The organism is Bradyrhizobium agreste (assembly GCF_016031625.1).
GTDB lineage: Bacteria > Pseudomonadota > Alphaproteobacteria > Rhizobiales > Xanthobacteraceae > Bradyrhizobium > Bradyrhizobium agreste.
The window spans coordinates 1-57,671 of sequence record NZ_JACCHP010000008.1 but is presented as its reverse complement, the minus strand read 5'-3'; the positions used below and the strand labels follow the sequence as shown (position 1 = coordinate 57,671).

Genomic DNA, 57,671 nt, shown 5'->3' with positions numbered 1-57,671 from the left:
AGCATTCGCTTGCAGAGCCATGTTGAGATTTGCGCCGCGCCAGGCCCTCTCGGTTTCTGCTCCTGCCAGTTGGTCGAAGCGCTATGAGCTTCATACAACATTACAATGCCGGCTGCTGGCCGGCACGAGCTTCTCAAAGAGACCACCGCTAGGCTTCGCTTCGCGAGCACCACCCCGCCGTTCTCCTGCATGCTTACAGCAATCACCGTGCCAACTCGTGCACTCACTCCACGGATTTTGATTACATTGACGAAAACGCTAGCGACCGATTTCTCATTGCAAGTGTATTGAACCTGACAGCGCTTGCACGGCCGTCAAACACCACACGGCGAAGCGCCACTCACAATGGTATAGGGCTGTTGAATCGCGAAAATTAGTCCAAAGGTGCCACATAGGTGGGCTTCGCGCCCTCGACATCGCTAACAGTGCTTTGGGCGTTCGGATGCTAGTATGGTGATCCCGGGCGCGGACGTAATCCGTCTTCGCTCGTGACAACTACGCGCGAAACACTCGCCTCAACGCCGTCGAACACGACGATGCAGTCGGATCTGGTCGCATGCGCAGGCCTTTGTCGATCTGCCTGACAATCGTGGCCAACTCCGGACATTGATCGAGGCCATAACGTGGTCTACGGAACATGCGGTCCCAGGTGATCGCAAGCAATCGAGAACGCCAGGAACCCGGACTGCGCTGGTTGCGGGCTGAGATGCTAGCTACATCTAGCGCGCTCACTTGACGCGGGTGCCTCTTGGCGTTGGTACATCCTTCGACCGTTTCGAACTGTCGTTGCCGGACTCTCCAGATCAAGCATCGCGGATGAGGGCTGCAAGATCAGCTTCGAGATTCGGTTGACGCTTGAAAATCGCATCTATCAGCGCTTGCGCCGGTTGTTCGGTGGCCTCAACCAGCGCCGCCTTCTCAGCCCGCGCAGAGGGAGCGAACACTCGCTTGACGACGGTCGGCGATCCCTTGAGACCGCATTTGGAGACGTCTTCGATACCGGCATCATGCGCACTCCACTTCACGATTTGGGCACGCGCGGCACGCAAGGCATCTACCATTGCGCCACGCCGAATCTGATTCGTCGCCTCCAGCATGGTGATGAGACAGGGCAGCCTCGTGTGCAGCACCTGGATACCACCTTCAGAGCGTCGTTCCACTTCAATCGTATGGTTGGCGAGATCTAAGGATCTGACCTTCGCAACGTAAGTCAGCTGCAGTACGCCCAGCCGCTTTGCGATGCCGGGCCCAACCTGCGCCGTATCACCGTCGATGGTCTGCTTTCCCGTGAAGATGAGGTTTGTCGGGCCATATTCCTTATCAATTTTTCGGATGGCTGTTGCAAGTGCATACGTTGTTGCCAGGGTGTCGGAGCCCGCAAAGCAGCGATCGGTGAGTAGGACGGCGCGATCGGCGCCATAAGTCAGCGCCTTTCGCAAAGAATCTTCCGCCGATGGCGGTCCCATTGTAAGCACGGTAATTTGGCCGCCGAACCGATCGCGCAGCTCCAGCGCGGCCTCGAGCGCGAAGAGGTCATATGGGTTGATGATGGTCGGCACCCCCTGACGCATGATTGTATTGGTCACGGGGTGCACGCGGATCTGCGCCGAGTCCGGAACCTGTTTGATGCAGACGACATTGTGCACGGTGTTGCTCCAACAGTTGCGACAGCTGCGAAGAGCAGAGCAAGTGTTGTACCATCACCCGTCCTTTTGGAGTCGGCTTGCCTTTACACAGGCTTAGACCGGGTGATCCGCCCCTCTAGCCCGCTCTTCCCGACAAACAATGCCAACATAAGTCAGGGTTGCGACAGCGCTGTTCCGCAGGGCGCGCCAGCTGAGTGAGGCCAGCTTGCGACAGATTAACCGCCGCTAATCACCAGCGGGCGGCGGACCGATTGACGTTCATTGGTCATTGCCGCTCACTAAAGCGCGATGAGATTAAGATGAATCGCCATCGCGCTTTAGATCCCTTGTTTGAGCATGATCTTTCGGAAATCGGCTTCACACTTTTGCGGATCATGCCCTAGTTGTGGAGCCTCAAGAGGTTGTTCCTGACCAGGCCGAGTCTGCTGATCGGTGGCTTTGAGCCGATACTGCCATGAGGACGATGCCAGTTGTAGCGGTGAAGCCATCTTGGCAGCTCGGCGGCGCGTTCTTTTGAGGTGTTGTAGGCCTGCGCATAGGCCCACTCGCGCAAGCTGGTCTGAATGAAGCGTTCGGCCTTGCCATTGGTCTTGGGCGTATAGGGCTTGGTGCGGATGTGCTTGAGGCCGAGGCGCTTGCACGCCCTTCGGAAGGCGAAGGATTTGTAGCACGAGCCGTTGTCAGTCATGACCCGCTCGACCGTCACGCCAAGGCTCGCATAGTAGGCGACGGCAGCCTTGAGGAAGGCGACAGCGCATCCCCTTTTCTCGTTCTTCATGACCTGGCTAAAGGCGATGCGGGAAGCATCGTCGATGCAGACATGCACGTATCCCCAGCCTGGCCCCTTGCCGCGTGAGCGCAGGTTGCTCTGGCCGGTTGGGTCGCCGGTGATGCGATGACCGATCCGATTGAACTTGCCGGGCTTTTTGATGTCGATGTGGATCAGCTCACCCGGGTTCTCGCGCTGATAGCGTCGGATCGGCTCGGCCGGCTCCAGCGCAGCGAGCCTGTTCAGTCCAAGCCGATATAGGATGCGGCTGACGGTGGCCGGCGAGATCCCGAGTTCGACCGCGATCTGCTTGCCCGTGTAGCGCTGTCGGCGTAACGCCTCGACGGTGGTACATGTGGCCGCCGGGGTTTGGCTTGGCAATGAATGAGGCCGTGAGGACCGATCTCGCAAGCCATCGACGCCTTCTGCGTGGAAACGCTTCACCCACTTGGCGACGGTCTTCGGCGTCGTGTTGAATTGGCGCGCGGCCGCAGCCTTGCTCAGCCCTCTCTCAACAACACTTCGCACCATAGCCTCTCGACCTTTGGGCGTCAGAGGCGCATTCTTGTGGATGTCCATTCGGTTCTCCGCGAATCGCTGGTGTTTGGCGACTTCAGAGTTCCCGGTCAGGGCCGAATGGACAACCTCCTGAAAGTTCACTCGGCGGATAGGCATATAGCTTGTTCAGGTGAGCAATCGACGGTTCGCGATTGCATGGCCCGCAGGTGACGCTCGGTATGTCATTGCGCGAGTCCACGTCTCACCGAACCAGGTAGCTCGCCTTTCGACAGCAGTTCCGCAAGTGGGCGGGGTGGTTTCGCTCGGGGCCAAGTTGCCGACGAGGGCGGACCATTCCCTTCGGATTGCGATGAGATTGCCTATCGAAGATCGTCCTCATATAGCTATTTGGCAGTAGCAGTTCCGGCCGATGTCGTCGTTCAGAACCGCTTTATCTCGATTCCATATTTCCTCAGCGCATAGCCGATCTGGCGCGGCGTTAGTCCGAGCAGGCGCGCTGCTTTTGCCTGCACCCAGCCAGATTTTTCCATGGCCGCAATGACCCGTTCGCGATCGGCCATCTTCGCGCCGCTAACGAGAACTGTGCCGGGAGGCCCCAGTGAGGCCAGTTCACCGCCGACAGACTGGACCGGCTGGGTCGCTTCAGCTAGCGGAATGATGGACTTTGCGGGCACTGGCGGCATGGGTGCGGGCTGCTCTTTCCTCTCCTCCGACGTGCTTTTCCACAGCATCGCGGAAAGGCACTGGCCGTGGTAGCATGCAAAGTCACTTCTCACGATCGATGATCCGGCGCACAGCGTCGCTGTCCGCTCGATGCAGTTTTCGAGTTCACGGACATTTCCCGGAAAGCCGCAGTTCATCAGTACATCGATCGCACTCGCCTCCAACGTCAGAGTACGGCCGTTCTCGTTATTGAAATTTCTGAGGAACTCCCTGGCAAGCTGAGGAATATCACTGCGTCTTTCGCGTAGCGGTGGCAAAAGTAGGGGAACTACGCTGATGCGATAGTAAAGGTCCGCCCGGAACTCGCTCCTTGCGACAGCCTCTTCAAGGTTCTTGTTGGTCGCAGCTATCACTCGAACATCGACCTTAATAGTCTGGTTGCTGCCGACGCGCTCGAACTCCTGCTCTTGCAAAACGCGCAGCAACTTCGCCTGGAACGGCGCTGAGATCTCGCCGATCTCGTCAAGAAAAAGCGTTCCCTTGTCAGCAAGTTCGAAGCGTCCCTTGCGCGAGCTGAACGCGCCGGTGAAGGCGCCTTTCTCATGACCAAATAATTCGGATTCCAAGACGGTTTCAGGAAGCGCCGCGCAATTCAGCTTAACGAACGGGCGCTTGGCGCGGGGCGATGATTCGTGAATGGCCTTGGCTACGAGTTCCTTTCCGGTGCCGGATTCGCCACGCAGCAGAACTGTGCTGTTCGATCTGGCTACAACCGCAATCTTCTCGAGCAGCCCTCGCACCGCCGGACTGTCGCCAATGATCCCATGGACGTGTCGGTTCTTGCGCTCCCGAGATGGTTGCCTGAGCTCTAGGACTTCCTTTTGTAGCCGGTCTTTCTCCGCCATCAGTCGTTCGCGATCGCAGGTGAACAAGCGGTGTAACTTCACCGTTTGTCCCACCAGGTTGGCGATCATGGCGAGCAGTCGCGCATCGTACTCAAGCCGGAGACTCGACCTATCGTCCCGGATGCGGTCGACCGTCAGCGTACCCACGACCTTCCGATCAATGCGAATGGGAACCCCGATGAACGACACTGGGATACTATCGGAGGCGCCGAGCACTTCCCGGTCGGCAGCGCTGAATACCGGCTCGGCGGCCACGTTCTCGGCGACAAGAGGCCTGTCCGTCGCGATGATCTGGTCAATTGCGTTCCGCGGCAGTCGCATCCGGTAGCTTTCGTCGCTGCCTTCGTTCCAGCCGGCGCCTACTGTGATATCCGGCATGCCGTCCTCGTCGAAGAGTGAGACGATGCCGTGTCGCATCTGCACAAACGATTGCAAAAGACCAACAACGTTGGCCAACGTGACTTCGAGCCGACAAGGAGCGGTAAGAATTTTCGATATTTCGAAGATGCCGGTGAGCGCGCTCTCACGCAGCTCTCCCGGGAGCTTACCCTCCGGCTCAGCTTGCGAGGTGGGTCTTTCGTGTGAGAAAGGGATATCCAGCATGAGGCGGCCTCCGTTGTCTTGATCGTCCTCCCTGGTACCTTGTCCTGGTTGGCGAGCTTCGTTTTGCATGTCACTCTCGATCTAACGCCAAGTGTTGACGAGATGACATAGAACCGTAAGACCTTTTCATGGCACGACGATAAACTTACAGTGTGCCTTCATTCATTTTTGCGGATTGCGTGCGCATCGTCAGCGGAGAACATACGTGCCGCTGCTGCCGCTCAAGTCAGCTGTGTCGCCAAGGCGGGCCGATTCACAGATGTTGCCCGCCATTGACCGGCACCTCGGCCCCCGTGACGTAGCTCGCCGCATCCGAGCACAGGAAGAAGATGACCTTGGCCACTTCATCCGGGGTTCCCACTCTGCGCAGTGGGATACTTGGCACGAGACGCGCTTCTGTGTCGGGCGATAGCATGTCCGTCCTGATTTCGCCGGGCGCGATCGCATTCACACGAATGCCATGCGGCGCATAATCGTGCGCCATTTCACGGGTGAGGCTCGCAAGCGCAGCTTTCGACGTCGCATAGGCACTGCCGGCAAACGGGTGCACCCGCGAGCCCGCGATCGAAGTCACGTTCACGATCGATCCTGACGCGGCTCTTAGCTCGTCAAACAACCCCTGCGCCAGCAGGATCGGTGCCACCAAATTAAGATGGAACACCCTCATCCAGGTCTCGGTTGACGTCGTCAACGATGTCATCCGATCGCCAGCGGGCGTTTTCGGCGAGACACCGGCATTATTCACTAGCGCGTGCAAAGGTGCACCGGCCAAGCGCTTCTTGACCTCAGTGATCGCGCGCGGCAGCATGCGATGATTGCTGAGGTCGATCTGGACATGATCCTCGTCCCCTGCGTGCCAGGGACATCGCTCGCCGTCGAACGGTTGACGCGCGCAAGAAATGATGCGCCAGCCCGCCTCCGAGAACAGCTTAGCAGTGGCATGACCAATTCCGCGCGATGCTCCGGTGAGCAACATCGCCTTCTGTTCTCCGCCATGGACGCGGGCTTTATCGGCGTGAAAGGGGCAACCCAAATGTGTTTCGGGCAGCGAGCCTGTGATCAGATCGTCTTTTGGCAGATCGAGACCCACGCCCGCCTCCTCTCCTGTTGCGCGCCGCACGCGTAGCAGGATTTGGGCCATCGCGATGCAGCTAAATCCGCCTCCGTTTTGCGTCCTAATGTCGCGAGCACGGAATGCTTGGCGGGTTCAAGACACGGTGCGTTTGCTTTGTGACAGTGATGGTGCATCAGCTACGTAATGTCACGAGCTCACGCGCCTGCGTCAAGACCAGGTTGCAAGCCGCACGTTATTTCCTGATTGCACGGGCGGAAGAGCCAGTGGAGGCCAGCGCCTCTCGTCCAAGCAACGATCGATCAGGATAGCGGCCACGGCCAGTAGCCGCGTCAACTCGAAAACTGACGTTACAAGCTTCTACGTTAGATTCGCTGGCAACTGATGCTGACTTCACGTCCAACACTGGCACATCGCCGGTCGGATTGATTCCGGACCTCGACCTGGCGTGCTGAACGTTTCCCCAAAATAGTGCATCTCGAGAGCGCCCGTCCGCACCTGCGAGCGCCCGACCGCCACGACGGAACGCACCGGCTGAACGGCGGACCTTTCGATATGTTCATCCGCGATCGACCACCGATTAGCTTCGACTTGCGGCTCCGCCCGAGGCGAAGATGAAGACGTGTTCCACTTGTTTAACGCGACTGCAGAACGTTGACGCCATTGTTGTCGACGTCGAGCTTCTGCGGAAGGCATTCGGCCGCCGCATCGTTCTGTTCTCCGCTGGAAGTTCGCGGCAGCGCATCCCTTTGGACAGACATTTGCCGCCCCGAAAAGAACTGCCAGTACTGCTGGATGCAAAGAGCGGCAATCAGATCGATCAATCGAGCTACGACTTTCATGAAGCTACAAGATCTTTCGATTTTTCTTCAATCAAGATCAATCGGCTCGGATCATTCAAATCGAATTCTATAACGCGTGGGGCAAAGAGACGCGCATAGCGCGTGAAGGCGCTCGTCGGGGGAAAACGGATCACAGTGTCGCAGCGCGCAAGGAGATACATTTCGATGAGGGCGGAAAAGCCGCCCTCGGCTCCGAGCGCCGCGTTGTGCAATGGGCCGGCCTGAGGCGCCTGGAATCGTTTTGGGATCGTGAAAACATCAGGGAATATAGTCGAAATCTTCTCAAGGACGAGCGCGCTGTCCGTGCACAGGAAAGCCCTCACGGGTTTTGCGTGGGGTAACCCCCTGGCCTTATCAATGGCATTACAGACCTGTCGCAAGGCGCGCTCCGGGTCAGCCCAGTAGGGAGCATGCCCCATGATATCCTCGCCATTGCCATGCCGGACATGGATGCCGATTACGCCGTACGATTCAAAGTGCTCGCGGTAGATAGCATCAATCCGAGCCTGAATTTCAGGTCGTGGCTTGATGCTCCGAAAGATTTCTCGTTCGGCTTCCTGATCGCAGCGCCACATCAGGCAGGCGTCACACACAACCGTGTTAGCGTCACTATCTTTCTGACTTTGGAACAATTGATCGAGTTCGTCGCGTTCCCGAAAAATCTGCTCGTCCGGGCGATAGACGCAATCGATGGATGGCTTGTTCCACCATGCCGGGAAGAATGGTCCCGGAAATGAACACTGGTTGATCTCGTCACCGCAAATCACCCGCACGCCAGCAATGTCTTGAACCGGTTCGAAGAAAACTGGAAAGGCATTGGTGAATGGCTCATCGAGGTAACAAGATCCCCGCCAATCAATGGCTAGCGTCCGCCCCGTCTGCTTTGCAAAACGCCAGGCTGCCGCCAGCGACCACAGGCAATCGCCCAACCCCGTACGTCGTCGGGACACAACGAACCGATCATTTTTCGAACCGCCGTGCATCTGCATGGCCCCCTTCCGTGCTCCTGGTTGAACGAAAGACGTCACGGGAGACACATCACATGTGCTCTTGACCGACGTTATAGTCGGCGCGTGTGCTGCTCGCGAGCTGCGTCGGTAGAACTTCATAGGAGTGCTATCCTCGTAGCGAGCTCTCTCAACACTTTGCCTTCTTTCTTCCATTCAGGGCTATTGCGCTGATATGCCCGAGTTCAGCCGGATGCCTATTGTGCCCTACTACATCTCAGCCTGACCTCCTGTACACGGAGGCATAGCCATGACCATACTCACGACCGCGGTTCTGCTTCGCCTTGCGCTTTAAGGCGGCCGCAAGCAGCGTGTGACGGATGCAGCCGAACGCGGCGCTGCTCCCACACGAACCGCAGTTCCTTCACGAGATCTTCGCGCTTGGCCTGGTCCAACGTGGTTGTGTCAAGAAGATCACCGAACGACGCCTCCCCCTCGATCCGCATCAGCAGCTCAAAAAGTTCATGTGATATGCGCACGCCGTCGCCGCCCGAATGTCCTGTGCGGATCTCGCAGACCGTTTCCTGACGATCTTCCGCCACGTGGGAGCGGACGCGATGAAGGGATGCATACGGCGGTAATGAAACGCTCAGTGTGCACCAATCCTGCAGCGTTGCCGCCCGCTTGCTGACGAGGAATGGTCCAACGACAAGTCCGTCCAGGTCAGTCGTCAAAAACGCTACGATGGCGTCTGCAACAGAATCTACGATCGGCTCGGCATTGTTGTTAAAGGACGTGTTTAGAAGAACCGGGATGCCGGTTCGCTTCTTGAATGCATTAATGAGATCCCAATAGGCAGGGTTTGAGTTGCGCGAGACCGTTTGCAGCCGCGCAGTACCATCAACGTGCGTGACCGCACCAAGCACGCTATGGTAGGCCTCACGCACACGAACCACGAAGTTCATGAAGGGAAACTCACGCTTGCCGCCTGGGAGCTCAAAGAACTCACTTGCATCCTCCTCCAGCACGGATGGGGCAAACGGACGATAGCCCTCACGCTTTTTGACCATCGCGTTGATCCGGTTCTTGTTTTCTGCCGGCCGGGGGTCGGCGAGAATGCTGCGATTGCCAAGCGCACGTGGTCCGAACTCAGAACGGCCCTGAACCCAACCGATCACAGCACCATTTGCCATCCAGTCAGCCGCACTAGCTGCGATGTCGTCACTGCGTCGAATATCGAGGTGGCCGGACCATGCATTGAGTTCGTGTTCCACCGCTTGCTCGGTTCCGAGACCGGGCCCCCAATAGACGTCCCGCAGTCGCTCGCGCGGCGCAGGCCGGCCCAGCTCGTTTGACATCATCAATGCAGCGCCGAGTGCGCAACCGGCGTCGTGTGCAGCGGGTTGGACGAAGATGTCCTCGAAAAGCCCCGAATAGAGTAGCTTACCGTTCACCGTACAGTTGTGGGCCACCCCTCCAGCCAGACACAAACGCGTCATACCCGTCGCTTCGCGATGGTGCCGCAGGATGTGAAAGATGATCCGCTCCAGCGCTTCCTGCAGCGTCGCGCTGACATCTCGATGCTGCTGCGTGAATGGCATGCCCTTTCGCCGGATCTCGATATTGCGGATCAAGGCCGGCCCTATGCGGTCCAGGTGGAGGCGATAGCCACCGTTGTCCAACAGTTCGTAGAACTGCGCGAAGAGCTCGCGATAGGGAGCGGGGTCACCATAGGGGGCGAGCCCCATGACTTTGTACTCATCGAATAGCCCATAGCCGAGATATCGGATCGTCTCGAGATAGAACAGCCCGAGAGAGTCGCTTTCTGGGAAGCTTGCGAGCTGCGTAATTTCGGTACCAGACCCCACCGCCAGTAGACCGGAACAAAAATCGCCTCCGCCGTCGATCGCAAAAATGAGGCTTTGCTCGAACCCGGACATCGCGAACGCACTCGCGGCATGGGCTTCATGGTGATTCACGAATGAAACCCGCGACGCATCGACATCGGTGCCGAACACCTGCGCCAGCAGATGCCGCGCCAACAGCTTGGCGTTCAACTCAACCGGCCGAGACACAAACTGTCGCTCGAGCATGGCGTTGCAGTAGGCTTCGGTCGCATAAAACGCGATCCGGTCGATCTCGCCAAGCTCAACGCCTGCACTAGAAAGGCAGTATCGGATCGCGTTGCTCGGGAACTTGTTGGAGTGCTTGACCCGATTGAGCCGCTCCTCTTCGACGGCAGCGATCACGCGACCATCCCGCACAAGGACGGCAGCGCCATCGTGCAGGAATGTATTCGGCAACTCAGGCGAACTTTCAAAGATTCTGTCTAGACCACCACTTATTCCCAGACACAACATCTCGCTCTCCATTTGATCATTAGGGAAAGGCTAGCTGCCATTCCCCATACGTTATCTGTACTGTCACGCTCCGGCGGCTGCGACGGACAGACAGCACGACCAAGCGTCCAAGTCCGTCTCATTGCTTAGCGCCTATCGAGGTAGTGGAGGCTCGGACCAACAGGCCCTACTCCCGGCTTGATCGCGTCCTTTAGCAATCAGCGCGGCCGCGACGGTTCGAATCGCCTCATGCCGTGGCAAACGGCATCGAGAGCCCGCATTCATCGAGTTTGGTTTGCTCTCCCGCCACTTCATGTCAACGGAGCAGGCGACGCCGAAGTAGTGCCGTCGACACGAAGAAGGGAAATACTGCGTACATGCACAGCGCGGCGACATGCAGAGCAGCGTCGCCGGCGCCGCGCTCAAGCATCACAGGTCGAATGAGGTCGACCGAATGTGCGAGGGGCAACAAGCCGGCGAAGTGCTGAAACGAGCTCGGCAATTGGTTCATCGGAAAGACCGCGCCACACAAAAACATCATGGGCGTTAGCACAAGCGTCTGGTAGAACACGAAGTACTCGTAGCTTGGTGCGAGAGATATGACGACCATCGCCAGGCTGGCGAAGACAAGGCCGGTAAGTGCGACAGCTGGCATCGCATAGAAGATGGACGGCCAGGAGGCATAACCAAGCGTGGCAGCGACAGTGCCGATTGCTGTTCCGGCGAGAACGGACTTGCTGGCCGCCCAGACCAGCTCACCTAACACGATATCGCCAAGCGTGAGCTGCGTGGACAGGATCGCCTCCCAGGTGCGGCTCATGTCCATGCGCGCAAAGGTCGCATAGAGTGTTTCGAAGGTCGCGGAAGTCATCGCGCTGGTCGCGACCACGCCAGCCGCCAGAAACGCGATGTACGAGGTACCCTCGACGCTTCCCACGATTACGCCAAGGCCAAGGCCCAGGCCAAATAGATTGGTTAGAGGATCTGCGAGGCTGCCGAGCACCGACGCAGGAGCGACTTTCCGCCACGCAAGACAATTTCGACGCCACACTGCGATCCAGTTGTACGCGTTAGCCGGCATCACCGCGGCATAGCTTTCACCCATCGATCATTTCTCCATCTCGCGCCCGGTCAGCTGCAAGAACACGTCTTCGAGATTCGGCGGGCGCTGCAGAATGCGAAGGCCCGCTCGCCCGCGCAGTTGCGCGCGTACCTGCTCCGGATGTGCCGCATAACAAAACAGCGTCTCTCCACTCACTTCGACGTTTCGCGCATGAGGCCTGATCAGCTCACTGAGCTCATGTGGATTACCACCATAGATCTCGATCACGTCGCAGCCGATATGCTCGTCAATCAAGGCGTCGGGCTTGCCTTCGGCGATCTTGCGCCCCCCCTCAAGCACACACAGCCGGTCGCATAGGCGCTCGGCCTCTTCCATGAAGTGCGTGGTCAAGAGAATCGTCTTGCCACGCGCAAGCAGAACTCGCAGGCGTTCCCAGATCAGGTGACGTGCATGTGGGTCGAGGCCGGTCGTCGGCTCGTCCATCACGAGCAGGTGTGGATCATTTATCAGGGCGCGCGCCAGCGTCAGCCGCCGTTTCATGCCGCCGGACAGCTCAGCGACACGCACATCCGCCTTGCTTTCGAGGCGCGCAAACTCGAGCAGCGAGGGAGCGACCGCCTCGATCTTGCGGGCGCTCATGCCGAAGTAACGGCCAAACACCAGCAGGTTCTCTTTTACGGTGAATCCTAGTTCGAGGTTGTCGAACTGCGGCACCACGCCGATGCGCACACGTGCTAGCCGAGCACGTGCAGGTACAGGCTCATTCAGGACCGTAATCTTGCCTGCGTCCGGCGAGATCATGCCGAGAAGCATACGTGCAGTCGTGCTCTTGCCAGCTCCATTCGGCCCGAGCAGGCCGAAGCATTCTCCGCGCGCAACCGACAACGACAGCTCATTGACGATGAGCTTGCCGCCAAATGACTTACTTACCCCGGCAAGGTCGATTGCTACGGTGGACATGTTCACCTTAGGCCGGCAAAAGTCGTTCAGCCGACGATGGCTTCCCTACGACCGTTTTGGTCCAGAGCAGGCCCTCGCACCACACATGTTCAACGCGTCCCCATTGGCATGCCGCGGCAGCATCCGGGAAGAAGCCACGTCCGTGGAGGTTGGCACTCGTATTACAGAGCAGCGGAATGCCGGTAAGTTTTTCAAATTCGACGAGAAGCTCGGCGATTTTGTGCGGAGAGTTGCGGGAGATTGTCTGCAGCCGCGCCGAACCGTCGAGATGGACGACAGCGGGGACCTTGTCGCGCCATTCCGCGCGGGTCTGGTGATCGAACAGCATGTAGGGATCTGGCGTACCAGGGCTGAAAATCTCCGGCGCTCGATCCTCCAGACAGATCGGCGCCACCGGTCGGAAGTGCTCGCGACGCTTTATGTCGTTGAGATGATCCTTCATTGCCGGGCAGGTCGGGGCTGCAACAATGCTTCTGCCGCCCAACGCCCGCGGCCCAAGTTCGGCGCGCCCGGAAAGGAAGATGACCGGCTTGTCGTCCGCGAGAATCGCCGCAAGTTCACGCAGACTGCACGGCGCCGCCTCCCAATCCGGCGGAAGCTCGCTGTCCTGCAGGGCCGGACCACTGTAGACTGACCATTCCAATGGCCCGAAGCCATTTTGCGCCGCCATCGCGCCGCAAGCAGCGCCGATTGCCGAGCCGCTGTCATTCGGAAACGGCGGCACCCAAACATCATCGAACAATCCAGTCGCACGAAGCGCGCTGTTCCACTTGATGTTGAGACCGCAGCCTCCGGCGATACATAGATTTCGCGCTCCCGGAAGCGACGAGTGTTGCAGCAGAACCACCGCCATTTCCTTGACAAGAAGACGTTCCACGAAGACATGAAACGACGCAAGGACGTCCTCCCCTCGCTTGTCCGTCAGGCGCAAAGCGCTTGCCTCGAAGAAGTCGTGCAGAGCTGCAAGAGACGCTTCCGCATTGTTGATCTCAGCGCGGTAGCGACGAGCCTGCTCCGTGTCAGCGGCGAAGCGCTTTTCATAGAGCTCCTGAAACACTGCGACGATGCTTTCGTCGACAGAGCCAAGCGCGATGTAAGCCATCAGCTTGCCGGCGATGCCCAAATCCCAACTGGAGCGGTTCGGCTGCCTGTATGGGCCGAAGTGAAGGCCCGCGGCAGCATAGGCATGTCCGATCATCGGAAACAGGGATGCAATGAGCCGTGCCCCCCGAGGTTCGACATAGTAAAGACGTGGAAAGATGCAGCCGTCCCATACCAGACAGAACGCGGGTTTTCCCGCGCTGGCAAACGGACTGGTGCTATATGCTGACGCGACGTGGCCTGTGACGTGCGGGTAGCTCTTGTATGGAAACACCTTGCCTCCGAGGATCAGGCCAAAGCCGTCGACGGAATCAAGAAGGCCCTCAGCATGGCGCTCGACATATGGCGCCCCCTTCAGCGCGATCGGCACAGCTCCACTTAGGACCTGGAACTGCGACTCAATCTCCCCATCCCAGCCGTCGATGACGAACTGATCGATGTCCCGCGGATCCAGGCCATGCTCCGCCAAGGCGAGCACGACTGCATCGAGATTCTCGACGGATTGGTAGCGTGGACCGTTGCCGAGCTTTTCTTGCTCGGTGCAAAAGACAAGCCGCCCGTCCTCGACGACAGCAATTGCCCCGTCATGTGTTAACTTGATGCCGCAGATGCGCATACGATCCCCTGGTCTAGTGGCCGACGTTTGATTGTTCTGACGAGTGACCCGGCTTCCGGAACCGGACGATCAAGCAGTCTTCGTTGACCGACTCGGTCTTGCAGTGCAGACGTTCGACCTCCGATAGGCTCTCGTTGAAGAGAGCGATCACCGTTTCGGCACCAGCAGCATGCCCCCATCGTTGACATGTGGCATCACGTGCGGACCCGAAAATCAGAGCTCCATTTGGCGCAAGCATACTCACCAGGTTGCGGATAGCCGCATCCATCTCGACAATGTCCTTGAGGTAGTAAAGAACCTCAGCCACGACGATCAAATCGAACTGTTCAGTGGTCGAGAACCGCTGAATGTCGCAGGTCACCCACGTGATATGTGACCACTTCCTGGTCCGTAGTCGCGCTCGCTCGATCGCCTGCGGCATGACATCGACAACGGTGAGCCGCTCGCATAGCGGAGCCAGCATGTCCGTGAATGCACCGGCTGCACATCCTACTTCGAGGGCACACGAAACATCTCCGTCGCAACGCGACATCCGGAGCATTTGCGCGTATCGCTCCTGCTCGAAGGAACTGCTGTCGAGCCGCCATGGATCGTCGGCAGCCAGCTCTCGCTCTAATAGCTGATGGTTTGCGTGCTGGATCATGAGCCAATACCTACTTGCAGGCAGTCGAACGATCGCTACCGCAAACACTCTCTGTTGCCGACAGACTCGAGGGACACTGGGAAACCCTTGCCTTACGACTCGTACTAGACCTTGCCAATTTACTTGCAGCACTTCGTCCAGCGTTCGGGTGCAGAATGACAGATTGCTGTTCCCCGTCGGCCGGCACGTTGGCGACCTTGCGCGATAGCCAATCGCTGTTGCTCAATGTACAAAGCGCATAGGCCTTCAAAGGAAGTAAGAGAAAGATATTGATCGGCGTGTGGAGCGAGAAGCCGAGAAAACGCAGTTCGCGAGCACGAATGGCTGCCACACTGCACCGGACCATTGTCATTGCTGCAATCGTCAATCCCGTCCACCAGGGTACAGAGCCTGCGATTAGGAGCTGCGCGAGCGCAGCCAGTGATGAAAGAGCGAGAAGCAACGGGCCGAGATTTTGCCCGATAACATCCAGCGTCAGATAACCATCGAGCTCTGGTAGCAGGCGCAATGCGAGGAACGTGTCCCGGAAGGTACTGCGGGCCCAGCGGAGTTGCTGACGTAGATATGGCCCAAGGCGGTCCGGGACGACTGTTGCTGCGATCGCGTCTGAGACGTATTCGGTTCGAAACCCCGCCTTGAGCATGAGGATCGTTAGATGGCGATCTTCGCCGAAATCGCTCGGCTTTCCACGAAAGAATTGCGCTTCGTATTGATCGAGAAGCAAGGCGAGCGCGGAGCGACGATACATGGCACATGGGCCGCAGCAGCACATAACGGCACCGAAACGCGCCTGCGCCGCGCGCTCTTCGTTGCACGCCAACCAGTATTCCATATCGATCAGCCTGGTCAGCCAGGTTTGGCTGCGATTGCTCGCTATCAACTGACCCATGGCCGCCCCGATTTGCGGGTCATGCATCTTCGATACCAGCTTCGTGACAACGTCAGCGGCAAGTATCGTATCCGAGTCGACGTTAAGGACCAGGTCACCGGATGAGCTGCGTATCGCAGCGATCTGCGCCTTGCGTTTTCCAACGTTCTTTGCCAGCAAGATGATGCTGAACCTCGGATCGTTCGCATAGATTTTGTGCACAGGCGCGACAAGATCGCGATTTGCAGATCCGTCGTCGACCACATAGACCCGTAGCTTTCCGGTGTAGTCTTGACTCGCAAGCGACTCCAGACATTCGGCGAGCGTGATTGGGTCCTCGTTGAAGCACGGCACGATGACGTCTACACTGGGAAGGACCATCTCCGATCGTCCCAGGTTATCCTGCAACGATGAGTTAATCGCCGGTTGCGCATAAAGCGCTTGCGCGCTCTTGTAGATCGTCGAGAGCAGCGCATAAGACGAAACAGCGACAGCACTGGTTGTAGCGAGCAGGTCCATAGGGTGTCAATTTTCGCTCAGTGAAGTTGAGGGAGTGGACGGATTACAAACCCGCGCAGTTGAAGTGCCGGGATCAGATGTAACAGTGCCATCGCGGTCTGATCGCGCAGCGTGGCATCAGTGCACGGTCGCTCCTCATCGGGAGGATATCCGTCGTGCAGGAGCACAATTGCACCCGGACGAACGCTCGCCAGTACTGAATTCACGATTCTATCGACCCCGGGGCGGGACCAATCTCTCGGATCGACCGACCAGTGCACAGCTGTGAGACCGGCGCTCGCTGAGACAGCGAGCACCTCTTGCGTCCACATACCGTAAGGTGCTCGCATGTGCCTGGGTGAGGCCTGCGGGCACGCCGAACGGATCGCCTCGCTCGCCGTCAGAAGTTCATCACGTACCTCCGCCGGTACGCATCTGGATAGATCCGGATGCGTCATCGTGTGGTTCGCAACCTCGTGCCCTTCCGCGATTATTCGTCGAATGAGTTCGGGTTGTTCGGCCGCGTACGTGCCGATCACGAAGAACGTCGCCGGAATCCCATGTTGCGCCAGCACATCGAGCACCTCTGGCGTGCAAAATGGATTTGGCCCGTCATCGAACGTCAAATAGACGGGGCGACTTCCGCTCACGTCAGCGTAGTCGCAGCGGACAGCAGATAGGGGCAAAAGCTCCTTCACAACTCAGGCCCATTCCGATCGATGATTGTCCCGGCCGGCCACTCGCTTATCGAGCGTCCAACCGGGAAAACCACCACGATGACGTCTTCGATACGGATCGGCGACAAGTTGGGATAGACATCCGGGTGCGTGGAGCGGACGCGAATGCCAGACATGAGGGTGGCGAGCCCCTGCCTTTGGACCAGTCGGGTCATATGTTTCTCAAGCGCAGGCCGAACTGTGCCGAAGCCGAATGGAATCCCAAGCTCCTGCAGTGTGGGATACATCACGCGCATTGCGTGGCTGATTCCCAGCCCTTCGAGATCCGGACGCACCGCATATAGCCCCAGTTCGGCCACCAGGAGATCGACCCCACCAATATTGATGAAGCGGCGTAGTAGCCCGAGGTGAGCAGCTACCCCGCGCGCGTCGTAACCAATTACGCGGAGCTCAGGTCTTGCCCCGGCCCAACTTCGGTTGCCCTCAAATGGCTGCGCGTTGAAAGCACCGGTCGGCCCGTAACTCTTGCGGAAGAACTCGGCGAGTTCGGCATGATCGGTGAGCCGCAGTTCGTTCTCCCAGCGACGGCTCCACTGCACTTGGGCGCGTGCAGAAGGAGCTTCCGCAGTCCGAGATACGGCGATGTTCATGGCGGGCTTCCTTGCGCCAGTGAAAATAGGAGCGGAGATGGACACTGAACTGGCTACCCGGCGACCCGCTGATCAATGCTGAAATGCCCCGCCGCGCCCCGTCGGAGCTCGGCGCCCCTCGCCTGCACCGCACCATGCGCCGTTCCCGACGAAGCGATCGCACAGTTCGCAATCGTCATCCGGCTAATGCCCCGCGCGAGATATGTCGGAAGATGCCGACGAGGTGATTGGACGACCCAGAACCTGTCTGCGGCACCGAGCTTTTCCAGCTCATCCCGTGCCGCTGTCGACGTTTTGACGTCTGAGGGCAGGCTATCGATGCGAGGAGCCTCAACGGCGTGTCGCAGTGGCATCAGCTCAATCTGGTTCTTATGCATCTTGGACACGCCCCCAATGCGGTGGAGAGGCGAGTCCTTTGGAGAGTCGCCGGTACTACTTGGCATCCGCGATCCGCGCCTGCCGCTGTTTCGCGAACGTAGAATGAGGTTGAGCGCGCTCTCAAGTGTACGCCGGTAAATCACAGATATGGAAACGGATGAGATACGCATACGAACGTTTATAGGGCGCCGCTTGGCGTCCGATCGAGCGCGCTTCACACCGAGAAGATCTAGCGCGGCTCGCATGGCACGCGTAAAGCCGCCCTCGCAACGAATGTGGCGGATGCTCGCACGTCGAGGCGTTTCACTCTGAGCCCGGGAACGGCCAGCAGCCATCATTGTATGCCTGATTACTCTTCCAAACTGATGTTTGCTATCCAACATCCCGCAATTTGGTAAAATCGATTGTTTCGATAGAACACATCCACACGATGGATAGACTCATAAGATGCGGTTCAAGGGACTTGATCTAAACCTTCTCGTTGCGCTCGATGCTCTGATGACGGAACGCAACCTCACAGCGGCGGCGCGCAAAATTAACCTGAGCCAGCCCGCCATGAGCGCTGCGATTGCGCGGCTGCGTACCTATTTCCGCGATGATCTATTTACCATGAGAGGTCGCGAGCTCGTCCCGACACCTGGCGCGGAGGCGCTTGCAGATCCGGTTCGCGAGGCGCTGCTGCACATCCAACACTCGATCATATCACGGGACGCGTTCGACCCGACGCAGTCGAGCCGACGCTTCAGGATCATTCTCTCCGATTTCATGACGATCGTCTTTTTGCGCAGGATTGTGGACCGTCTTGCACAGGAAGCTCCCGCGGTGCGCTTCGAATTGCTACCATTCTCCGATGAACCCGATGAGCTGCTCCGCCGGGGCGAGGTCGACTTTCTCATTTCGCCGGAACTGTTCATGTCGAGCTCGCATCCCAAAGCGACGCTGTTCGACGAGACCCTCGTATGCGTGGGATGCCGCGCGAACAAGCAGCTATCGCGACAACTTACGTTCGAGAAATACATTTCGATGGGCCACGTTACGGCGAAGTTCGGACGGGCGCTCAGACCAAACCTCGAAGAATGGTTTTTGCTTGAGCACGGCGTCAAGAGACGCATTGAGATCGTTGTGCAGGGCTTTAGCCTGATTCCGCCCATATTGTTAGACACGCGCCGTATCGGCACAATGCCCTTACGACTCGCCAAACACTTCGAACAGCGGATGCCACTGCGGATCGTTGAACCACCGCTCCCCCTGCCCACATTCACCGAGGCTGTGCAGTGGCCTGCGTTCCACAACACGGACCCGGCGAGTATTTGGATGCGGCGGATATTGCTGGAGGAAGCATCCAAGATGGCATCTGCGCCTCAGGAGCCTCCAACTCGCAGGCGCTGCTAAAACCATAAGCCGCTCTCAGCAAGCTCCAAATGCGCTAACAATCCTTCGACGTCCTCAGCTGCTTTCGTCACTTCAGCGTCTCTGGGGCGAAGCTGCAGGAGAGGGCGATCGGTTGCGAGGACTTGTCGACTGGCGAGCGTGACGACCTCGCAGCTGAGGTTTGGTGCGCTTGCACCGCAAACAGGCGACATCCGGTACTATCCCGGCAGAACACGCCTCCTCCAGTGCGATAATGTTTGGCTTGCCCGATAATATCGCTTGAATCGCACACCGCGTCAGGTTGTAGGTTGGCCGCCGTGACTAACGCTGCGCTACGCGGCCGTGGACTGGGCGCGTTGGCGAACTCATGGCGCTGGCCGGACAATTGGTCGATCTGCCATTAACCAACTGACCCGGTCCTGTTGCGTGGCTCGCTGGAAGCGGCGAGCCGATCAGCTTCGGGACTCCCGACGGCTTCCGGCCTCTGCTGGCTCGCCCACCGCCTCTCTCATTGTCGCGGTCATTTCACGAGCGTCTTCTCGCGATCGTACGACGGAAACGATGTCCAGTCGGGCGGGCCAATAGGACCTCTCCAGACGCAGCCGTCACCGCTCGTTGTATGCGTCGCAATTGCGTTCGTGCCGGATAAGAAGACATGCGTTTCAAAGGTCTGGATCTAAATCTTCTCGTCGCGCTGGATGCTCTAATGACCGAGCGCAACCTCAGCGCAGCGGCACGCAAGATTAACCTTAGTCAGCCGGCCATGAGTGCAGCCGTTGCCCGGCTGCGTTCCTATTTCCGTGACGAGCTGTTTGGGATGAGGGGGCGGGAACTTGTCCCGACCTCACGCGCGGAAGGACTCGCAGCTCCTGTGCGCGAGGCTCTAACGCACATTGAGCTCTCAATTATCGCGCGGGACGTGTTCGGCCCAGCTCGGTCGAACCGGCGATTTAGGATCGTCCTTTCTGACTTTATATCAATCGTATTCTTTCGAAATGTCGTGGAGCGCGTCGCGCGAGAAGCACCTGCCGTCAGCTGCGAACTCGTGGCGCTCCCTGATGGGCACGATGAGCTTCTCCGCCGCGGCGAAGTCGATTTTGTTATCTTGCCGGAATTATTCATGTCCAGCGCGCACCCCAGGGCGGCCCTATTCGAGGAGAGACTCGTCTGCGTAGGTTGCTGCACGAACAACCAACTGCTACAGCGGCTTACATTTGATCGTTATATGTCGATGGGCCATGTTGCGGTTAAGCTCGGAGGCGCGCGCAAGACGCCGGTCGAGGAACGCTTTCTACTCGATCTCTGTCTCAATCGGCGCATCGACATTCTCGTGCCGAGCTTCAGCATGATCCCGCCCCTGCTGGTAGGCACGAACCGCATCGGGACGATGCCATTAGGCCTCGTAAAGCATTTCCAAAGAACAATCCCCCTTCGGATTGCCGAGCTTCCGCAGCCATTTCCGGCCTTCACTGAGTCCGTCCAATGGCCCGTGCTTCACAATAGCGATCCAGAAAGCCTGTGGATGCGAGAGATATTGTTACAGGAGGCTACCCACATGACAACTGGACAAGCCCCCTCCATCATCTGCACTTCGGAACGAGCGGATACTGCCGAAGATTTCGCACGATCCGTCTCGCCGTTGTCTTAGGGACGATCTCAAGATGTGCGAACCTCACATCCCAACGAATGTCTCAACGCACAATTTAGGCTCGCCACGCTCGAATACATGGTCGCTCTATAAAGATCGTCGTAGCGAACGGCTATCATGACGGCGTTGTGTAGGTCTTTCGCACGTTTGCACTAGGCTCGACGTGCGAGCAGCCGCTGGACCGTTAGCCTGCTTTTAGAGACAGGGACGTACCTTGCACCTGGCCGTCGGGTGCACCTGCCTCGATACAGCAGGATCGGCGTTGGGCTGTCGTCGTCAACTCTCCGAATCAGTAGTGGCTCCCGACGAGCGGAGACGGTTCTTCATTTTCGAAGTCGTACCTCGACGCGCTGTTGGCGTGGTAGTCATCGATCATGCACATGACCACGATCTCTTGCGCGGCCGAAGCAAGCATCGCGCACGCGTGTTGCCCTATCGCATCAGCCTGGAGTGCATCGCATCTTCGTCGCTCCGCGCCGCGGGTCTGACTTCTTTTTGCCCTATCGCCGCCAAACGTCTTGTCGACGTGCGCTGCCATGACGCAATGACAAACAAGGAGCTGAACGTTGGAGCAATGCAGCGGCGTGTTCGATCCGGAAGAGCTTTCCGCCCTGGGAAACCTTTATGATAGTGCGGTCACCGCGCTACCCCCATCGATGCAAACTCCGGAAAATTGCACTGCAATCGCCAAACTCATCTTGGAGCGTACAGCGGCTGGCGATGCTCAACTGGCATGCCTGACGAATTTGTTGATCACCATTTCCCCTCAGGGTTGATCCCCCGCCATTCTGAGGATAGTCACCACTCTCGCGCTGGAATGGAAGACGATCCAGCTAGAGCTTTGAAATAGCTTGAATCATACGTGACGTCAGGTTGTAGGCTTTGAAATTGAACAACATGAGCAAAGCTACACCACGTAGGCGTCGATGGCGCATTGGCGAACTTGCAGAGGCGACCGGAGTAACGGTACGCACGCTGCATCATTATGAACATACGGGACTCCTAGCAGCCTCAGAGCGTACTGACGGCGGCCACCGGATGTACGACCGCGAAAGCGTCCAACGGGTTCACCAGATTCGGGCGCTACGTGAGCTTGGCTTCTCCCTTGTCGAGATCCGTAAAGCTATGGAGGGCACGACCTCACTCACCGACCTGCTGCGCAAGCATCTAGAGCGGATAGAACTTCAGGTAGCTCGAGCAACCCTGTTGCGAGATCGCCTGCGCAACATGACCATCGACAGCGAGATCCAGGTAAGTGTGGATGAGCTGCCTGCTGCCTTGAATGCCATGTCGCGGGTCGAGACGCGTAGTCAGACATCCCGATGCACCTGCAAGCTAGCTGCAGATCGCGAGGAGCGGTGGCGGCGGATCCGCGACGACCTGCGTGATTGTATGGATCGGGGCGAGCATCCATGCGGCGAGCGAGCAAAAGCTGTCGCAGTTGCAGCACGCCTGCTGATCAGCGAAATCGCCGGCACCGATACACGCGTTTCGATGATCCTGAAGGTACTTGCACGATTAAGCGCCCCCCGTAGCCTGGCTGGTTGGGATCCCTGCCTCATGCAATATCTCGATCTCGCCCTTGGCGGGTTGGAGGATCAGCCGTATTGACGTCCTCATGGCTGGACCCGCACGGCACTGCCGATCCCCGGCAATCTGAAGATGCAACGACGCTTGGTTGATCGGCGGCTCTGATGCCGCCGATAATTTTATGGACTCAAGCGGACAGTCATCATGACCTCGCCGATCCGCGCTCCCTGACGCATGATCGAGGCTCCCTTCAAAAGAGGCTTGAACCGCACGTAACGTCAAATTGTAGGCTCTACCATGGTCGCAATCTGGCCGACCTAACGCAAGCTTCGCTTGGCAGACAGCCTCGACGTGCAGGCACCTCTGATCACAGCTGCTGGCGTTTCACTTCAGGTGAGCATTGGGAGCTCTACAATGTTAAATGGGCATTACGCTTCTGCTGCGAGTGCAGCGCTTCTCTTCTGCGCCCTCGCCTCGGCTGCGCGCGGCTCCGAAATCAAGATTGCCGTGGCTGGCCCAATGAGCGGAAGCAGCGCTGCGTTCGGCTTGCAAATGCGCGACGGTGCGGCTGCGGCGGTCGAGGCGTTGAACGCTTCGGGCCTACTTCCCGATACCAGAGTGATTATGAGTGTCGCCGACGACGCCTGCGACCCGAAGCAAGCTGTCGCAGTCGCGAATAAGATCACAACAGAGCGAGTACGGTTGGTCATTGGCCATTTTTGTTCCTCTTCGTCGATCCCGGCCTCCGACATCTACGCCGAAGCAGGCATCGTTCAGGTCTCCCCTGGCTCGACAAATCCTCAGCTAACAGAACGAGGCCTTCAGACCGTCTTTCGGATCTGCGGCCGCGACGACCAACAGGGCACCGCTGCCGCTGAGTACATTCACAGGAACCACCCTAACGCCAAGATCGCAGTGCTCGACGACAAGAGCACCGCAGGCAAGGGTATTGCCGACGTGGTTGAGGCACAGCTTCAGAGGTTCGGTGAACAAGTTATTCGGCAAAGCTACGTAGCCGGCGAAAAGGATTACAGGGCGCTGGTCTCAAGAATAAAACAGGATGGGGTGCGCGTCGTCTATATCGGCGGCTATCATACCGAAATTGGCTTGTTTGTACGCCAGGCATCAGAGGCAGGAGCGGGCCTCATCGTCATGGCGAACGATCCGTTGATGACCTCTGAATTCTGGGCCATTACCAGCACCGCTGGAAATGGCACGTTGTTTACCTTCATGCCGGAGCCCGCCAGGAATGCCAATGCGGCCGGCGTGGTCGCCGGACTCAACGCTTCCAACCTGTCCGCTGAAGGCTACACGCTTTACGCCTATGCCGCCGTGCAAGCATGGGCAGAGGCGGTGAACCGGACCGGCTCGCTCAATGCTGCGCGCGTCGCCACCGCCCTTCGTTCACGGGCGATCGATACCGTGATTGGGCCAGTCCGGTTCGATACAAAGGGAGACAATGCGGTTCCTGGTTTTCTGGTTTACCGCTGGCGCGACGGCCGTGTTGAAACTGTCGAGCAGAACTGACTGGCGTCAACGCCGTCTCTCCAAACCCAAAGTGACACGGATGATGAGACGCCCTCAGGAGGTTGGAGCAGCGATACTCGCAAGCTCTCTTATTCTTGCAGCTTTCGTAGCGTTCGTCGCGTTCGCTGCAGCCCTCGCAGGGCTACCTGATGTCGATCTGAAGGAGACGCTGCGTCCGACCATAGACAAATAGTAGCCCTGTCGCGCTGATCCGGCTCGCGGGCACATGACCTCTGAAACGGCCATCTACAATTGTGCTAGGTTCGGGCATGGACATTTCTGCGGCCAAGCGTTGGGTGAGGCCCAGGAAGAGGAGAACGCGAAGCTAACGATGCTTCTGGTCGAGCACATGCTCGGTGTGGAGGCGCCTCGCCATCTCTTTCAAAGTAACTGCGCCATCTACGCATTCTCGTGACCCAATCACACGTGCAACCTCAGATCCACGCAAAGAGAAACGTCCTAAGCCGTCAAATGCCGAACAACACCTGTTTGAACGCGACGGCATGAAGCAACCAGGGCTCACCGCCCGCCCATAATCGGAGATTGATCGAGTGAGGACTGGCCTTCCTTCAAGACTAACGTGCGGCATTTTCGACCATTTGGATGACGATGGTCGAGATGCCGCACGGCAATATGAAGATCGTCTCAAGCTGGCGGAGGTCTGTGATTCTCTGGGCTTCTACGCTTATCACCTGGCCGAACACCACTGCACGCCTCATGGCAGAGCGCCCTCGCCGAACCTGTTTCTATCAAGCCTCGCGCAGCGCACCCGGCAATTGCGCTTTGGTCCGCTCGTCCTGTTGCTCAACCTTTATCATCCATTGCGCGCATTCGAAGAGATCTGCATGCTTGACCAATTGAGCGGCGGCAGGCTCGAGGTCGGGATAGGCCGCGGCTCCCAGCCGATTGAATGGGGTTATTTCGGCCTCAGTGCGGATGCCGCACCAAGCCGTTATACGGAAGCCAGTGAAATCCTGAATATTGCGCTGAAGGGACATACGCTATGTTATCAGGGACACCACTTTCAGTTGCGCGAGGTGCCCTTGATGTTGAGGCCTCATCAACGTCCATATCCGCCGACCTGGATCGCGAGCAATCGGGCTGAGTCGGCGCAGTGGGCCGCTGCAAATGGCGCCAATCTGGCGTGCATAGGCCCCGCCTCTGTTGTCCGGAAAGTTACGGACGCCTACCGCTCCCATCGAGCTCACGATACAGTAGGACAAGGCCGCGAGTCATTTCTCGGCCTGGCCCGCATGGTCGTAATTGCTAAGTCTGACCAAGACGCTCATGCGGCGGCCAAAACTGCGTATGGACGATGGCTGGAGAGCTTCAAGTTTCTTTACGACCTGAATGCCATTCCGACGCCGCCCGCTCTTCCGCTGACCTTCGATGCAGCACTTGAGAGCGAATTGTGTGTCGTTGGAACGCCAGCTTCGGTCCGGCAGCTTCTTCTTCAGCAGATGGAAGAGGCAGGTGCCAACTACTTGCTTTGCCAGCTTGCATTTGGAAACCTTCCGCTGGAGATCTCCCTGTACACGGCAACCGCAATCAAGGCTGAAATTCTCGATGGCTTTGGTGGCTAATGTCTACATTGGGAAATCATATGCTTGGCAAGGAGACCGGCGCATTGAGGTTATCCGAAGCCGGTTGCGATTTTGGTTGTCGTTTGCGCTGCAAGCGAAAGCGATCGTCAGCCTCAATGGCAGCGATCAAGCATTCACTTTTTCTGACTGCGCTTCTTCCTACTTCGGCACATGACACTCTGCTTTCGAAGAGAATTCTTCGTTGTGAGCGCGCTTTACGCAATGGACTGTCGGCATGGGCGAACCGGGGGCTGTGCCGTCTACGTCGGCAACTGCAAGATTGTCGGGGGGCGACGTTGGAAACCTTCGCTATAGTGATACCTACATCGAGCAACGCAGCCGCATCAGGGGGACCTCACCTATATGCGCCAACCGGCGGCACGCTTGTAATTGGCGTTCAAGTAGCGGCAGACAACAGATGAGCCTGACGCTCGATTGGCCTATCAACTTCTCAGATCGGAAGCCGCGGGCGCTCATGGTTGAGGGTAGTCCGGCACACGTTATTACTGCAGAAAACCGGCGATATCTGATCCGCCCTGGCCGTTCTATTTGGGAGCGAGCTTTGGCTTAGGGAGTGTTTGCGAGCCTTTATCAACTCATCCGCAGGCGGACGCTCTTCGTCCGATTCGATCTCGCGGGCCTTTTCAATGAAGGCCAGCGATTGCTCGGGGTCATCCTGTATCTGCGGAGTATCTGCGGGAGGCCGGAGCTGGTGGATAGTCGCCGTCGAGATTCCATGGCCTTCTCTTCGGCTTACGCGGATCACTGGAGTTTTTGCGGGACCCTCGTGACATCTGGATGCCAATTTAGAGGTATTCGCTGCGATTGCTTCTCTTCTCTATCATGGCCGGTCATCAACGAATCAGCCAGGCTCGCCTAAAGGCTCATAAACTCACTGAACCAAGACAGCGGGAAAAGACCAAAAAATCCATTTTCGATGTAGGCGATGAGATTACTCGCGTACGCGATCCACGAACTGGATGCTTCCCATCAACACTTTCGATTTTACCAATTTCAGCCAAATACCCATAAGTCGATCGCCGGTTTCCGGAAAGCACATTTCACGAATGTCGTGTGACCATGGATCCTTTTTGTTTTCAGCGTAGTCGCAGGCCGATTCAAGCTTCTCGTGGCTGCATCCCCAACGACACCCATCAATCTTTGGAATCGAGGCGCGTGCGGCGCAAATCCAGTTGGATGGCCAATCGCAACGTCTGGCGCGCAATTTATCGCGCTGTCGCCTCCCCTTTTGCAATCTTACTAAAGCCCTCCAAGAAGATCAGCTCTCACGCACACTGCTTGGCCAAAGTAAATGCGTGCGCAGCATAGAATTCGGGCAGGCGAACTGCCCTCTACACCGGTGCGGGCTGGACTTTTCGCCCTGACCAGGCGGGCAGCGTCGACAATCAGCCGCTGTCGCGGCCTTCAAACACAGCAGTGCGGTCAGCTATCGCACCATGCTAAGTGCAAGCCACATATCCTCTGGCCAGGACGAGGCACTGATGTCGATCGGCGTGATGAGACCAGCCTCGCGATCTTACAGCCCACGCCCATACCTCGTGTGATCGCGGATTCTCACTCTGCTCGCGTGCTCAGTCTTCGACGGCGGGCCGGCCCCACACCCACTTCCTACAGACTCACGCACCCTTATCTCATTCTATGCGCCGGCGCTCTTCGACCATATCCCGAGCGGCTATCCCTTGTCTGGCGAGGCCTCCGGTTACGTCGAGATGGCTACGTCAGGCGACAAGCAATCCCGCAGCAGTCTGGGCCTTGCTTCTCGAGTTGCCGTCATCCAGCGAAGTCCCCGCTGGCTGGAGTCACTGCCACTGCCCAACGCGCTGGACCGGCTCGACGCTCCAATCAAATGACGGGCCATCTACAAGCAGTTCGCAGCGCTCTATACCGTCGATTCCGACTTGCAGTCGTTTCGCGGCACATGCCTGCCACTCTCTGCCTTTGGCGACCGTACGTGCGCACCTTGCCTTGTGCCGCAGCCATTCGTTCTATCGCCGTGTGCCACAACCGTTAATCAGCCTACTGCCTGCATTTAACTACTTTGGAGCAACACCGTGGAACTTGACCCTTCCAATTCACGCGCAGAGGACCTCGAGGAACGCATCGACCTGCAACTCGACATCGTGGCCGCACTCATACGCGAAAAAGGCAACGAGCTCGAAGCGATCCGACTGCTAAACGCACTCACAAACCAAATGATTACGGCGGAAGTGGAGCTCGTCCAGCTAGGCGATACCAGAACCGGGGGCCGCGCCAGCGACCGGCGAACGACGCGACTGTCGCGAGAGCGTGGCGTCTACTACCCCGAAGACCTTCAGGTTTTGGGACGCCTTCTCGATCAGGCCGTGGCAGCACTACCGGCAGTGCTCCGAACTCCCGCCAACCAAATGAAGATCGCGAAATTAATTCTGTCACGTTCAGCAGCGGATTGAGATTTCATTTGCCTTTTCTGCTGTTGATGGCGCGCTTGTCGAAAGTTTATCGCTGGGCTGACTGCTACGGCCGTACGCACCAGGGATCGACGACTTGGCGTTTATGGGCCCGCCGTCACGTAAGCGCGCCCGTTGCGCTGGCTTTTCCATATCGCAACTGTTTGTCCCCATGCTCGAAAGCTGCAGCCTGCACCGAAAGCATGAGGCCCGCGCAGGGCCGAGCAAAGGACGAAGGGCCGCGGACACATGTCAGAAAGCAAACAGGCAGTGTTCGGAAAACGCCACACGCTTCCAGAAGCGCTTCTAGCTTGAGACTGCAAAAGGAGCGGAACGATCCATTTTCATTGTGTTCGGCTCTAGTCGTGATTGGCATGCGCCGATTTTCCGATTGCAGGAAGAGCCACAATTATTGACCGATGCCGAGCAACAAGAGCACTGCGGCAACGAAGCCGCGCGAACAACGCCGCTTCAAAATTATTCGAATTGCGCCTGACGATACGACCGCGGGGTCATCGGAACTTCAACAAACATCTATAAATTCATTGAAGCACCGAGAGCAGCTCGGTGTCCGAGCGTCCTGCCGCTCTGATGTCTTACTTGCTGGGACAAGCCACAGGCTCTCGGTTAGCTTTTGCCAAGGTACTTCCTTGTATCAGGACGTCGTGGAGTGTTGAGGTGGATCAGTTCTTACCCGAGCAAGTGCAGACGACAGATGCTATCGTGAGCGTCGCATTTGACAAGGCCTGGCGCTTTGTTGAGAAGGATCCGTTGCTGGCGCATAATCCCAAGACGGTCCTCCATAGCCGGTTGCACACTTTCCTTGAGTCTTCGATAAGGAAGGGCGAACGGAATACTTTGAATCTGGCAAACGACGCGATCCGCAGCTTGCGGGCTGAACTGGCGCTGTCGGCGGAGCAATGCACCTCTACTGCCATATAGGATCAGCTTCGTTAAGGCTCTTGGGGACCTTATGCGACGGGAAAACACCGGGGCAGAGCGTGGTCGAGCTGACCTTCCTCCACTCATGTTCAGCGACGAGCACGTTCGCGACGACTGTTGCCTACGCAGCTCTTCTGGTGACCCCAGACCAGTAACCTGGAACCCAGAGCAAGTCGGCGATGGGACGGTTGCGCAACTTCAGGCAAGCGCCGCGTCAAGCACGGCCGCATCAGCTTCTTGACAACCGTCGATCGGGGGTCGAGGTTGAGCAACATCGTGCTGCACTTATGATTGGTCTGGAGCCAAAGCGATCCAGACCTGTGATCGATCATCGCCGCATCGCCCACGATTGCGAGCGGCAGGACGACCCTCCTGCCGGAAGAATGAGCTAGAGCGCCCGAGACGCGTCTTCGATCAGCGGTCTTCATTTGCCGAACTCTCTGAACAGCGAGCATGCACGGGGCAGGTTGGCGCAGACGGGCCTTGTCGCTAGTTAGCGACAGATGGAGCCAAGCACTCGCAGCATTACGTCCCATCACAGGCCATCACGAACGGATCGCATTCAAAGAATCATCTGCGCGAAGCGGCCAGGCCGCAGCATTTGGCCGAGGCAGTGCATGGCACGTTGCGCGATCCACAATCTGACGCGGCGTGCGATTCGACCCATTTCTTTCGAAGACATGTGGTGCGGCAGTTACAGCAATTCGCGATCATGTTGCTAAACGCACGGCGCCGGGGAGCACCGAAAGGAACGACACTCGAATGAAGAATTTTCTGATTCTGACCGCAAGCATCGGCGCACTCAGTGCAGCCGCTCCCGCATTCGGCGCGGACTTGGCCAGGCAGCCCGTCCAGGTCAAGGCGCCACCGCTGCCGGTCGCAGCTCCGATCATCGATTGGTCCGGCTACTATATCGGTGTCAATGGCGGCTGGGGAACGAGCCGCAACTGCTGGGATTTCAATGGAGTCACACCCGAGGGTTGCCATAATTCGACTGGCGGTACCATTGGCGGTCAGATTGGCTATCGTTGGCACATCTTCAACATGGTCTACGGGATCGAAGGCCAGGGCAATTGGGCCGACTTCAGCGGCTCCAATGTCAGCACCGCCTTCCCAGCAGACACCATTGGCACCAAGACAGATGCATTCGGTCTGCTCACCGGCCAACTTGGCTACGCGTTCAATGCCGTGCTGCTGTACGCCAAGGGCGGTGCTGCGGTCACCAGCAACACCTATCACCTGAACTCGGTGGCTACTGGCACCGAGATTGCCAAAGACAATGATGTGCGTTGGGGTGGCGCGCTGGGCGCCGGTGCCGAAGTCAGCCTCGCGCCCAGCTGGTCAGCTGGCGTCGAGTATACCCACTTGTTCATGCAGCGCAGCAACGTAAGCTTCCCAGCGGCCGTTGCTGCCGATCGCGTCCACCAGGACGTCGATCTCATCACGGCACGGCTCAATTACAAGTTCGGCCAAGGGTTTGCCAAATAGTGATCTCCACGCGGTTGCGTGAATCGGGAGCCCCGACCGCGGTCGGGGTTCTTGCTTCACACGCTCCTCCCCCTGCGGCACCCCTCCCGCAGCTCCGAAGCACCAGGTTCGAGTTCGTCTGAGCAGGGATCAACGGCTGCATGGAACGACGCCGCCTGACCTCAACACTGGCGGACCAGGTCAGTCGATTCAACATCTGATGGCACTTTCGGCGAGGCCGCAAATACAGCACTCCTCGAGGTAAGTCTGAAACCTCCCGCCGCGTGTGAGGTTTTGGAGCTCCATAAGCATCGATGAACCTGCCAGAAGCTGAAGCAAGATTTGGCACTTGGTGCTCCTTCCATTCGACTGATGAATTCAAAGAAGATTGAGGCGAACCGCGATAAGGACCGCTTGAATCCGGCTGGTCGCACCCAGCTTTCGCATTGCATTTTTGATATGAAAATTGACTGTATTCTCACTGATGTCCAGGATCTTCCCAATTTCCCATGACGATTTCCCCTCTCCCACCCACCGCAAGCAATTGATCTCCCGCTGCGATAGTGCAACTTTTCTTTCGCTGCCATTATTGCAGGGACGAGCGATGTCGCCATAGGCGGTGTGAAACTGCCAGGCTAGGGCGTTGAGATGACCGATGTGGTCCTGAGGATCAGCATCATCTGACGCAGATGCAAACGACACCACAGATACCCGACCCAACGGGCCAAACAATGGCACGCTCATGCCATGCTTCAGGCCCGCCTCTCTCGCCTCGTCCAATACGCGTCTCTCGTCCTTTTGAAGTTGATAGCGGTCGGCGAGTTGGTCCCACAAAAACGGCCGCGAAAGCATCGGCGTCCTCCGGACCACCGGATCGATAGTATGGTACTTGCGTTTGAAGTATCGGTCGCACCAGTCTGGCGGCCACTTCACAGCCACAGCCGGAGGTGGATACTCCGCCAGCCGAAGTGGCTCGACGAAGTTGAGAGCGCCGAAAGCGACTTCACTGAAGCCTTCATCGGTGGCACAGCTTACAAGAAGCTGGAACAGTGCTCTGAGCGAATGCGTCTGGTTCGCGCATTCAGTGAAGCTAAAGAGATCCCTGATGGGCGCCTCAGAACTTCGTTCAAGCTCCCGGTCAGTGTGTTCGCTTGCGCTTGTTTCAGGCGGAGCCAAATTCAATTCCATGACCTGAACCCTTGGGTTTATTCTTCGTGAAGTCTGAGCGCCGAACGCTGCGTCAGACGCCATTCCCGGATTCGTTGCCCCGCCGCTGGCTGCGCCGGCATGGTCGTCCCGTCAAACAGCCGAGCTGCCGCCATCATCCCTGGTCCGAGGCTGAACGGCACGCCGCAATCGAAGCGCCGTTGCACATGCGAAGTGATCGATCGAGCTCGCCGATCGCGTACTGGCGAAACCGGAGATAACCGGGCGGTCGTCCATGTTTGTTGGTTTGGCAGTGATAGAAAGTCCGAGGGCCCTGACTGCTCAGCTGGCGAGACGAACCAGACAGCACGAGCGTCACAGGCCCAACTCTCTTCAGATTGGATGGCGAGAAACCATGGTCCTGTCCGAACGGCGCTTCGCTTTGTCTCGAGGCCAAGCACGAGGACATGCTGGGCACTAAACTCCGCGATACAGGTGAGGTAGAGCACGCCCATGCCGTTGGCGGTGCCGGACCGGACCTGCGCGTTGTCGGTATCGATTCTCTGCTTCCCGACGAAGACAACAGGAGCGTCATTTTTCTTCCCAATCTTGCGAGTTGCCATCGTCAACCGTTGGCTGATGCTCCGCCCTATGACGGCGTCGGGGACGCGATCGATGAGCAACACGGAACAGCCGAAGCCATACTCCTCGCATGATTGCCCGGCGTCTCAGCGGGTCCGTCCGGCAGGTCCGGCGCAAATGAATCGAAGGGGCAGAAAATGGCCACCTCAAAGGCGCAATGGGAGATACTCGCAGTCGCGAGACCCGCTTGATGCAGAGGACACTTTGCATGCGCATCTCCAGAAGGGAGAGGACCCCAGATCGGATCGCACCAGCCCAGCAAGTGTCATACCAACTGCTGATTTCGCGAAAATCACCGCCGAGACAAGGGCTTGAAAGGCGGCGGGTTGACTAGAAGGTAAGTTGCATTGAAGCAATCATGACATCGGGAGGAAAGCCGACAGGGCCATTTGCGCGAGCCGCAGCACGAGTTGACCTGGACCACGAAAGGTGCACGCCTTCTCTCGGCAGCGGCCTCGAGTCCGACCGTCGGTGCCCCAACCACAGCCCTCTCCCAGCCCACTCATTAGCCTTGGCAATTGATGAGGGCGGTCGACACATGACAATCGTCGAGGAACTTGGACCGACTGCCCCTCCGGCCGCGGGAGCCCCGACTAAGCGCGCTCTCGCTAGGTACGCTCGTGCGGATCGATCCAGGGGGCTCATTCGGCTCCCTCGAGAGCGGCAGGGGCGGTGAGATGTTTATCAGCATTCTGGAAGGCTGCGGCAATCTCTTTGTCGGCTCGCGCGTCGACTACGTCGAGGAGCTTGGTGAGGACGGTCTGCAAGCCAAGTTCGGAGCAAGTTGGGTCCGTCCTTGCGGCGCGCTGCTCATGGAGATTGTCAGGGAAGATGATTTGCTGAGCGCCAGAAAGTCGCAGTCAACTCGAAATGGGCAAGGATGCGGAGGCGCGGCAATGAGCCCCCGTCGCGCATGCCCCTATCGGCCACGCCGACAGAGTCACCCTTTCACCGGCTCTCCGATGAGTTCGACGCCGTTTTACAGCAGGAATGGCGCTTGCTGGCCCATGGTGGGTCGACGCCATCATTCCTCGATCCCCTCTCCATCTGAAAAACGCTGAGACCCTCTCACGCGGTCTCGCCGAAGGCTGCTGATAGAGCCAGGCGGTCTGGGCGCGTGACGTATCAACAGTTGCCGCAAACGTTTCAATAGCGAACTGAAGGCGATGATCGCCACAGATCATATACTGACGTACGCAGCCGTCGCTGATTGTTGCCGCCACTGTCTTGCGGATAGTCGTCACCCGATGGAGGGCTCGCGGCGAGCCGAGCACTTCAGTTATGGGCCCTGGTGCGTGTCCAGTTTCAAGTTATCAAACTGTTTGGCGATCATCCTCGCTGCCTTGATCGGCTCAGCTCTCATTCGTGGAAGATGATCTTCAGACCCGATCGGCTTACGGAGCACAAGCTTTCTCAATCCTGTGAATGGACTGGAATGCCAGGGTGCGACTCCCATTTGGTGTAATGATCCGGCGCAAGATCTCCCAGCCGGCTTCTGCCTAGAAGGCCTTCAGGTCGCCGCGCGAGAACGATTCCTAGTGACGGGATGATCGACGCCTCACCAGGCCGTCTATGTGAACAGTGAGAGCTGCTGGTGCATCGGATTGATCGCGAGGCCAATGAGGGGCCAAGCGCGATGTGCGCGCTCGGACGGTGACCGCTAGCCGCAAAGGCGTTGTCAAAAAACAAAAGACATTAAGCGCTGAAGCAGAATAGAACATCGCAGATGGTGTCACGTGTGAGGTATCTGGCCTGGCGCGCGTTCGCTATAAGCTGCAAGTTGTTGTGAGTTGGCGAGCTGCATTGGCGCCGGAACGAGACGCCGCCGAACCAAGGCGCACCCGACGCACTTTGCCGGGTGTCGAAAGTGCGCCGGGCTCGCCCAACATCATCAGTACATCCGTGATGATGCTCCCGGCAATGAGACAAGTAGCGTGGCGGAATTGAGGCTCATTGCGTTTTGTACTTTAACTTCGACAATGTTTTTCGTGAGCTGCTCCAAAGGACTTGAATCGCACGTAGCGTCACATTGTACGATCGCGAACTTGGCGCTCTTCATCCAGCAAGCAACGTATTGTCCGTGACACGCCGGCCTTGGACGGAGGCATCGGTCGAATGCCCGAGCATGCACATCGATTTTTCCAGGAAACACCAGCTTGAGTTTGGGGACAGCCTGGCCCGCTTTTGGTGGTGCCTTTAGATCTCTGTCTTTGTCGCAAAATGGCTGCATGTCAGGGAATGCAGAAGCAACGCGCCCTCGGATGAATGATTGACACTGCACGCAGGCTCTCTAGCCGCTTAAGCCGTACTCGTAAGAGACCTTCATTCTACCCACAGCATCCAGATAATCGCCAAGGAGCGGCGCTCACTCCCACTCCCGGCCCGTAAGCTGGGTTGGCAGTGACATCGAGAGCGGGACCAATCTCAAGAACAGTTAGTCGCGTTTGACATAACGCAAAGACACAAGAGAGGGCGCCGGTCAGCTTCACGCTGTTTGAGCATGGGAAAGTTAAGTCTTGCAGACCTTCCTCCTAAACAAGTATTGCGATGCTCGCCTGCCTTGGTACACGATCTACCCAACCGTACCGGATTTCTCCGCGATGGTCGGTCCCAAGATTTGTGAGACATGGTTGAGGCGGCTGCCGCCGAACGAACCCGTATCGCTCTACCTCCACGTTCCGTTCTGTCGCTCGATCTGCTGGTATTGCGGCTTCCCTACAAGCCTCACTCGCAGCGAGCAACCGATCCGCAATTATTTGGCGGCGGTGCAGGATGAGATACGCTTGGTCGCAGAGCAAGCGCCGCCTGCTCTGCCGGTGAGCGACGTGCATTTCGGCGGCGGGACGCCGACCACCATTGCGCCGACCGATTTCCTTGGCTTGGTGGAACTCTTGCGCCGCTGCTTCGCGTTCAGCAAATCAGCTACCATCGCCATAGAAATCGATCCGCGTGGGGTCACGGCCGAGATGGTCGAAACGTTAGAAGCGGCGGGGATCAGCCGCGCGAGCATAGGTGTGCAAAGCTTCGACCCCGTGGTTCAAAGGGCGGTCAACCGCGTCCAGAGCGAGGTGCAGACGGCTTCTGTCGTCGAAAGCCTTCGCCAGCATGGGATAAGGCGCATCAATTTCGACCTTCTCTTCGGACTGCCACATCAGACGGTGCGGTCCTGCGTGGACTCCGCGCGGACGGCTCTGGCCATGCGGCCAGACCGGCTTGCGGTTTTCGGCTATGCTCACGTCCCCTCCTATATGAAACGTCAGCGCCAGATCGATGAGAGGGCGCTGCCCGATAATCTCGCCCGCGCCGAGCAAGCCGCGGCTATTGCAGATACGCTGGTCTCGGCCGGCTACCGCCAGATCGGGCTCGACCATTTCGCCCTGCCGAACGACGAGCTCGCGCTGGCGCAGAAAGCCGGGCAGCTGCGCCGCAACTCCCTGGGTTATTCCGCTGATACCTGCAAAACCGTGATCGGCTTAGGTCCGTCAGCCATCGGCCGTCTGCGTGACGGTTACGTCCAGAACGAGAGTGCAACCGCTTCCTATCGCCAACACATTCAGGCTGGTCGTCTGGCAACCTCAAGAGGCCACTGTCTCTCCCCCGAAGATCGGCTCCGCGCCGCGATTATCGAGCGTCTGATGTGCGATTTGCAGGCCGACGTACCAGCGATCTGTGCTGCTCACGGATTTGATCCGATTCCTCTTCTCAATTCGGCCGACCGGTTGCGAACGCTTGCCGAAGACGGGATAGTGGACATTGAAGAGGGATTCATTCGGGTCAAGCAGGAACACCGGTTTCTCGTTCGTGCTGTTGCTGCCGCATTCGACATCTATCTCGACCGTACCCCTATTAACTAAGCTCCGCATGTGAGCAGATCCCAAAGATCTAAGCTCTTCGCGACGAAATGATCTGAAGAGGCACCTCCGGCAGACAGGCCAGATTTCGAGGATGCAGCGGCGGTGTCATGACAACGACCTTTCAGATATGGCCTCAAACCGGGAGGGCTGACTAAAGGAAGCTGATTTGAAGGAGAGGCGCAGCGGATTCCCCCGTTCAGGGCCACGGCTCGATCATGCCTAAAGGGCTATGCCCCACCTCCCTTGAGTGCTCTTGATAATGGCGTGGCTTCAGCGACGTGCCGCTGGAGACGGCAGCGCCTGCACAAGCTTCGGGATTTTGCGGCTGGCGGCCGCTTTGCGAAGCTACGGTCCACCTCCTCAAGCACAGTTGGAGACTCGACCACGCCTGCAGCGTCTCAGAGCTCAAGGCTCGGCGGTCTTCGGTTCGGCGATCACTGGCGCGCCTCCGACGGAAACAGGTCCCCGTGGTTTGGACCGCCCGAAGCGTTTCCTGGTCGAAACAGCCCGGGGTGGCGACAAAGGTGGCTCGGAAGCAGAAGGGACAGGTGTTGAACTCTGCAGCGAATCGATCCGAGAAGTCAGTATGGTGATCTGATCCAGGATCTCTTTGAGGGCATCCCGCTGGGCATCAATCCGGCGGTTGAGTTCTGCGATCTCATCGTCAGTTTTCTGCTGTGCCCACTTTATCTCGAATAGGGATGCCCTGTCCTCCAGTGACAGGCTCATTGTTGAAGCGACATCTCTGCTCTCCGGCGTCTCGACAAGATCTTCAAGGTTAGCCCAAACCCAGGCGCCAGCAGCACACGAGCCGACGAGGACAAGCGGGAGCACCAAAACCGGAAGAATCCTTCTTGACGGCCCGCGCAAGAGCGGCCGCAAGTCTGAAGCAGCCGCTTGATCAATCAGGTCCATTGTCCCTCACTCGAGATCCCATTGCATCAGGCTTATTTTGTCGACTCGATAGCCCGCAATGCTCCCGCGCTCCAGGAGTTACCGCCTCGACAATAATCAATGTTTGCGATCTTCCCGATCGGCTGCGCCTGCTCCTATGAAACGCTCCTTCTTGAGCAATCCAACGCGACAATTTGCGCGCGTTCTCCATGATAGCGCCACCAGCGAGCAATGGTTTTCGTCTTCGTTGGCGATGGCGCGGCGCGCACATTTTCTCATCAATCAAAAGAACCTTGCAGATTTTCTTACCTTGCCCCGGCACGACTGCAAACCGTCCACTGATTCCTGCAAGTGTTCGATGGAGTCCCGCCTCACGCATTGCCCAGACCAACAACTTCGTCTGGGACGCGCCACGTAAGCGCCACGGCTGATCGGCCGAGCCGCAATGGCGCGATTGGACCGGCAAACATTGCACCTGATCAACTACCAGTTCCGGCAGGTTGTTCGAGATGACGGGCACGTGCCAAGCGTGGCCAACGAACGCCGCGCACGTCAAGGATTCGGATGCAAGACAAGTTTTGCCGCGCTGACGGTAAGCAGCAACTGCTCGCCGATGTCCGCCAAAGCTGGATGGCTGATTCCTCCGGTCTCTTGGGCCTTCACGTTGGATGTTGTGCTCTGGTTGCCGAGCGCGCAAATTCAAAGGTCTTTCGGCCAAGCCCGCCGATTGTCTCGTGTTTCGCTGACAACAATACCGATGAAGAGCTTCGTGAAGCCGAGCCTCTTGCACGGCGAGCCCTGCTTTCCGGTAGCTGTCATTTGGTCCAGAAAGCTGCCTTGGATGCAAATGCGCGGCACCGCCAGACTCGCCTGACTCACAGTGAGCAAGGTGGACATTCGCAATGTTTTGGTGGCCAGGACAGCAAGCCCCCGCGCGCTCGTGAGCATTTGCCGAGCCAGCGCTCTCCGCTGGCTCTCGGCGCACTGGCGTCGTGCACAAGCAAATTTCGGATCGGATCATCATCGCGCCGCGAGCTGAGGGGTTCAGCAAGCCTGAGTGGCTCTGTTCGGATAAATCGAGTTCTGGCTCGTCCCCCTCACCGTCGGACGCGAAACGACGCCGGCGATGCCGCTTGCTCGTCATTGCGAGGAGCGCTGGCGACGACGCGATCCGGACTGCCTCGCCGCGGAGGGATTCTGGATTACTTCGCTGTGCTCGCAATGACGATGTGGAAGCAGGCGCGTGCCACATTGCGCCGGGAGCTCACTCCAGGCCAATCAGGCCGCAGTTCAATCCATTCATGGCCGGCAGACATCGACCCGAAGTACGCCATGCGTGATTGCCTTCTTGCGACGACCTCGCCTCGGACATACTCGGCTACGGCAGCACTTTCTTTCAATTCCAGACAAAGGCGAAAGCAATCTGGGCTTGTTATCGCATTTTCGCTAGCGGCTTGTCTGGTCGGCAATTCCGTACTGGCACAAACAGCGAGCGGACTTGATCCTAGTAACCACCCTGTGGATCAGGCCAGCAAAAGAGGAAAGTCTTCCGACCGGGCCGCAAAGCTCCCGGTCCACCTGATCCGTCAGGCAATCCGCCCTCCTGCCCCGGCGCCAGCAGCAGGTCCCGGAGTGCCTTTGGAGAAGCGCGGCAGTGCGAACGGGGCCGCTCAGACGAGACCGCAAAAGACCATCGATCCCTTCCAAAGGTACGACAATCTCCGTGAAAAAGGGTTGTGGTTCCCCATCCCTGGTCCTGCAGATACGATTGGTCAGGACAAGGGGGGCGTTAGATCTGCGCTGGCGGACGTCGGCATCGGCTATATCGGGTGGACACAAAACTCCTTTGCAAGCAACCAGCTACCGCATGCAGCCAGAAGCACTATCGCAAACCAGCTCTATATGGGCCAGAATCCGACGTTCGCGTCGGCGAACTTCATGATCGTCACCTACGATCTGAGCCGGTTTGGCATTGCCGACGGACAGATTGTCGTAGGAGCCGAGCAGCAATACTGGACGTGGGATCGCCCAGGGCCAGATCGAGTGGGACTCAATACGCTCGCCTACTACCAGACTTTCTTCGACAGGACGCTAGAACTCAAACTTGGCTATCTCAGAAACCAAAATGAATTCACCGGCACATTGTTCGGAGGTACAGGATCGAACATGTCTGCCTTGTTCCAGGCTGGGATGAGCACCAATGCCGCGCCCACGCCAGCGGCCAACTTGAAGTACAATTTTGACGCTCGCTTGTACAACAAGGTCTCCGTCCAGCGCTCAATCAGTCCGGATGGTACCTATGCTCATATAACCGAGAATCCCACCGGCTTGAAATGGAGCACGGCCAATGCAGGCATCCTTCTCGTCGAAGAAGCCGGCTACAAGAGCAAGGCTGCTCCCGGCGTACCCGACACGTGGCTGCGGGCGGGCGTTGGTTTGAACAGTAGCCGCTACACGAATTTGGCGGATCCCAAGCAACAAAGGGAGAGCGGAAATAATTTTCACTACATCGCTGCGGACAGGCAGCTCTGGCAGAGTGACGCCCTTGGGTCGCCGTCTCGCGGCATCTACGGCGGCTTCTCCGTCATGGGAGCTCCACCTGAGCACAACAGGATCAGCCGGTATTACGAGCTTCGTCTTTATGCGAAGGGACCTTTTGATAACCGGCCCAGTGATCTGATTGCTCTCGTTGCGACCAACACGGCCTGGAGTAAGCTTGCAGTGGATTCTGCTCTGGCTAAAGGCCAGCTTGCGCACCGCGATAGCACAGCAGTTACGGGAACATACATCGCGCATCTCGCTCCAGGGATCTATGCAAGCGTCGGACTGTCATACATTCATTACCCGACAAGCATCACACACACGCCCCAAACGGAACACGCGCTCAATCTGTTGGTATCTACGTTGATATTCTTCTGATCATCGCAAGCGCCGTTCTGCTCCGACGTAATCGTGCCGCATGGGACCGGGCCTTCGCGATCCCCTCGCAGGGATCGGCTGCATCTGCGCTAGACGTTCGGGGGAAACAAACTACGTGGCGCAACGACCCAATTTTTGAGGACATTTTTCCAGATTGTCTCGCCTTGCGTAGACAGCAGGGGTACAAGAAACGCAATCTACGATGTGTTTGCGAGAGCCTCCTGATCAGATCTCGGTTACAGCTACTTACCGAGATGAGCGGGTGGCACTCCGAGCATGAGCTGGGACAGATAAGGAATGTCGCGCACCGTCCAGCGAACCGCTAGCGCGACGGCAACAATCATTGTCCCGAGAAATGCAGCCGCGGCAGACCTCATTGCGGGGCCCCAAAGTTCTCCATACTGCATGGAATCCATGAGACGGAATACCGCACCCTGAATCAAGTACAGCACGAGCGTGCTCGGCCCCAGTTTCGCGGCGATAAAGCGGACCACCCGATTTGAGTGACCAATATTCCAGCATCGAAGCAGGACCTCGATCATTACCACTGAGGCAGCTGCGGAGCCGAGAAACATCAGAAGAACATTTTTTGCCGATGGCAAATCCTGGACCAAAGCGAGATTGTTGTAGACATAAGTGTCGTTGCGCCAGGCCAGAAAGCACATCATAGCCGCTATTGAGGCAGACATAATCAAGAACGGCCTGTGAGAGCGCATTATGCTCGTCCACCGTTCTCTCGACTGCGCAAATGAGAATCCCAGGCAGTAGAACGGGTACATATACTTTATGAGAGGGAATATGGAAAAAGTCAGAGGCGCAAGCACGACCAGAATGACGGATACGAACAAGGCCCAGGGCGACCAATGATTGGAAATCGAAATAGCTTTAGCGAAAATAAAACAAATGAACGCGGCCCAGACGAACCAGTATGTGCCGGCGGACTCATTCACAAACAGCAAAACGGTATCTGGTGCGCCCGCCGATCGGGGAAACACGGCAAACTTCAATGACTCCAGAAGGGAGCACCAAAATAGCATCGGCACCAGGAGCTGCGTCGCACGATCGCCGATAGCTTGCGTGAACGACTTTACCAGGAGCGCTCGGCAAGAAAGATAACCGCTTATCGCCATAAAGAGGGGCATGTGGAACATGTAGATCCATTTGAAGCATGCCGAATCCCAAAATCCTTCATTTTGATAGAGGATATATTGGATCAGGTGACCGACGATCACTAAAATGATGAGCACTCCTTTGGTGAAGTCCAAAGCGAGATCGCGATTCGTAGGCTGTCTCAGGCAAAACCTTTCCTGTTACATGATGTATCATCATCTCGGCACACCTTATCCAACCAGCCGAATACATAGCTGAGGTTGGCCAACACCTATTGTTAAGGGCACGTCGCTGTTGCGTAGTCTGTTTGCATGGAAGTCGAGCTATCCGATGACTGGCAGCGGAGACAATTGCCACCGAGAGTCGACGCTCCAATAGCTGACTGTGCGATAAGACCGAAGGGAAATGGAAACGAGCTATACGATGGTTTATCGATTTTTGTCGCACCAAGCTCGGTTTCATCGGCTTCCCCAGTCCAGCGGGACGTTGCACTCTGCTCCCGAGCGGACCAGGCGTTTGCAGAGAGCGCGAGGAGCCTTTGCATAGCTCAATACTGAACTGCGCATGAAGGCTTAAGCTATGCAGGTTCCGAAGTACAGCGCCCGCCAAGGAATTTGGGCCGCAATCAGGAAGAGCCTTCGTCAGCAAACTTTCGTTTGGTGAGCGCTTGTCCATCGCGGTCACGAATGCGTTGGATTTGTAGTAGCTGCGGTTTTCAAGACAAGAATTGGCGAAGGATCAGGGATGCAGAAAGCAGGTCCCGGCATGCACCAAATTCGTAGAATCCCTTTGTCAGATTCTACAAAGAGGAGGCTGAACGGTTCAGGCCGTGCCCCTGCAACCGTCCATCGCCTGCCAAAAGCCTCGCCATAGAACGCCTTACGCGAGCTGCCCCGCCGAAAGCCTGATTGCAGGCCCTGCTGCCTCTTCAGCCACGTTCAGGATAAATGCGTACGCGCTGGCGGCCTTCGCTTTCCACCAATTCGCCCCTGTAAGGCACTCCGCGGATATCGAAATGGGTTGGCTGCCCCGCCTGCGGCAGGATGCCTTGGCCCTCCAGGACGCGGACAAGGTAAGGTGGCAGGAATCGCTCTCGGTGCTCCCATCCCCCGCGGATCAGATACCCAAGATCAATGCGGCCCTCACCGGATTGCGCGGCTGGCACGATCGGCCGGGGACGATGGAGCGATTGAGACGGGCCGGGTTCATCCGGCTGGCTCACGCGAGGATGATGGATCAGGCGAACATCCATGCTGCCTCGCGGTCCGAACGTCGCGGAATAGCGCTCCCCATTGATCGCAAACTGACTTGGCCCGAACTGGTTTGGCAGCAAATTGATGTTGCTCAACACGTCGATCAACACGTCTGAAGCCGCCTGGGAGCCGTGGCGCCAGTTGGCGCCAACGATCGCTCCAATATCCCGCAGCTCCGGAGCCGCCCCCGGCGATCCTGCGAACGACGAGGCGGCTGCAAATTCAGGTGCCGGCGCAGAGCGCGCATCGTCACGCAAATCGTGCGGCGTGGGCGGATCCAGATCAACGAAGGAGTCGAGACCGCCGTAGATGTTTGACGATCGGGGCCTCACGGATGATGGCGATGCGGGCTCTTGCATGTGTTGCCCCAGCCAGGCCCAGGCTCCCTGGCTCGGGGTGGCCGGAGTGGCAGGAAGCTCGAGCGGCAGATGAGCCTGCGCGCCCCAGTGCGGCGCTGGCACCGGTGAGGCGGGTCCGTGGATCTGCTCACCAAGCCAATCCCAGGCTCCGGCGCTCGGCGTCGCAGGCGTTGCGGGAAGCAGCTGGGACGAGCTGGCTTGCCATCCGCTTTGCGGCGCCGGCATCGATGAGCCAGATCCGTGCATTTGATCTCCAAGCCATTCCCAAGCTCCCGCGCTCGGCGTGGCTGGCGTTGCGGGAGGGTCCTGTGGCGAGTGGGCCTGCCGAGCAGCTTCCGCAGAAGGCTGACCCGGGTCCTCAGGAGGCGGCAATCCAAGTGCCCTGTTCGCCTCAAGGATTTGCTGGTAGAGCCCAAGCCTCACCAGATCAGGGTTGATCTTGCTGTCCCCGGTCTCGTGCTTGTACTCCTCGACGTCCTGAGCGAGCCCAGGGGTGGAAAGTCGGCCGGCGATCGGCTGTCTGTCATGCGTCTGCAGCCACTCACTCAGCCTGAACATGCGGCGAGTTTGCCTGTCGATCGTCTTTGGATCGATCCTGTCTGTTGCCTTTTCTGCGGCCGCCCACATACGGATGAGAGTTGCGTCCTCAGCATGAGGAGCCAGCCGGCGGAGATCGGCTGCCAAGGTGTTTCCGGCACCGACTTCACGAAGCTTCTTCAGGGCAGCCTTGATGCGCCTGCCGCGGTCGTTTGCGTAGGTGTCGACATCCTCATCGAATTCGGCTTCCAGCTGGTGGTTTTCCACCTCCGGATTGTCCTGCTGCGCGTTTTCCAGTTCCCGCCGAATTCGATCGGCAATTGACGGCCGGCCGGCCTCGCTCAGGCGCGCGCTCAAATGGCGCAGATCGGTTGCCGCATTTTTGATGGTGCCGTCGCTGAGGTTACCCGCCGCCTTGTTCCTGAAGTCTTTAATGAGCGCCTCATCCTCCGCAGAGACCCCGCGCGTCCGGCCCGGCTGCCTGGCGTAATCAATTCGTAAATTCGTCGAAAAGACATTAGATTGCTCCGCGTCGCGCGACGACTTTCCGCTGCCGCTCCCGCCAAACGCCTTGCCGATTCCCGACTTGAAGCGTGACCATAATCCGCGGCTTTTTCCGCTCTTGGCCGACGCGGCAGACTCTGCGTCCGGAAAGCTGTAGCGTGCGCTGCTGAACAGATCATCCCGCAAACTGGACTGCGGCACTTGCGCCGAAGCGGGAAGCTGAAAGCTGGGAATGTCCACGCTCCGGCGCGTGCCGCCTAGCGCACTCTCCCTGAAAGCGGAGTGCGGCGGCACCCGCATCGAACCGCCGAAATCGTCCCGCCGGACTGCTCGAGCACCTCCTGCGGGAGCCCGATCAGGCGAAGTTGACTCCCTTTCATCAGACGGATCGAGATTCAAATCCTCCAGCCGCCGTTCAAAGTCACCGTGCTCGCTTGAGGCGCCCGATCGCTGCGCCGCCCGCCCCTGCAGCGCGGCGTACTCCCGCATCCAGGCTCCTGAATCGAAGAATGGGTCAACCGGATCCATCCTGCTCTCCTTGTGTTTGTATAGACCCTGCAGCAATCCGTACGGCTTGGATTACGGCCAGGTAGCAGCTCGTTCGGCAAGAATCAGACCTCGATTGTTGTAGCCGCAACCTTTCTAAAAGCTGACGAGATCAGGATATTGCTGCGCGCGAGACCGGCCTCGCATCGGCACCCGCCTGACCACAAAAGCGAGTCGCTCCAATTTTGCCGCACCTCTTAGCCGGTCTCGTGTTCGAGCTGACGAAGTTGGCCGACCGATATAACAATGGATCGCCGCTCGACCGAGCGCTGAATTCAAGCATCACCGCGGGGCTCACATAGCCGCCACCAGTCTCCAATGGATCATACGTGACGAGCATCTTGTCGTCCTTGGCATCAATTTTGGGAGTGAGCTTGTCCTGCCGCAGGGGCTGAGATCCACGTCGTCCGGGAAACGGCGAACTGCGCCGTAAGCCTTCGAAAGGGACGTTTGCCCTTGAAGACGAGATGCTCGCCCAGTGAGCCACCAGCGCGTTCAGGCGTCAAACGACCCAGACATTCTTTTTCGAGAAGATGTGCAGGCCGTCCTGAGTTCGCAGCAATAACGGTGAGCACCTCTCGCGATCAGCAAAAGCACCTTGGCAGCCATGGGCGGCTTCACGATCGATCTTCACGTACCGCCCGCAGAGCAATGATAAATATCTCTGCCGCGGTTTGGGAGCCTCATAGTCTGAGGCCGCGTTCTGCGAGCACACGGTGCATGACCGCGCGTTTGATCTCACCACCGATCTCGTTTCGGACTTGGGCGCCGAGCACCCGCTCGGCATCCGGATCGCCGAGAAGTCCATGCTCGGTCAGTCGCTGATCCAAGCGGCTCTGAAACTCCTCGCCCATGGCCTCGACGAGCCGGTCTTGCATCGCGGCATATTCGTCCGGAGCGATGCGCCTCAGCACCGTCTCCCAGGGTTGCCAGCGGCTTGCCATGTAGTCGGTGAACTGGCTTGCTTCCCGCTCCCGGACCAGGTCGAGCGCCTCCGTCGCATCATCCTCGCTTACGTGAGACACCGCCAGGAAGCGCATGTCAGGGGCGACATGACTGAGCCCCAGCGGCTCGCGCAGCCGATGTTGATAGGCCAGGTAGACTCCGATGTCGTCTACGTTCGGGTTGCCGTTGGCGAGCGAGTTGACCCTGTCGCGCGCGATCTCGTCCAACGTCTCCAAACGGAATGCGACTCGGCCGCGCTGGATCAGATCGCTAAGCCGATCGTCATATACCCCGTCCTCGACGTCAGCGTTGAGGCGCGCGGTCTGCATACCATTCCAATGCAAGGTGACACGATCCTCGCAGCTCTCGTTGGCCTCGGACGCCTGCGCAAAGAGCTGCTCGCGCAATGTCGGATTGGTGGCCGCCTGCCGTAGATCATCAGCCACTGCCTGCCGAAACTCGTCATTGCCGTAGTTCACGGTGCCTCGTAGCCTCTCGAGGAACTGTGCGTAGTCTTGGGCGCCGGGCTCATCCGCAAAGTGCTGCCATTCGGCCAGAACGGCCGGATGGTCTGCGAGCCAGTGTGCGGCCGCCTCATGTAGGGATTGCTGCGCAAGCTGCGGTGGCGCTTCAGCCGCCGCCAGATGAGCGAGGACGTCGTCCGGCAGCGGGTTATCCCGGAAGTCGAGGCTCTCCAGATGCGGGTAGTAGGGGCTATTATGCGGTACAAGAGCTTCTAGTAGCCCTTCAGGCAGGCTGGTCAGCCGGTTACCGCTGACATTGAGTGATTGCAGCGTGCTCGGAAGAGGGCGGGGCAGGTCGGCCAATTGATTGCCGCTGACATCGAGTTCTATGAGCCACGAAGGGAGGGACTCGGGGAGGTCGGTCAGCTGATTGCCACTGACCGCAAGCGAGGTGAGCCCGCTCGGGAGAGCGTCCGGCAGGCTGGTTAGCCGGTTGTCGTTTGCGTTCAAGATCTGGAGCCCGGCCGGAAGGTTTGCCGGCAGACTGGTCAAGCTGTTATCAGCGATCTCCAGCTCAGAGAGGGTGGCCGGAAGATCGTCCGGCAAACTGGTCAAGCGATTATGGCTAATGAGAAGATGCTGGAGACCGGGTGGTAACATAGCGGGCAGGCTGCTTAGCTCATTGTGCCTCGCGCGCAGTTCCAGCAACCTTGGCGGGAGCGCGGCGGGCAGAGCGGTCAGCGAGAGCGAGGACAAATCCAGCGAGTGCGGGCCTGTGTTATCTGAATTCCTGATTCGTCTGCGCCCCTGTCGCCTATTCTCGGCCTCGCCCTGCCCCTCTTCGGCAACCCAATTGTCCAGGATCTGCGCGCGCGCGGAGGCTTCCGTCCGATAACCTGTCAAGGTTTCGATCAAATTCGCGACGGCACGATTGAAGCCGCCGAGGTAGCTTTCCTGGTCCGCGTCTTCAGAAGGCGCGGAGGAAGAACCTGCACTCAACAGTGCCTGTCCCGTGTTCATCAGTTTCTCCATCGTCAGAACAACAATCCCCCCGCTTCTTAAGCTCGCGAAGCAGGCGGTGGCGCAGCGCGTTGATCATTCGACCGCCCGTGCACGTGCTCTGCGGCTCCCGCCCGACTTAAGTGGGTGCACGTTCACACGAGCCCGACTGCGGCAAATCGATCGATACTGCTGCGAGCTTGCTGCCTTTCGTTGACAGTTAAGTCCGGTAGGACAGTCAACGGGGTAGCGTAACGTTCTGCCGTTAGCCGGCCTACCTGTCGATCAGCTGACGAGTGCCTCTGCAGAACCTCAGAGTTGCTCAGTTTTCCACTGATAACTTGGGACGCGCCTAGTCGTCGGGCGCGTCCCCTAGCCGCATCGCACTGCGTGAGCGAAGCAATCCAGCTTGCGGGTGAACCGGTCAACCCTCGCAACGAGCAGCTCGACATCGACTGCCTAGGCATCTAAGAGGGGCGCCCTGAATTGGCCGTTCGCACCGCCTGCCGCGCTTGGTTTCCAGCTACTCGGCCGAAAAAGCTCGCTGGTCGTCCTTGGGATAAAGCACCGTCGCGGCTCTGGGGCTCTATACTGAAGCCGCGGCCGCCTTGGTATCTGCTGATTCCGCTCGAAATCGGCCCACGATTCCGAAATGAAATCGCCCACCATTCGGGATGAAATCGCCCGGGGTGAAGCGGCCTCTTCCGGCTCTGATAGATCCCCTCCTTTCGGCTTTTGAAAGGAGTGGATCGGATGCCGATGGGGAGGCTTGCAATGCGCCAAGTGCACGAGGTGATCCTCGAAGATCGGTACGGTGGTCGTCCACCATGGTCACCAGCCAACTCCTCGTGGACCAGTGGCATGCCCTCATCGGCGATCCCACCTATGCCGATGCCATACTCGATCACCTCGTCCACAACGCTCATCGGCTCGATCTCGCCGGCGAAAGCCTGCGCCGAACCAGGGCGCAGCATGCCCGCAAGGGCGCCGTGGACATGACGCTTCGCTTGGACAACGCCTCCGGCGTTGACCACATGCCCAGAGCAGCAACAGCAGACGAAGCTCTTCTTCGGATCGGTTCGGGGATTGACCAGGGCCTGTCACCGGTGCCAGGAAAACGGGGCCAGAACGTCCGCCCCCGGGGCGAGACCAAATCGGAACGGTGGGCGAGATCAGATCGGAATCCTGGGCGATTTGAAATCGGAATGCCCGGGCGAAATCATCGGAATCCGCAAAGGCCTTTTCGGGCTCGGTGACTTCGATGATCCAACGCAGGATGGTCATGCCACGATAGATCTTCGTGACGTAGTTGTTGTTGATCCGAAGCAATTCCAATCCAGCTCGCCGACACAATTCATTCTTGATTGCATCGCGCTCCTACTGTTCGACGCTCAATCGGTGCAGCGGCCCGTCATATTCGACGACGACCATGACCGGTCGGGCACCTGGGTCGGTAACAACGAAAATCGCAGTGACTCCGTGTATAGAAATCGAACTCGCGCTTGGTGAGATACGTGCTGTGCTTCTGGATCACATCGGACAGCCGCGGTTTGGCGAATATCCTCATTGCATTGTCCGATGCGATCTTTTCGAGTTCGCGCATCACGGTCTTTTCAGAGCCGTTTAGAAGTGAATCAACGACCTTCATGGGAGATATCAATCATGACACACCTCGCCTTGGTGCATATGCTGCAACCGCCTGCATCACGGCATCTAGCCAGTCGAAGCGATGATATTGAACGTTGCGAAACTCGCGGGTCGTGAACGCGTCAATCAATTTCGGCGCCTCGTTCCGATAGAAGATGTAGTCACGCGAATAGACCTGCGTAACTTCGTTGATGAGGTCGACCTCGGCATGATTGAGGCCGATGGTGCAAATAGGTGGGTTGGTCCAATACCGGCACGGCGCGAAGGCAAGTACGGCCATACTCGGCGTGAGCGGTACGAGGCATTGGTACCAGAGTTCGACGGTGTAACCGGCGAGTGTATTCAAATAGCCTTCACCCATGACGAACTCCCGTTCGCCTGATCGGAGCAGAACGATCTTGCCGCCACGTTCCAACGATTGCACGATCTGGCGGTAGTATTGATTGATGTTTAGGGCAATGAGTGTGTCGTCATGTTTTTGAATTTTGTCACCAGTCCGCCCTGCAAAGCGCTCCGTTGTGAGATGCGATTGATGGCGATGAGCAGGGCATCGAACCAGCAAGGAAGCGAGGCCCTCGCCGATCAACTTTCTGTCGTCGGGCGTTATCTCGTGAGCCGTGATGCGTTTATCGATCGCCGCGTCGTATTTGCCAGCAACGTACGACAGGCCTTCCAATTTCGCAGCGAGTGACGGCAAGACACTGTCTGCATCGTCGAAGAGCGGCTCGATCGATCCCGCCCATGGGCCATTGAGCTTGATGTGGTGGCCATTGGTAATCGCACCGAATTGCTTGGGTGGTGCGCTTAACGTCGTTCTATCCCACGATAATCGGGTGACCTTGCCTTCCCTGTCCTTCCAAAGTCCGGAAAGACCTCGGGCCACCAGTGGTGGAGAGCTGTCTTAGGAGGCTTGCCGTTGATGCCGGCGATTTTCGTCCTACCGACCATTGCAGCTTCTAGCCTTTCAAATTCCGCGCCTTTTCTGCGTGAGGCGTTAGGAATGTGGCGAGCGTCTCGACGACACCAGGAAGAGGACCGGGATTGACTGCAACGTCCTGGATAAAAGCTGTCCATTGCTGGACCTTGGTCGGATCGTCCGCATACGCCTTGGTGAGGGCATCCGGTCGATCCGCTGGAATGTCGGTCTTTCGTCGCGCGAAGGTAGCTTTAATTGCGCGCGCGAGGCGATCGTCCTTGAACTCGTAGGCTCGGGCGAGGACGCAGATATCGTAGAAGTCCTTCAAACGCGTGTTGGCAAGGCCAAGATGGACCATCGCCTGGAATTTTTCGGCAATGACAGTCTCCGGCGGATAGGCCCGTAGCTTTGGGGCTGGCTGGTCGAGCAGCGGCAAGAGTTCGATTTCGTTTAGCCCCGGCTCGGTTGCGTCGCCATAGCCGATGTCGATGACAATTCGCACACGCGCCCCGTCAATCGTCGCGTAGCATTTGAGGCGTAAGCCGCTATAGCACGAACGGTGTCGACCTCCAGCGTACCGGTGTCGAACGTAACGCCGGCGTCAGCTTGGGTTTCACAAATCTCTTTGAAGAAACCGAGGGTCAGTTGCGGATCGCTCTCGCCAAACCCGAGCAGGGCGAGGTCGCGCGTTGGCCGATGTGGATCATCGAGCCAGTGCCGCAGCAGCATAGCACTTTGAGGACGAACTTATCCTTGTATTTGCTGATGCTCAGCCGGTAAAGCAGTCTTTCGAGCGCATATTGCGTGAGCAGCAGATCGAACGGCTCGTTGCGCTCTTTCGCAAGGTTGAGCAGGCGGGCACGGACGGAAGCCCCGACATTTTTCAGCGGCTTACGCATTCACGGTGAGCGCCTCAAGGCGCGGCTGAACGATTTTTTCCCATATGCCGGCTTCGACGGCGTATTTTGCGATTTCGGAAGGTGTCGCCTTGCGCAGCCTGAGCGCGTCTTTCATAGTTTGCGTCGCGTGCGCGAGACCTGCGGGTGCGTTGTAAAAAGCTTTTGGATACTTGCCGCTCTTGAAGAGATCGACGATCGTCTTGGCCGGTGTATAGATCGACACCGACACGCCTTCGATAATGTGATGCTCAACGCCCTTATCAAATTCCTTAGGCCCGAAGCGCATGATTTGAATGCGAGGGCGCGTGATCTTGGGCCGCCAATCGCGTGGACCAATCGCCATCCACACATAGGGAGGAATGCGATCGGTCAGCTCATGAAAAGCGAGCGCGGAATCGTAGCAGATGACGCCGTTGGGAATGAGTTTGGCGGCTACGGCAAGTGAGTGGTTGCCATCCAGCAGCGCGTCAGGAAGTTGGTAAAGGCCGCGGCTGAGTTGATTCAGCGCGCCTTTTTGCACCATCCGGGAAATGGTCGCTGACGTGATTCCTTCCTCTAGGAATTCGGAAAGGCGCATCATGCCCCGCTTCTCAAGAAGCGAGATCGCCCTATCCTCTTGGCGTTCTGGTTCTCTTCTCATGGAACCTATATGATATAAAACCTTGCAAATGTCAATATATTACACAAGGACATGTATCATCAATCAAGCCGTCCATTTGAAATGACTATGTAACATTGTTTACGTGCTCCGCGGCACGATCATAACATACGTGAACATCTGATCGCTTTCGTCCTTGAGGTCGTTCTCAACCCCTCGAGGATTCGTAATACGTCCTTCAGGATCGTACACCACGCAGAACAGCGTCCGGCATGCTGGATGTCTTTTGTATTTGGCGATGTCGATGATGAGCTGCTCACCGAGCTGTTTCGTTGTCAGACCGGGACGCGTCATTTTTATTTTGACGACCCCCTCAATCTCCGGCAGCAAGAAATCCATTCTTGAGGCTCCGCCGGCATATGACGGTAACCAACTGGCCGAACGAAGATAGCCGCGAAGCATCAGCCCACTTCGTTCTCCGGAGTGCGCAAAGCGCTGAGCAAGAAAATCAGCCGTTCCCGAGCGATGATGACGATGCTGACGTGACGGTCCGTAGAGCTTGCCCGCACTCATCCGCCAACCGGACAAGATGGCTGCGAGCTGGAGCGCGCGCATGTGGGCGGACGGCGAACAGATGAGATCGTCGCTCCGGCCCCCTTCTGGCGGTTCGAATCCGGCGGCAGTTAGGTTGCTGGTACAAGACTTTCCATCACAATCAGGCTCTCCTCGTATCATTCATCCGAGGATCGCCGTCGAAGCCCTTCGCCATGAACGTTGCTCTGTGTCGCAGCGTGATGGTTCGTTGGCAGCCAATCTGTGGCGCCCCCGAAGAACACGCTCAGCGACCATTTCCCCGCTTCGCCATCTGTCAGTTGATGAGAATGAGGCTCGCGGCCTGAGGGGTTAGCCCCGACGCCGAAGGATCTATATTCAGCATAATAGCTTGTCTTCAGCATATTGGTCTTACCGGGCGTCCATTCGCGCCACCCTTCCGCGATCACAGGGGCATCTATCTTCGCGGACAGGAAGACTACGGTGGCGTAGGGACGCCAGGGGCGGCCAAGTGCGATATAGCGCGCAGCAGGGTCGGCACTTAGCCTGCAACGATCAAAAACATAGCCACTGTCCTCGTCCGGCGTTGCCTTGCTCTGAGCAGTATAGATGACCGCTTGATTGGCGATGCCGTGCAACTCACATTGCCGGAACCAAGCCTTGGCGTTACCAAATATGAAATCGACATGCCCTTCGATGTAGCAGTTCGAGAAGTATTGTCGTGACATTCTGCCGTTTGGTCCCTTGCCGGCAAACAGCGTGTCCTGGGCGCCGAGCAGGCGGACGCGCGTAATGACGTCCCTATCTCCGGTAACGGACAGCGCTACCGCCTGCGAAGGCGGATTGGCCGGATTGAGGGCGTAGTCGTTCTGGATTGTCAGATTCTCGAGCCGGAAGTTATCGCCAGCGGCATCCAGCGTGGCCGAACGGGCGGTTCCTCCTACATTGATCGCGCTGTCGCCATACACAATGACCGTATCCTCCGGCTTCCTGCCAGTCCCTTCGATATGAATACCGGATTTGGAGATTTTGACCTTCTCGCGATAGACGCCCGGCGCGATCCGGATACTTCCGCCTTCCGCCGGCAACGCGTCGATGGCTTGCTGCACGGAGTGATAGTCTGCATTTCCGGCATGCGAAACCAACAGTGGATGAGCGTACGCCGCGGGGATGCAGAAACATCCCGCCAGAAGTGCAGCGGAGGAAATGAAAATTCGCATGTGATCTTACACTTCGTTTCTCAGCCGGATGGCCGCCGCCGCCGCGCATCGACACGAGATTCTCATCGCCAAATCAGAACCTGCACGTCACCTTGGCATTTCCGGCCCTGCAACACCGTCAGCCAATTGCAACCAACTCGGGACATGAGCCCGACCTCGTCCGCACCTCTTGATCCCAGATGCAGAACTCACCACCTGTGTTCGGCGCCGGGTGTGGTGCTTACCGATTGCCGTCGCGGAATGCCCTGGAACATCCCTCCGATCCGCGGAGCAGCGGTTGTGTAGCTCGCCCGGGCAGCGGGGGCCATACGTCAGAGTGATTTGCGGTGACCTTCGCATGTTCAAGTTGCCAAGTCGCGGAATTGGCAAATCGGACATCTTCGAGTGTCACGTCCAGAGCATGTCGCTCGTCTACGCCGCGCATCAGCAGCACACCAGTGTCGCCATGCACATGACGGAGAACGATTTGCCGATAGACCGGAATCCTCGTGCCTTGAGCGCGCGGATCATATTTTGTATCGAAAGCCAGCGGCCACCGGTTTCCCCTCAGGCACACGTACTCATAGGTCACGCTCTCGACCAGACCGCCTCGACTAACATCGCTCTTGATGCGCAGGCCCGACGTCGTACCATCCAGCGTCAGATTACGCACCAATATGTCTCTGGCCCCGGAATTCACCTCGCTGCCGATCGACATGCCATGCCCCCAGCCGAAATAATTATCAATGATCGAGATATGGCTGCTTGAGCCATTGTCGCCGGCCTTGATTGCGACGTTGTCGTCACCCGTACGGATCAGGCTATGGGTGATGGTCACATCCTGACTGGCGCCAACATCGATGCCATCGGTGTTGCGGGCATCCGCCGGCGAATCGATCGTGAGGCCCCAAAACGTGGCACCTTCAACACGGTTCATCGCGACATGAAAATTGGCAGCGTTGCGCAAAGTGACACCAGAGAACGTGATGTCCTGCGCATGATCGATCTGGATCAAGCGTGGGGCGTTCTGATTGCCGCCCTGGACTTGGGCGCGGCGGGCTAGTTGCCACCAGGTTTCCGCGCCGCCACCGATCATTGCGCCGCCCTGACCATCGATGATGCCCTCTCCGTAGATGCCGCCGCCGCGCGTTTTAGAAAAGCTGATGAATGGCCGGCAACCGTCGCCCTTTTCCGCAATGCGCCCACATTGTCCGAGGCCCTTGTCGTAAGCAGCAGGTTCGGGGATGGCGATCAGTGTCGCACCGCGTCCGACCCATAAGATCACGCCCGATTTCATCTCGAGTGGACCTGAGTGAAACTCGCCGCGCCCGAGATAAACTGCAGCGCCAGCGGGGCAATGTTCAATGGCGTCCTGTAGGCTTACTGTATCGTTCTTGCCGGAAGGCACAGGGCGATCACAGACCGTATCAGGTGCAACAGGTTCGACGATAGTCCGGCGGTCTTGCGCTTTTGCGGCGGGGCAGACAAGCATGGAGGCGAGTATGGATAATAGGGCCCAGTTGCGAAAACGCTTCGTCATTGACCTGCTCGTGCTTTGTCACGCGCATCCTTGCCGCGTGCCTTATCTGGTATTGAGCGCTGGCTCGATCGAGCCGCCGCGCGCGTCACTGGCCCGCGCAAGATGACATTTATAAGACGCAGGAGGCCTGAACGTTGCGATTGTGCAGCAGCACCTTGCCTATGCGCGAACAAGACGAAGCGTTGTGCGATTGTCCAAAATCCAAACAGCTTCTCAGCGTTCTCACACTGAGAGAGTGCCCAGCCGGTCCCGATTTTCGGCATCAACAACTGCGCTTGAATCCCGACGCCGCGTCACATCGATGTTTGATCAAAGAGCGTGACAGGCGCGTCCCGGATCACATCAGTGGGTTGGTCCGTATTCGGAGAAGCTTTCGAGAAGCTGACTAGGCTACGCCCCGGCACCGGATGCATTCGCGTCGGGAACTCTCTTCCTGGGTTCTCACGAAGCGAGGTGAGTGGCGTTATTCGCGCGTCACTGAGAACGCAGATGGCGCGAGGGTTGCGCCGGATCATGAGCCCGGAGCGGTCGCGATGACCCTCGGGCAAATCTTTCTATTTGCGTCGCATGCGTGGATTGGAAAAGGAGTGGCCAGGCGCGCGCCGTGCACTCTTGTGCTAGTCAGCTTCTCGAAAGCCAACCTTTTTAGATTTGGGAAGCCGGTCTCTGGATGACGATGCCGCCCACGACCGAACTGGTCACAAACCCAGGACACCCACTGGGCGGATCGGCAAGAGGCTGTGTTGCGATAGGAGCAAGGGAGAGCATTATGGATTCCGATCGGATAAACCGTGCCGGCTCGCCAGAGTCCCCCCTGGGGCACGTCTACTCACATGAGCATGATGATCTTTTTGGGCAGGCTGTGAACGACGTTGGGCGATCGGCTGCCGCTCCTACACCGGCAAAGGCCCCGATTTGGAGTTCGAGCGCTCCGTACGGGAACTTTTCACGCGATGGCTACTCCTGGAATAACGACGTCTGGGGCAGTGGCGCCGGGCCTCAGACCATTTCGGTGTATGGAGCGAACCAGTGGAGCGTGTGGTCGAACCAGCCAGGAACTGGTGGCATCAAGAGCTATCCGCACGAGACCGTCCATGTCGGAAAGCCGCTCAGTGCAATCAACACCTTGAGCTCGACCTTTAATCAGGACGTTCCTAAAGGCGGCGCCTGGGACACCGCCTATGATATTTGGGACAGCTCAAACCAGCATGAGATCATGATCTGGACAAACTACACCGGAAACCCGGACGGTAGCGGCAACGTGAAGCCCATTTCTTATCATTATCGGCAGGATCCCTCCGGGGCGGCCATCCCGGTCTACACTAACGTCGAGGTGGGAGGGACGACCTGGAACGTTTTTGAAGGGAATAATGGTCACAACGTCATCTCACTCGTGCCCATTTCGAAGCGCAACAGCGGGACAGTGGACATCAAAGGCATCCTGGAATGGATCAAGTCGAAGGGCTACTTCGGCGACATAAACGTGGGTAGCGTCCAATACGGCGTTGAGATCACCTCGTCTCCCGGCGGAATGAACTTCAAGTTCAGTGACTGGACCGTGACCTCGAACTGAAAATAGTTCTGAGTTAGCCGCGGCTGTTGGATTTGCCCGAAGCTGGCGCGAAGAGCGCGTCATCGCGCCAGGCCACACGACCCGGAGCGGATCACGACTCGAAATAATTCAGCCTGCTATCGCGCGGAGCATTGTCGCGGGCAGGCGCATCATTGAGAGGCTTGCGAAGAGATGGCGCGAACCATGGCACGAAGGTAAGGCCGTATGCTCGCCACGATCGCGGACGAACTGACGGCGGCCCGGGCTACGGCCGAGAAGACCGATCACCCGCACTCCGCTTCAAGGACTTCCAGTGGAGCTTCAAAATGAACGCCTTCTGGGCGCCCGAAAACTTCGAGCCTTCATCGTTCTTCGATCCTCCCGGCCGGGGAAATCGCGAAAAAATCTAACCAAAATGGTCCAGTTCGCCGGCGGCCTCAGATCATTTCGTCGGTGAGCTGTTTAAGACTCTTGATAACGAGCATGCCAGGACTTTGCGGTTTTCTGGAGTGTTCATTATCGTCGCGTGATTGCCTGGAATCGGTGTGGTATCAATGGCCGCTGCACTCAAAACCCTGTCCCAGCCTCGCATCGGCGAGCTCCTCTCTGGAGCTATTGAGCGCTTGTCTAGTCGTGCGCAGCGACTTACGGAAGAAACCGTCGCATAAAACTGATGTATCTCAATTGGCAGCGACGGAGCCCGATATAGCTGCAGCGCCCTTTGAAACTGCTCAATTCTTTCGTACATCAAAGCGTCATTGTGATCCGGAGGTATAGCTCCTATTTGTTGAGCCTTCTCAAGTAGCCGAGGAATTGAACTGTGCTCTGCAAAGCGCTTCAATAGTTTGAAGTGCTCGTCCTCTAGGGATTCAAGAGTTTCCAGCACCACTTCGGATACCATCTGGGTGGGGGTCATGCCGGCTGGCTTTGCGGGTAACGTAACATCAATGAACGCCATAAATGAGACAGTTTCACTGAGGCTCAGTAAGTGCTCGGCTATGGCGTAAGCCAATATTCCGCCTGATGAGTATCCAGCAAATCGATATGGACCATGGGACTGGATCTTGCGGATCGCCGGAATTACTTGCGAGGCTATCGCTTCAAGTGTTGGTGAGCAAACTTCACTGAACGAAGGCCACGGTAGACCATAGATTGGACAGTCTGCGTCCATTTCCTCCACCAAGTTGAGGATATAGGAACAATCACCTAAGCCTGTGGGAACAAAGAACAGCGGCGGCTGCGATCCGGTTGCGCGAACACAAATCACTCCCGGACTACTGGGCTGTGGCTCCAAATGAACCTTCAATGCAAGTTCCTTCAGAACAGGAGCTTGGAAGAGATCGGCGGCGGTAAACTTGAACCCGGCATCGAGCGCTCGACTGAGAAGCCGCACCGCCAGCAGTGAGTGCCCGCCCAGTTCGAAGAAGTCGTCGTGGCGTCCGACCCGCTCAACACCGAGCAGCTCCGCCCAGATCTCGGCCAGCGCCGTCTCGATCTCGCCTTGCGGCGCCTCATAGGCGGAACGCGCATACGCCTCATCCGCAGGCGCCGGCAGGGCCTTGCGGTCGAGCTTGCCGTTCACCGTCAAGGGCAGCGCCGCCAGCCGCACGAACGCTGCCGGCACCATGTAGTCCGGCAGCCGCGCTGCCACATGCGCCCGCAACGCGCCGGCAAGGTCAGCGCCATCCAGCTCCTCCGATTGAGCCCCAAGCGCACACACCACATAGCCGACCAGACGCTTCTCGCCGGCCCGATCCGGTTGCGCCACCACCACCGCCTCGCGCACCAACGGGTGCTCGCAAAGCCGCGCCGCGATCTCGCCCGGCTCAATGCGGAAGCCGCGGATCTTCACCTGGTCGTCGTTGCGGCCCAAAAACTCCAGATTGCCGTCCGGCAGATAGCGCGCCAGATCGCCGGTCTTGTACAGCCGGTCGCCGTCCACAAAGGGACTGGCGATGAACCGCTCCGCGGTCAGCTCCGGCCGGTTCAGATAGCCGCGCGCCACCCCCGCCCCGCCAACGTAGAGCTCTCCCACCGCGCCAAACGGGACGGGCGCGCCATGACCGTCAAGCAGATACACCCGCGTGTTCGCAATCGGGCGGCCAATCGGGACAATGGCCCCATCAAATTCATCGGGGCAACTCCAGGTCGCCGCACAAACTGTTGCTTCGGTAGGTCCATAAGCATTGACAATGGATGCTGGAGCCAGACTCCGGATGAGTTCTGCCTTCGGCAGCTCTCCAGCAAGAATGAGAACTTGCGATCCCAAGCCTTCCAGCTTCTGGCTTCCCTGAAGCAAGGCTGGAGGCAGCGTCGCATGCG

At 58.0% G+C, this 57,671-nt stretch carries 41 protein-coding genes and 1 pseudogene; 14 read left to right on the top strand and 28 right to left on the bottom strand.

What is annotated here, in order from left to right:
• Positions 1–803: 803 nt before the first annotated feature.
• The 14 genes from HZZ13_RS14115 to HZZ13_RS14050 all read right to left on the bottom strand — a co-directional run bounded on the left by HZZ13_RS14115 (position 804) and on the right by HZZ13_RS14050 (position 17,381).
• Positions 804–1,646 (bottom strand): electron transfer flavoprotein subunit beta/FixA family protein, encoded by an 843-nt coding sequence (locus tag HZZ13_RS14115; protein WP_197960187.1) that lies wholly within the window; start codon positions 1,644–1,646, stop codon positions 804–806.
• A 379-nt stretch (positions 1,647–2,025) separates the two neighbouring features.
• A complete protein-coding gene (locus HZZ13_RS14110) occupies positions 2,026–2,994 on the bottom strand; it encodes an IS481 family transposase (RefSeq protein ID WP_197960186.1) in 969 nt (322 codons plus the stop codon).
• A 359-nt stretch (positions 2,995–3,353) separates the two neighbouring features.
• The gene (gene nifA / locus HZZ13_RS14105; RefSeq protein WP_246504418.1) at positions 3,354–5,105 is read right to left on the bottom strand and encodes a nif-specific transcriptional activator NifA; all 1,752 of its coding nucleotides are present in this window, start codon (positions 5,103–5,105) and stop codon (positions 3,354–3,356) included.
• A 253-nt stretch (positions 5,106–5,358) separates the two neighbouring features.
• Entirely contained in the window at positions 5,359–6,195 is an 837-nt protein-coding gene (locus HZZ13_RS14100) for an SDR family NAD(P)-dependent oxidoreductase (RefSeq protein ID WP_197960184.1), read from the bottom strand.
• Positions 6,196–6,812: 617 nt separating this feature from the next.
• Positions 6,813–7,019 carry a hypothetical protein gene (locus HZZ13_RS14095; protein WP_197960183.1) on the bottom strand — a complete coding sequence of 69 codons (207 nt, stop codon included), beginning with the start codon at positions 7,017–7,019 and terminating at the stop codon, positions 6,813–6,815.
• Complete coding sequence (locus HZZ13_RS14090; protein WP_197960182.1) at positions 7,016–8,128, bottom strand: nodulation protein NodZ; 1,113 nt, start codon at positions 8,126–8,128, stop codon at positions 7,016–7,018. The genes HZZ13_RS14095 and HZZ13_RS14090 overlap by 4 nt, the downstream gene beginning before the upstream one ends.
• 158 nt (positions 8,129–8,286) lie before the next feature.
• Positions 8,287–10,326, bottom strand: a complete 2,040-nt coding sequence (locus HZZ13_RS14085) for a carbamoyltransferase family protein (protein ID WP_197960306.1) — start codon at positions 10,324–10,326, stop codon at positions 8,287–8,289.
• A 295-nt stretch (positions 10,327–10,621) separates the two neighbouring features.
• Positions 10,622–11,410, bottom strand: a complete 789-nt coding sequence (locus tag HZZ13_RS14080) for a nodulation factor ABC transporter permease subunit NodJ (RefSeq protein ID WP_027577639.1) — start codon at positions 11,408–11,410, stop codon at positions 10,622–10,624.
• A 3-nt stretch (positions 11,411–11,413) separates the two neighbouring features.
• Positions 11,414–12,328 (bottom strand): nodulation factor ABC transporter ATP-binding protein NodI, encoded by a 915-nt coding sequence (gene nodI / locus HZZ13_RS14075; RefSeq protein WP_027577638.1) that lies wholly within the window; start codon positions 12,326–12,328, stop codon positions 11,414–11,416.
• A 7-nt stretch (positions 12,329–12,335) separates the two neighbouring features.
• Positions 12,336–14,045, bottom strand: a complete 1,710-nt coding sequence (nodU, locus tag HZZ13_RS14070) for a nodulation protein NodU (protein ID WP_197960181.1) — start codon at positions 14,043–14,045, stop codon at positions 12,336–12,338.
• Between the two features lie 13 nt (positions 14,046–14,058).
• A complete protein-coding gene (nodS, locus tag HZZ13_RS14065; RefSeq protein WP_197960180.1) occupies positions 14,059–14,688 on the bottom strand; it encodes a nodulation methyltransferase NodS in 630 nt (209 codons plus the stop codon).
• A gap of 10 nt (positions 14,689–14,698) precedes the next feature.
• A complete protein-coding gene (gene nodC / locus HZZ13_RS14060; RefSeq protein WP_197960179.1) occupies positions 14,699–16,075 on the bottom strand; it encodes a chitooligosaccharide synthase NodC in 1,377 nt (458 codons plus the stop codon).
• Positions 16,076–16,092: 17 nt separating this feature from the next.
• Positions 16,093–16,752: a chitooligosaccharide deacetylase NodB gene (nodB, locus tag HZZ13_RS14055; protein ID WP_197960178.1), complete on the bottom strand. Its 660-nt coding sequence runs from the start codon at positions 16,750–16,752 to the stop codon at positions 16,093–16,095.
• Positions 16,749–17,381 carry a NodA family N-acyltransferase gene (locus HZZ13_RS14050; RefSeq protein WP_197960177.1) on the bottom strand — a complete coding sequence of 211 codons (633 nt, stop codon included), beginning with the start codon at positions 17,379–17,381 and terminating at the stop codon, positions 16,749–16,751. Before HZZ13_RS14050 ends, nodB begins: the two co-directional genes overlap by 4 nt.
• Before the next feature lie 825 nt (positions 17,382–18,206).
• Between HZZ13_RS14050 and nodD1 the strand changes: the two genes are divergently transcribed.
• From nodD1 to HZZ13_RS14005, 9 genes are all read left to right on the top strand, one after another.
• Positions 18,207–19,151: a transcriptional regulator NodD1 gene (gene nodD1, locus HZZ13_RS14045; protein WP_197960176.1), complete on the top strand. Its 945-nt coding sequence runs from the start codon at positions 18,207–18,209 to the stop codon at positions 19,149–19,151.
• A 634-nt stretch (positions 19,152–19,785) separates the two neighbouring features.
• Positions 19,786–20,778 carry a LysR family transcriptional regulator gene (locus tag HZZ13_RS14040; protein WP_197960175.1) on the top strand — a complete coding sequence of 331 codons (993 nt, stop codon included), beginning with the start codon at positions 19,786–19,788 and terminating at the stop codon, positions 20,776–20,778.
• Positions 20,779–21,344: 566 nt separating this feature from the next.
• Positions 21,345–21,554 carry a hypothetical protein gene (locus tag HZZ13_RS14035; RefSeq protein WP_036019517.1) on the top strand — a complete coding sequence of 70 codons (210 nt, stop codon included), beginning with the start codon at positions 21,345–21,347 and terminating at the stop codon, positions 21,552–21,554.
• A 121-nt stretch (positions 21,555–21,675) separates the two neighbouring features.
• Positions 21,676–22,389: a MerR family transcriptional regulator gene (locus tag HZZ13_RS14030; protein ID WP_197960305.1), complete on the top strand. Its 714-nt coding sequence runs from the start codon at positions 21,676–21,678 to the stop codon at positions 22,387–22,389.
• A 252-nt stretch (positions 22,390–22,641) separates the two neighbouring features.
• Entirely contained in the window at positions 22,642–23,835 is a 1,194-nt protein-coding gene (locus tag HZZ13_RS14025) for a branched-chain amino acid ABC transporter substrate-binding protein (RefSeq protein ID WP_246504416.1), read from the top strand.
• Positions 23,836–24,386: 551 nt separating this feature from the next.
• Entirely contained in the window at positions 24,387–25,418 is a 1,032-nt protein-coding gene (locus HZZ13_RS14020) for an LLM class flavin-dependent oxidoreductase (RefSeq protein ID WP_197960173.1), read from the top strand.
• A 2,072-nt stretch (positions 25,419–27,490) separates the two neighbouring features.
• Positions 27,491–27,868, top strand: coding sequence for a NolY (locus HZZ13_RS14015; protein ID WP_197960172.1), 378 nt, complete (start codon positions 27,491–27,493; stop codon positions 27,866–27,868).
• Between the two features lie 675 nt (positions 27,869–28,543).
• Positions 28,544–28,807, top strand: coding sequence for a hypothetical protein (locus HZZ13_RS14010; protein ID WP_197960171.1), 264 nt, complete (start codon positions 28,544–28,546; stop codon positions 28,805–28,807).
• A 762-nt stretch (positions 28,808–29,569) separates the two neighbouring features.
• A complete protein-coding gene (locus HZZ13_RS14005) occupies positions 29,570–30,295 on the top strand; it encodes an outer membrane protein (RefSeq protein WP_197960170.1) in 726 nt (241 codons plus the stop codon).
• 357 nt (positions 30,296–30,652) lie between these two features.
• Here the strand turns inward: HZZ13_RS14005 and HZZ13_RS14000 are convergent, their stop codons facing one another.
• Positions 30,653–31,462 (bottom strand): LuxR family transcriptional regulator, encoded by an 810-nt coding sequence (locus HZZ13_RS14000; protein ID WP_197960169.1) that lies wholly within the window; start codon positions 31,460–31,462, stop codon positions 30,653–30,655.
• 17 nt (positions 31,463–31,479) lie between these two features.
• A complete protein-coding gene (locus tag HZZ13_RS13995) occupies positions 31,480–32,106 on the bottom strand; it encodes a hypothetical protein (protein WP_197960168.1) in 627 nt (208 codons plus the stop codon).
• Between the two features lie 2,472 nt (positions 32,107–34,578).
• Between HZZ13_RS13995 and hemN the strand changes: the two genes are divergently transcribed.
• A complete protein-coding gene (gene hemN, locus HZZ13_RS13990; protein ID WP_197960167.1) occupies positions 34,579–35,916 on the top strand; it encodes an oxygen-independent coproporphyrinogen III oxidase in 1,338 nt (445 codons plus the stop codon).
• 405 nt (positions 35,917–36,321) lie between these two features.
• Here hemN and HZZ13_RS13985 read toward each other — a convergent pair whose 3' ends face one another.
• Positions 36,322–36,831 (bottom strand): hypothetical protein, encoded by a 510-nt coding sequence (locus tag HZZ13_RS13985; RefSeq protein ID WP_197960166.1) that lies wholly within the window; start codon positions 36,829–36,831, stop codon positions 36,322–36,324.
• Positions 36,832–37,255: 424 nt separating this feature from the next.
• On the opposite strand from HZZ13_RS13985, the gene HZZ13_RS13980 reads away from it, so the two are divergent.
• A complete protein-coding gene (locus tag HZZ13_RS13980; protein WP_197960165.1) occupies positions 37,256–37,684 on the top strand; it encodes a hypothetical protein in 429 nt (142 codons plus the stop codon).
• A 758-nt stretch (positions 37,685–38,442) separates the two neighbouring features.
• Positions 38,443–39,729 carry a carbohydrate porin gene (locus HZZ13_RS13975; protein WP_311972639.1) on the top strand — a complete coding sequence of 429 codons (1,287 nt, stop codon included), beginning with the start codon at positions 38,443–38,445 and terminating at the stop codon, positions 39,727–39,729.
• Between the two features lie 242 nt (positions 39,730–39,971).
• Here the strand turns inward: HZZ13_RS13975 and nolL are convergent, their stop codons facing one another.
• The 3 genes from nolL to nopM all read right to left on the bottom strand — a co-directional run bounded on the left by nolL (position 39,972) and on the right by nopM (position 46,467).
• A complete protein-coding gene (gene nolL / locus HZZ13_RS13970) occupies positions 39,972–41,024 on the bottom strand; it encodes a nodulation factor fucose acetyltransferase NolL (RefSeq protein ID WP_311972647.1) in 1,053 nt (350 codons plus the stop codon).
• Positions 41,025–41,767: 743 nt separating this feature from the next.
• Positions 41,768–44,020, bottom strand: a complete 2,253-nt coding sequence (locus HZZ13_RS13965) for a hypothetical protein (RefSeq protein WP_246504415.1) — start codon at positions 44,018–44,020, stop codon at positions 41,768–41,770.
• Between the two features lie 701 nt (positions 44,021–44,721).
• The gene (nopM, locus tag HZZ13_RS13960; protein ID WP_197960163.1) at positions 44,722–46,467 is read right to left on the bottom strand and encodes a T3SS effector NEL-type E3 ubiquitin ligase NopM; all 1,746 of its coding nucleotides are present in this window, start codon (positions 46,465–46,467) and stop codon (positions 44,722–44,724) included.
• A gap of 774 nt (positions 46,468–47,241) precedes the next feature.
• Here nopM and HZZ13_RS13955 point away from each other — a divergent pair.
• A pseudogene (locus HZZ13_RS13955) lies at positions 47,242–47,405 on the top strand (ATP-binding protein); the annotation flags it as partial.
• A gap of 701 nt (positions 47,406–48,106) precedes the next feature.
• On the opposite strand, the gene HZZ13_RS13945 reads toward HZZ13_RS13955, so the two are convergent.
• The 7 genes from HZZ13_RS13945 to HZZ13_RS13920 form a co-directional block, all read right to left on the bottom strand.
• Positions 48,107–48,976 carry a DUF4238 domain-containing protein gene (locus HZZ13_RS13945; protein ID WP_197960161.1) on the bottom strand — a complete coding sequence of 290 codons (870 nt, stop codon included), beginning with the start codon at positions 48,974–48,976 and terminating at the stop codon, positions 48,107–48,109.
• 73 nt (positions 48,977–49,049) lie between these two features.
• The gene (locus HZZ13_RS37355; RefSeq protein ID WP_311972638.1) at positions 49,050–49,511 is read right to left on the bottom strand and encodes a nucleotidyl transferase AbiEii/AbiGii toxin family protein; all 462 of its coding nucleotides are present in this window, start codon (positions 49,509–49,511) and stop codon (positions 49,050–49,052) included.
• Between the two features lie 139 nt (positions 49,512–49,650).
• Positions 49,651–49,908, bottom strand: a complete 258-nt coding sequence (locus tag HZZ13_RS37350; protein WP_311972637.1) for a hypothetical protein — start codon at positions 49,906–49,908, stop codon at positions 49,651–49,653.
• A complete protein-coding gene (locus HZZ13_RS13935; protein ID WP_246504414.1) occupies positions 49,901–50,488 on the bottom strand; it encodes a type IV toxin-antitoxin system AbiEi family antitoxin domain-containing protein in 588 nt (195 codons plus the stop codon). Before HZZ13_RS13935 ends, HZZ13_RS37350 begins: the two co-directional genes overlap by 8 nt.
• A gap of 159 nt (positions 50,489–50,647) precedes the next feature.
• Complete coding sequence (locus HZZ13_RS13930; RefSeq protein WP_197960159.1) at positions 50,648–51,121, bottom strand: PD-(D/E)XK nuclease domain-containing protein; 474 nt, start codon at positions 51,119–51,121, stop codon at positions 50,648–50,650.
• A 116-nt stretch (positions 51,122–51,237) separates the two neighbouring features.
• Entirely contained in the window at positions 51,238–52,278 is a 1,041-nt protein-coding gene (locus HZZ13_RS13925; protein ID WP_197960158.1) for a pectinesterase family protein, read from the bottom strand.
• A 220-nt stretch (positions 52,279–52,498) separates the two neighbouring features.
• Positions 52,499–53,797, bottom strand: a complete 1,299-nt coding sequence (locus tag HZZ13_RS13920; protein WP_197960157.1) for a glycoside hydrolase family 28 protein — start codon at positions 53,795–53,797, stop codon at positions 52,499–52,501.
• Between the two features lie 769 nt (positions 53,798–54,566).
• Here HZZ13_RS13920 and HZZ13_RS13915 point away from each other — a divergent pair.
• Entirely contained in the window at positions 54,567–55,370 is an 804-nt protein-coding gene (locus HZZ13_RS13915; RefSeq protein ID WP_197960156.1) for a GH12 family glycosyl hydrolase domain-containing protein, read from the top strand.
• A 421-nt stretch (positions 55,371–55,791) separates the two neighbouring features.
• Here HZZ13_RS13915 and HZZ13_RS37200 read toward each other — a convergent pair.
• Positions 55,792–57,671: thioesterase domain-containing protein (locus HZZ13_RS37200; RefSeq protein ID WP_197960155.1), on the bottom strand; the 1,880-nt coding region annotated here is incomplete at its 5' end.

Coding starts and splice junctions, on each gene's coding strand:
- HZZ13_RS14110 (WP_197960186.1), bottom strand. CDS start 2,994: ATGGACATCCACAAGAATGCGCCTCTGACGCCCAAAGGTCGAGAGGCT.
- nifA (WP_246504418.1), bottom strand. CDS start 5,105: ATGCTGGATATCCCTTTCTCACACGAAAGACCCACCTCGCAAGCTGAG.
- HZZ13_RS14095 (WP_197960183.1), bottom strand. CDS start 7,019: ATGAAAGTCGTAGCTCGATTGATCGATCTGATTGCCGCTCTTTGCATC.
- HZZ13_RS14090 (WP_197960182.1), bottom strand. CDS start 8,128: ATGAAGTTCTACCGACGCAGCTCGCGAGCAGCACACGCGCCGACTATA.
- HZZ13_RS14085 (WP_197960306.1), bottom strand. CDS start 10,326: ATGTTGTGTCTGGGAATAAGTGGTGGTCTAGACAGAATCTTTGAAAGT.
- HZZ13_RS14080 (WP_027577639.1), bottom strand. CDS start 11,410: ATGGGTGAAAGCTATGCCGCGGTGATGCCGGCTAACGCGTACAACTGG.
- nodI (WP_027577638.1), bottom strand. CDS start 12,328: ATGTCCACCGTAGCAATCGACCTTGCCGGGGTAAGTAAGTCATTTGGC.
- nodU (WP_197960181.1), bottom strand. CDS start 14,045: ATGCGCATCTGCGGCATCAAGTTAACACATGACGGGGCAATTGCTGTC.
- nodS (WP_197960180.1), bottom strand. CDS start 14,688: ATGATCCAGCACGCAAACCATCAGCTATTAGAGCGAGAGCTGGCTGCC.
- nodC (WP_197960179.1), bottom strand. CDS start 16,075: ATGGACCTGCTCGCTACAACCAGTGCTGTCGCTGTTTCGTCTTATGCG.
- HZZ13_RS14050 (WP_197960177.1), bottom strand. CDS start 17,381: ATGAACATCGCCGTATCTCGGACTGCGGAAGCTCCTTCTGCACGCGCC.
- nodD1 (WP_197960176.1), top strand. CDS start 18,207: ATGCGGTTCAAGGGACTTGATCTAAACCTTCTCGTTGCGCTCGATGCT.
- HZZ13_RS14040 (WP_197960175.1), top strand. CDS start 19,786: ATGCGTTTCAAAGGTCTGGATCTAAATCTTCTCGTCGCGCTGGATGCT.
- HZZ13_RS14030 (WP_197960305.1), top strand. CDS start 21,676: ATGAGCAAAGCTACACCACGTAGGCGTCGATGGCGCATTGGCGAACTT.
- HZZ13_RS14005 (WP_197960170.1), top strand. CDS start 29,570: ATGAAGAATTTTCTGATTCTGACCGCAAGCATCGGCGCACTCAGTGCA.
- HZZ13_RS14000 (WP_197960169.1), bottom strand. CDS start 31,462: ATGGAATTGAATTTGGCTCCGCCTGAAACAAGCGCAAGCGAACACACT.
- HZZ13_RS13985 (WP_197960166.1), bottom strand. CDS start 36,831: ATGGACCTGATTGATCAAGCGGCTGCTTCAGACTTGCGGCCGCTCTTG.
- HZZ13_RS13980 (WP_197960165.1), top strand. CDS start 37,256: ATGGCGCGATTGGACCGGCAAACATTGCACCTGATCAACTACCAGTTC.
- HZZ13_RS13965 (WP_246504415.1), bottom strand. CDS start 44,020: ATGGATCCGGTTGACCCATTCTTCGATTCAGGAGCCTGGATGCGGGAG.
- nopM (WP_197960163.1), bottom strand. CDS start 46,467: ATGAACACGGGACAGGCACTGTTGAGTGCAGGTTCTTCCTCCGCGCCT.
- HZZ13_RS37350 (WP_311972637.1), bottom strand. CDS start 49,908: ATGCGTAAGCCGCTGAAAAATGTCGGGGCTTCCGTCCGTGCCCGCCTG.
- HZZ13_RS13935 (WP_246504414.1), bottom strand. CDS start 50,488: ATGATGCGCCTTTCCGAATTCCTAGAGGAAGGAATCACGTCAGCGACC.
- HZZ13_RS13930 (WP_197960159.1), bottom strand. CDS start 51,121: ATGCGCGCGCTCCAGCTCGCAGCCATCTTGTCCGGTTGGCGGATGAGT.
- HZZ13_RS13925 (WP_197960158.1), bottom strand. CDS start 52,278: ATGCGAATTTTCATTTCCTCCGCTGCACTTCTGGCGGGATGTTTCTGC.
- HZZ13_RS13920 (WP_197960157.1), bottom strand. CDS start 53,797: ATGACGAAGCGTTTTCGCAACTGGGCCCTATTATCCATACTCGCCTCC.
- HZZ13_RS13915 (WP_197960156.1), top strand. CDS start 54,567: ATGGATTCCGATCGGATAAACCGTGCCGGCTCGCCAGAGTCCCCCCTG.